This is a genomic window from Novosphingobium sp. CCH12-A3, from assembly GCF_001556015.1.
GTDB lineage: Bacteria > Pseudomonadota > Alphaproteobacteria > Sphingomonadales > Sphingomonadaceae > Novosphingobium > Novosphingobium subterraneum.
On sequence record NZ_LSIA01000138.1, the window covers coordinates 56098 to 98539 of the forward strand.

The 42442-nt window shown below is 60.8% G+C and carries 38 protein-coding genes and 1 pseudogene (1 of these 39 cut by a window edge); 15 read left to right on the top strand and 24 right to left on the bottom strand.

What is annotated here, in order from left to right; all coding sequences use genetic code 11:
• Positions 1–1006, bottom strand: partial view of a TonB-dependent receptor gene (locus AX703_RS11210; protein ID WP_231735497.1) — the 5' end (the start) only. 1403 nt of this gene lie to the left of the window's left edge; only the first 1006 of its 2409 coding nucleotides appear in the window; it begins with the start codon at positions 1004–1006; its stop codon lies off the left edge, out of view.
• A gap of 267 nt (positions 1007–1273) precedes the next feature.
• Between AX703_RS11210 and AX703_RS11215 the strand changes: the two genes are divergently transcribed.
• From AX703_RS11215 to AX703_RS11240, 6 genes are read left to right on the top strand one after another with little or no spacing between them, the layout of a single operon-like run.
• Positions 1274–2083 (top strand): SDR family NAD(P)-dependent oxidoreductase, encoded by an 810-nt coding sequence (locus AX703_RS11215; protein ID WP_062344098.1) that lies wholly within the window; start codon positions 1274–1276, stop codon positions 2081–2083.
• A gap of 17 nt (positions 2084–2100) precedes the next feature.
• On the top strand, positions 2101–2544 hold the full coding sequence (locus tag AX703_RS11220) for a nuclear transport factor 2 family protein (RefSeq protein WP_062344100.1): 444 nt from the start codon (positions 2101–2103) through the stop codon (positions 2542–2544).
• Complete coding sequence (locus AX703_RS11225) at positions 2544–3341, top strand: SDR family oxidoreductase (protein ID WP_062344101.1); 798 nt, start codon at positions 2544–2546, stop codon at positions 3339–3341. The genes AX703_RS11220 and AX703_RS11225 overlap by 1 nt, the downstream gene beginning before the upstream one ends.
• 30 nt (positions 3342–3371) lie before the next feature.
• Complete coding sequence (locus tag AX703_RS11230; RefSeq protein WP_062344103.1) at positions 3372–4262, top strand: TIGR03619 family F420-dependent LLM class oxidoreductase; 891 nt, start codon at positions 3372–3374, stop codon at positions 4260–4262.
• A 27-nt stretch (positions 4263–4289) separates the two neighbouring features.
• The gene (locus AX703_RS11235) at positions 4290–5201 is read left to right on the top strand and encodes an NADP-dependent oxidoreductase (RefSeq protein WP_062344105.1); all 912 of its coding nucleotides are present in this window, start codon (positions 4290–4292) and stop codon (positions 5199–5201) included.
• Positions 5202–5996, top strand: a complete 795-nt coding sequence (locus tag AX703_RS11240; protein WP_062344107.1) for a tyrosine-protein phosphatase — start codon at positions 5202–5204, stop codon at positions 5994–5996. It begins immediately after the preceding gene.
• A 1-nt stretch (position 5997) separates the two neighbouring features.
• Here AX703_RS11240 and AX703_RS11245 read toward each other — a convergent pair whose 3' ends face one another.
• The 4 genes from AX703_RS11245 to AX703_RS11260 form a co-directional block, all read right to left on the bottom strand.
• A complete protein-coding gene (locus tag AX703_RS11245; protein ID WP_062344109.1) occupies positions 5998–7485 on the bottom strand; it encodes an aldehyde dehydrogenase family protein in 1488 nt (495 codons plus the stop codon).
• Between the two features lie 8 nt (positions 7486–7493).
• Positions 7494–9104 (bottom strand): GMC family oxidoreductase, encoded by a 1611-nt coding sequence (locus AX703_RS11250; protein ID WP_062344110.1) that lies wholly within the window; start codon positions 9102–9104, stop codon positions 7494–7496.
• A gap of 168 nt (positions 9105–9272) precedes the next feature.
• On the bottom strand, positions 9273–9995 hold the full coding sequence (locus AX703_RS11255; protein ID WP_082734539.1) for a TetR/AcrR family transcriptional regulator: 723 nt from the start codon (positions 9993–9995) through the stop codon (positions 9273–9275).
• On the bottom strand, positions 9964–11184 hold the full coding sequence (locus AX703_RS11260) for a cytochrome P450 (RefSeq protein WP_231735499.1): 1221 nt from the start codon (positions 11182–11184) through the stop codon (positions 9964–9966). The genes AX703_RS11255 and AX703_RS11260 overlap by 32 nt, the downstream gene beginning before the upstream one ends.
• Before the next feature lie 231 nt (positions 11185–11415).
• Here AX703_RS11260 and AX703_RS11265 point away from each other — a divergent pair, with 231 nt between their 5' ends.
• Genes AX703_RS11265 through AX703_RS11280 form a run of 4 tightly spaced genes read left to right on the top strand, consistent with a single transcriptional unit; the run spans position 11416 to position 15685 of the window.
• Positions 11416–13044, top strand: coding sequence for an FAD-dependent oxidoreductase (locus AX703_RS11265; RefSeq protein WP_255355051.1), 1629 nt, complete (start codon positions 11416–11418; stop codon positions 13042–13044).
• Positions 13045–13047: 3 nt separating this feature from the next.
• Positions 13048–13674: a glutathione S-transferase family protein gene (locus AX703_RS11270; protein ID WP_062344117.1), complete on the top strand. Its 627-nt coding sequence runs from the start codon at positions 13048–13050 to the stop codon at positions 13672–13674.
• Positions 13671–15047: a phosphotransferase gene (locus tag AX703_RS11275; protein ID WP_062344119.1), complete on the top strand. Its 1377-nt coding sequence runs from the start codon at positions 13671–13673 to the stop codon at positions 15045–15047. Before AX703_RS11270 ends, AX703_RS11275 begins: the two co-directional genes overlap by 4 nt.
• Positions 15048–15061: 14 nt before the next feature.
• Positions 15062–15685, top strand: a complete 624-nt coding sequence (locus tag AX703_RS11280; RefSeq protein WP_062344121.1) for a glutathione S-transferase family protein — start codon at positions 15062–15064, stop codon at positions 15683–15685.
• On the opposite strand, the gene AX703_RS11285 is transcribed toward AX703_RS11280, so the two are convergent.
• The 14 genes and pseudogenes from AX703_RS11285 to cofH all read right to left on the bottom strand — a co-directional run bounded on the left by AX703_RS11285 (position 15686) and on the right by cofH (position 28459).
• On the bottom strand, positions 15686–16411 hold the full coding sequence (locus AX703_RS11285) for a hypothetical protein (protein WP_062344123.1): 726 nt from the start codon (positions 16409–16411) through the stop codon (positions 15686–15688).
• A 59-nt stretch (positions 16412–16470) separates the two neighbouring features.
• Positions 16471–16572, bottom strand: a pseudogene (locus AX703_RS28325) (hypothetical protein); the annotation flags it as partial.
• A 64-nt stretch (positions 16573–16636) separates the two neighbouring features.
• Positions 16637–18007: a phosphotransferase gene (locus tag AX703_RS11290; protein WP_062344175.1), complete on the bottom strand. Its 1371-nt coding sequence runs from the start codon at positions 18005–18007 to the stop codon at positions 16637–16639.
• On the bottom strand, positions 18007–18417 hold the full coding sequence (locus tag AX703_RS11295) for a nuclear transport factor 2 family protein (protein ID WP_231735500.1): 411 nt from the start codon (positions 18415–18417) through the stop codon (positions 18007–18009). Before AX703_RS11295 ends, AX703_RS11290 begins: the two co-directional genes overlap by 1 nt.
• Positions 18414–19439 (bottom strand): LLM class flavin-dependent oxidoreductase, encoded by a 1026-nt coding sequence (locus AX703_RS11300; RefSeq protein WP_062344124.1) that lies wholly within the window; start codon positions 19437–19439, stop codon positions 18414–18416. Before AX703_RS11300 ends, AX703_RS11295 begins: the two co-directional genes overlap by 4 nt.
• A 15-nt stretch (positions 19440–19454) precedes the next feature.
• The gene (locus AX703_RS11305) at positions 19455–20540 is read right to left on the bottom strand and encodes a phosphotransferase (protein WP_062344126.1); all 1086 of its coding nucleotides are present in this window, start codon (positions 20538–20540) and stop codon (positions 19455–19457) included.
• Positions 20537–21352 carry an SDR family NAD(P)-dependent oxidoreductase gene (locus AX703_RS11310; RefSeq protein WP_082734542.1) on the bottom strand — a complete coding sequence of 272 codons (816 nt, stop codon included), beginning with the start codon at positions 21350–21352 and terminating at the stop codon, positions 20537–20539. The genes AX703_RS11305 and AX703_RS11310 overlap by 4 nt, the downstream gene beginning before the upstream one ends.
• Positions 21353–21425: 73 nt before the next feature.
• Entirely contained in the window at positions 21426–22346 is a 921-nt protein-coding gene (locus AX703_RS11315) for a TIGR03619 family F420-dependent LLM class oxidoreductase (RefSeq protein WP_062344128.1), read from the bottom strand.
• Positions 22347–22427: 81 nt separating this feature from the next.
• Positions 22428–22997 carry a 2-phospho-L-lactate guanylyltransferase gene (gene cofC / locus AX703_RS11320; RefSeq protein WP_062344130.1) on the bottom strand — a complete coding sequence of 190 codons (570 nt, stop codon included), beginning with the start codon at positions 22995–22997 and terminating at the stop codon, positions 22428–22430.
• Complete coding sequence (cofD, locus tag AX703_RS11325) at positions 22994–23917, bottom strand: 2-phospho-L-lactate transferase (RefSeq protein ID WP_062344132.1); 924 nt, start codon at positions 23915–23917, stop codon at positions 22994–22996. Before cofD ends, cofC begins: the two co-directional genes overlap by 4 nt.
• Entirely contained in the window at positions 23914–24657 is a 744-nt protein-coding gene (gene cofE / locus AX703_RS11330) for a coenzyme F420-0:L-glutamate ligase (RefSeq protein WP_062344134.1), read from the bottom strand. The genes cofD and cofE overlap by 4 nt, the downstream gene beginning before the upstream one ends.
• A 37-nt stretch (positions 24658–24694) precedes the next feature.
• Entirely contained in the window at positions 24695–25351 is a 657-nt protein-coding gene (gene npdG / locus AX703_RS11335) for an NADPH-dependent F420 reductase (RefSeq protein WP_062344136.1), read from the bottom strand.
• Entirely contained in the window at positions 25348–26178 is an 831-nt protein-coding gene (locus AX703_RS11340; RefSeq protein ID WP_062344181.1) for an SDR family NAD(P)-dependent oxidoreductase, read from the bottom strand. Before AX703_RS11340 ends, npdG begins: the two co-directional genes overlap by 4 nt.
• Before the next feature lie 4 nt (positions 26179–26182).
• Positions 26183–28459: a 5-amino-6-(D-ribitylamino)uracil--L-tyrosine 4-hydroxyphenyl transferase CofH gene (gene cofH, locus AX703_RS11345; protein WP_369821011.1), complete on the bottom strand. Its 2277-nt coding sequence runs from the start codon at positions 28457–28459 to the stop codon at positions 26183–26185.
• Between the two features lie 393 nt (positions 28460–28852).
• Between cofH and AX703_RS11350 the strand changes: the two genes are divergently transcribed.
• The 5 genes from AX703_RS11350 (at position 28853) to AX703_RS11370 (ending at position 35902) form a co-directional block, all read left to right on the top strand.
• A complete protein-coding gene (locus AX703_RS11350) occupies positions 28853–30121 on the top strand; it encodes an acyl-CoA dehydrogenase family protein (protein WP_062344140.1) in 1269 nt (422 codons plus the stop codon).
• 44 nt (positions 30122–30165) lie between these two features.
• Positions 30166–31542, top strand: coding sequence for a Rieske 2Fe-2S domain-containing protein (locus tag AX703_RS11355; protein ID WP_156452016.1), 1377 nt, complete (start codon positions 30166–30168; stop codon positions 31540–31542).
• 43 nt (positions 31543–31585) lie between these two features.
• Entirely contained in the window at positions 31586–32155 is a 570-nt protein-coding gene (locus tag AX703_RS11360; RefSeq protein WP_062344142.1) for a 3-phenylpropionate/cinnamic acid dioxygenase subunit beta, read from the top strand.
• A gap of 112 nt (positions 32156–32267) precedes the next feature.
• Positions 32268–33557 carry a cytochrome P450 gene (locus tag AX703_RS11365; protein WP_062344144.1) on the top strand — a complete coding sequence of 430 codons (1290 nt, stop codon included), beginning with the start codon at positions 32268–32270 and terminating at the stop codon, positions 33555–33557.
• A gap of 188 nt (positions 33558–33745) precedes the next feature.
• Positions 33746–35902: a molybdopterin-dependent oxidoreductase gene (locus tag AX703_RS11370; RefSeq protein ID WP_062344146.1), complete on the top strand. Its 2157-nt coding sequence runs from the start codon at positions 33746–33748 to the stop codon at positions 35900–35902.
• A 159-nt stretch (positions 35903–36061) separates the two neighbouring features.
• On the opposite strand, the gene AX703_RS11375 is transcribed toward AX703_RS11370, so the two are convergent.
• The 5 genes from AX703_RS11375 to AX703_RS11395 all read right to left on the bottom strand — a co-directional run.
• Positions 36062–38506: a TonB-dependent receptor gene (locus AX703_RS11375; protein WP_062344148.1), complete on the bottom strand. Its 2445-nt coding sequence runs from the start codon at positions 38504–38506 to the stop codon at positions 36062–36064.
• A gap of 325 nt (positions 38507–38831) precedes the next feature.
• Complete coding sequence (locus tag AX703_RS11380; protein WP_062344150.1) at positions 38832–39590, bottom strand: SDR family NAD(P)-dependent oxidoreductase; 759 nt, start codon at positions 39588–39590, stop codon at positions 38832–38834.
• Between the two features lies 1 nt (position 39591).
• Positions 39592–39942 (bottom strand): DUF4286 family protein, encoded by a 351-nt coding sequence (locus AX703_RS11385; RefSeq protein ID WP_062344152.1) that lies wholly within the window; start codon positions 39940–39942, stop codon positions 39592–39594.
• Between the two features lie 4 nt (positions 39943–39946).
• On the bottom strand, positions 39947–41164 hold the full coding sequence (locus tag AX703_RS11390) for a cytochrome P450 (RefSeq protein WP_062344154.1): 1218 nt from the start codon (positions 41162–41164) through the stop codon (positions 39947–39949).
• 316 nt (positions 41165–41480) lie between these two features.
• Positions 41481–42442: Tn3 family transposase (locus tag AX703_RS11395; protein WP_156452017.1), on the bottom strand; the 962-nt coding region annotated here is incomplete at its 5' end.

The window sequence follows — 42442 nt, forward strand, 5'->3', positions numbered from 1 at the left end:
CGAAGATATTGACCACCTGAAGCGCATCGGAAATCGTCGCCTCGGTGCGGTTGGTGATGCCCAGACGTTCGGCCCGCTCGAATGCATCAATGTCGGAATCGATCACGCGGACGCCACGCGCGCGCTGTGCAGCAAGCTGCGCCTGTGCAGATGCAAGCGTTCCGGTCGCCGTGAGGGCGTTAGGCCCAACAAAGACATTGACCAGAACCGATCCGCCCCCAGTAGACCGGTTGCGATAGTAATCTACGACGGTGGTATTCTTCAGCCCGTCAAACGGTTCAAGCAGCAGCGAACCCCGGATTGCGCGGGAATTGAGGTCGTCAGCGTCCTGCCCAATTCCGATGTTCTTGGTCCAGCCATCGCGCTTCTGGTACTGTCCAGCTATCCTCAGGGCGACCTTCTGGTCGATCAGGGGTAGATTGACGGCAGCCTCTGCAATCCGGGCGTCATAGCTGCCGTAGCTGGCCTGGACATAACCACCCAGTTCATAGTTCGGCGCCGTCGGATAATACAGGATCGCACCGCCAGTCGTGTTGCGTCCGAAAAGCGTGCCTTGCGGCCCCTTGAGGACCTGCACCGAACCGAGATCGTAGGTCGGGATGCTGGAGCCGAGCGTAGGTGCAGGCACATCAGCGAAATAGCTGATCACGCCGGGCGCGCTGTTTCCTGCCAACGCCCTGGATTGACCGCGGATCGAGAAATTGGAGTTCTCGCGTCCGCCGCTGCCGGCCAGAAAGATACCTGGTGTCTTGAACAGCAGATCCTGCGTGTCGCGCACTTGTGCCTGACGGAGCGATTCCGTGCCGAACGCGGTCACCGATACCGGCGTGGATTGAATGTTTTCCGACGTACGGCGCGCGGTGACAATGATGTCGCCGTCGGCCTGGTTCGCAGGCTGATCGGCATCCGTGGTGGATTGCGGAGCTGCTTGCTGAGCGAGTGCCGGCGTGGCCGTGCCAACCAACAGCATGGCGAACAAACTCTTCTTGCGGATACTCGAAATCATTGGTCCCCTCCCGGGTGAACAGGACGTTTCGTCCTCTTTGGCTGCGAATTAGGCAGTCGGTGTGGGCAATGCGTGGCCAAAAAACCCATCGTCGGACAGGGTGGCAAGAACTTGTGCACGCACCTGCATCGTGAATCTGAATGATGAGAAAACGCGACTGATCCGCCGCAATTGCCGCACGGCCAACCTTTCGGCAGGTAAACTCCGGCACGAAATCGCGCCTCTGTGAAAACCAAGCGCCAGACAGGCGGTGAGGAGCACTGAACAATGGCGAGGCTGGCGGACAAGGTCTGTATCATAACCGGCAGTGGCAGCGGAATCGGCCGCGCCAGCGCGAGGATGTTTGCGGCTGAGGGCGCAACCGTGATCGTGGCGGACATTCGCGCCGAACCCGCCGAGGCCGTGGCGCAGTCCGTCGTCGATGCAGGCGGCAAGGCGCGCGCGATAACCGTCGACGTAAGCAACGAAACCGATCTTGCCCGAATGATCGACACGACCATCGCGGATTTCGGACAGATCGACGTTCTGTTCAACAATGCGCTTTATACCAATACCGAACACGCATTGCGCGATATGGATTTCCTTGCGTTCGATCCCGAAATCTTCTTCGCCAACTTGCGCGTCAACGTGCTGGGCGCGGTCATCGCGAGCAAGCTGGCGATCCCTCACATGCTCGATCGCGGGCGCGGTTCGATCATCGCCACGTCGTCTGGCAGCTCGATGGGCGGGGACATCACCGCCTATAGCTACGGTTCGTCAAAAGCGGCGCTCAACTGGTTCGTGCAGGCGATTGCAGCGACCTATGGCAAGCGGGGCATCCGCAGCAATGCGATCCTGCCCGGCCCGACACAGACCCCTGCCAAGATCCAGTGGTCCACGCCGGAAATGGACCGCCTTTTCCTCGATGTCCTAAACACGCCCTTTATTGGTGAACCAGAGGACATCGCGGCAATGGCCCTGTTTCTGGCGTCGGACGAATCACGCTATGTCAATGGCATGCTCTATCCGGTGGATGGCGGGCAAAGCTGCACCGTGCCGTTCATCAGCGTCACCCGCACGCTCTCTGCAGGCACCTGAATCCTGAGGAAAACATCATGGGTATCGAACTGGAAAACAAGGTCCGCACAATGCACGACGCTTGGGGCGACGGAAGCGATGAAGTGCGGCCCGATGTCGAGAAGATCCTGTCTTTCTTTGCCGACGATGCCGAATGGCAGCTTTGGGTTCCGGGCGGTCCGGTGATCAGGGGCAAGGACGCGCTGCGTGCTGAAATCCTCAACCAGATGACTTTTGCCACCAATAACAAATGCAATGAAGTCAACATCTTGTCGAATGATCGCATGGTGATGCAGGAACGCTCGGACACGGCAATCATCATGGGGCGCCCCTGCCCTCACCAAATGGTTGCAATCTATGAGTTCAATGACGCTGGGCTGATCGTCAAATGGCGGGAGTATCTCGACATGGACGACCTCAACCGCAAGATGGGGGTGACTGGCGAGAAGAACCCGGCCGGCAATCCGGAAGCGCTGGCGTAATGACTGTGGCCGCTGCAATCGCCCCGGGCAAATGGGCTTTCGTTACCGGTGGTTCGGACGGTCTTGGCCTTGCCTTTGCCACCGAGCTGGCAGGGCATGGCATGAATTGCCTGCTGATCGCACGGCAGGAAGACAAACTGGCCGCCGCCGCAGCAGCTGTGCGTGCGCTGGGCGTCGAAGCCCGCACCCTGTCTCTTGATCTGGGCGCGCCCGATGCAGTCGCGCGGATCGAGGCGGCCACTGCTGACCTGCCGCTGACACTTGCCGTGTTCAACGCGGGGGCGGAAGCAGCAGGCACCCAGTTCATCGATCTCCCATATGAAACATGGGCAACCACGATCCAGCGCAACGTGCTGTTCCTGACCGAGGCGCTCCACCATTTCGGGCGGCGGCTGGTGCAACAGGGCGGCGGCGGAATGGTCGTGGTCGGCTCCGAAGCTGCATTTGGCGGCGCGGCGCTTTCGGGAATCTACACTGCAACCAAGGGCTTCGCGCTGAACCTGTGCGAAGCGCTGTGGGCGGAACTTGCCCCGCGCGGAGTGGACGTGATCACGCTGCTGTTCAAGATCGCCGACACGCCGATGCTGCGCGAGACTTTGGCCAAGCGGGGAATTCCCGTCGAAGCCACTGGCGCGTCGGACACCGCCGTGCTTGCGCGTGAGACCATCGCCGCGCTGGGCAACGGTCCGATCTATAATCCCGACGAGACTTCACACGACGATCCGGTGACGTCCAACGCCGCCCGGCGCGAACGGGTCATCGCGAAGAGCGAACTGCTCAAATTCTTCTACGGATGAGCCCGGTCAAACGCCTTTGGAGAAAGCTCGATGAAAATTGGCATCAGCAGGCCGTTCGCCGATCCCGGCGCACCAATCAATGACGTCGATATGGGCGAAATCGGCCGCATGGCTGAGGCAATTGGCTTCGATTGGCTGACCTCGGGCCATCACACCGTCCGACCGCTGCGTGAAGAGATCAAAGGCCCGCACACCCTTGGCGTCCCGTTCTATCAAGATCCGCTGATAGGTGCCGCGCGCGCCACTGCAATGACCACCCGGCTCGAGGTGTCGACAGGTGTGCTGATCATGCCGATGAAGCACCCCGTGGATGTGGCCAAGCAGGTCGCTTGCATCGACGCCTACAGCAACGGCCGCTTCATGCTGGGTCTGGGCACCGGCGGCGCAAGCCGGATAGAGATCGAGGCAAGCGGCGGCAGCTTCGAGCGGCGCTGGGCCTATACCATGGAAAGCGTGGCGGTGATGAAAGGGCTGTGGACTCAGGAAGCTTTTGCATTCGATGGCGAATTCTTCAAGTTTCCCGAAGTGCAGATGTATCCGCGTTCACCGCGCAAGCCACATACCCCGATCCTTCTTGGCGGCTACAGCGATGCCGTACTTGAGCGTGTTGGCAAGCAATGTCAGGGCTGGCTTCCAGCCTATGCCGGGACTAAGCTCCTGTCCCTCACGGCATCCGACATGACCGGGCCGGAGCATATCCGCCAGGGGCGCACCAAGATCATGGGCCACGCGCAGGAAGCCGGGCGCGACATCGCCCACTTTGAAATCGGTGTCATCCTTGCGCCGGGTGACGACGCGCTGGGCCTTCGCAATGTTTACGAGGATGCGGGCGCGGATCGTCTCGCTTTCAGCCTGCCCCACATCACAAGCGTCGAGGATGCGCGCATTGCCCTCGAAAAGATCGCGGCCAATGTCCTTTAAGTCTGAACTGCCGGTACGGAGACCATAATGAGAGCTGTCCAGATCACCGCCTATGGTGGCCCAGAAGTCGTCGTCATCAACGATGTTCCAAGGCCTGAAATCGGCGCAGGGCAATTGCGCGTTTCCGTCGCGGCAACCGGCGTCAATCCAGTCGATTGGAAGATCCGCGAGGGCCATATGGCATTTCTGGAGGTGCCGTTCCCGTTCACCCTTGGCAACGAATTTGCCGGAACCGTCACCGAACTGGGCGAAGGCGTCACCGGCTTCGCAGTAGGCGATGCAATCTATGGCTCGGTGGGTCCGATCGGAGTGTTTGCCGAGGAACTGGTTGTGGACGCGGGCGCCGTTGCCAAAGCGCCCACCAGCCTTTCGTTGGTGGAAGCCGCTGCGCTGCCGGTGGCTATCGTTACAGTGCAGGCTGCATTCGATGCCGCACCGGTCGGTCAGGGAACGCGCCTGCTTGTCCATGCTGCTGCGGGCGGCGTCGGCAGCGTGGCGGTGCAGTTGGCAAAGGCGATGGGAGCAGAGGTCACCGCGCTGACCTCGCCCGCCTCGATGGACTTGGTGCGCGGGTTGGGCGCGGACCACGTGATCGATCGTACCACCGATTATGAACAGACAATCGGCGATTTCGATGTGGTGCTCGACGCGTTCGGCCCGTCGGCACAAGATCGCTCCTGGGGCTTGCTCAAACCCGGCGGTATCCTGATTTCACTGGTTACACCGCCCGATCAGGAGGAAGCCGCACGCCGCGGTGTACGGGCAACGATGACGTTCGGAGCGCCGAATGCCCCCGCGCTGGCCCACGCCGCAGCGCTCGTCGATGCAGGCAAGCTGAAGCCCGTGGTCCAGCGGACCTATCCGGTGGAAGAGGCGGTTGCCGCAATGGCAGAGGTCGAGGGCGGCAATGTTCGCGGCAAGATCGTACTGAGATACTGAATGATGGAAAAGCAATTCCAGACACTTGCCCTCGTTGGTGGATGCAATTTCCGTGACCTTGGTGGATATGCGACGACCAGTGGCGGCACCGTGCGGCGCGGACTGATCTATCGCTCAGGCGTGCTGACTTATCTGACAGAGGCTGACCATGCGACTATCGCACCCCTCGGCATCCGCACGATCATCGACTTGCGCCGCAATGACGAGATTGTTGCCGAGCCGACGCATTGGGCGGGGCCGGTGCAGCACCTGTCGTGGCAGCTTGATGAATCGCTCGCCTCATCGCAACGGGGCGCAGAATGGGAGAAAGTATCAACGGGCGTGGAACTTCGAGCCTGGCTGATCAGGTTCTATCCTTCTATGCAGGACTGGTTGGTACGGCCCTTGCGCGGCTTGTTCGATGCGCTGCTGAGCGATCAGACGCCGCTAGTGTTTCACTGCGCAGCTGGCAAGGACCGTACCGGGTTCTGCGCCGCGATCGTTCTCGGCCTGGCCGGGGTCGATGAAGATACGATATTGGCTGACTTTGCTCTGACCAATACAACGGTCGATCTTCTAGCCTTCGCGCGCCGCCACCGCGCAGCCCGCATGGGGTTGACCGATGGCGCGCATCCCTTCGAAAAGATGGCGCCGGACGTGCGCGATGCGCTGATGCGAGCCGATCCCGCCTATCTCAAGGCGGCGCTTGATAGTGTGAACGAGCAGCACGGCTCGATAGAGGGTTACGCTCGGGCCGCGCTGGGCCTGGATGAAGCCCAGATCACGGCCATTCGCGCGCGTTTGGTTGTAACGTAGATCAGCGACCCACGGGGTATGTGATCGTCTTTTCCTGCTGGAATTCGCGCAGCCAGTCAGGCCCGTACTCACGACCGATGCCCGATCGCTTGTACCCTCCGAACGGAGCATAGGCCATTTTGCCGATGCCGCCGTTTATTGCGACATTCCCGGTGCGCAGTTGCAGCGACATTTCGTAAGCCTTGGCGGCGTCAGCCGTCATGATCGCGCCATTCAGGCCATAACGCGATTCATTGGCGATCCGCACCGCCTCCTCATCCGTGTCATATCCGATCACGCAGCCGACCGGGCCGAACACCTCTTCCTGCGCCAACGTGGATCGGTTGTCGACATTGTCGAACAGAGTGATGTCCACGAAGAAGCCCTTGGACAAGCCTGCCGGACGCGTGCCACCTGCCACCAGCGTCGAGCCTTCATCGCGGCCCGACTGGATCAGCTTTTCCACTTTGGCGCGCTGGGATTCGCGAATGAGCGGCCCCATCAGCACTGTGGGATCAGACGGATCGCCGACCTTCCAGTGCGCGGCAACAGCCTTTGCCGTAGCAACGAAGCGCGCACGCACGGAATTGTGCACCAGGAATCGGGTGGTAATCGCGCAGCCCTGCCCCGCGTTGACCGACAACACCATGATTGCCGTGGTGGCCGCCGCCTCGATATCGGCATCTTCGCGCACGATCATCGCGGACTTGCCGCCAAGCTCCAGATGGACGCGCTTCAGCGTGGGTGCGGCTTGCCCCATGATCGCAGCACCCACCGCTTCGGAACCGGTAAAGGTAACCATATCCACCCGGGGATCGGTAGTAAGCTTCAGGCCGACATCGGGCCCGCCCGTAATCACGTTGAGCACCCCGCGCGGAAGGCCGATCTCGTCCGCGATCTGTCCGAGCATAAGCGCGGAATATGGCGTGAACGGTGAAGGCTTGAGGATCAGGCAGTTTCCGGCAAGCAGCGCCGGCGTGACTTTCGCAAGGTTGAGCAGGAACGGAAAGTTGTACCCGGTGATCCCGCTGACCACGCCGACCGGTTCGCGCACCACGGTGCCGCCGCCCAGGATACGTGGCCCGGCTGGATTGATCATGTTGGCGTTCGAGGAGACCGGAATCTGGCGCGGTTCTTCGCGCCGCGAATAATCGATCGCTGTTTGCAGATGTTCAAGCGGGGCATCGACCTGCACGTTGTTGGTCACTGCCTGCGCACAGCCTACTTCCCTGATGATAAGATCGACCAGCTTTCCACGCTTGGCCAACAAGGCGTCGTGGAATTTCTGCATCACCGCAGTGCGCTCGGCTTGCGCCATGCGCGGCCATGGCCCGTTTTCAAACGCATCGTAGGAAGATGCGATCGCTGCTTCGGCCGCCGCTGCATCGCCTACCGGAGCCTCACCAATCACATCTTCGGTCGCTGGATTGAGCACGGCTTCGGTGCCCGCGCCAGCGTGCCATTCGCCGTCGATGTAAAGGCGGTCAATATTAGTAAAGGGGATGGTCATTGGAGGCCTCAAGCGGTCTGGAGGATGATTTCAGCGGCGCGCAAACCAACGGCCATCGCGGGAGCATTCGTATTGCCCGATACGAGCGTGGGGAAAATCGAGGTGTCGCAAACGCGCAGCCCTGCCACGCCGCGCACACGCAGCTGCGGATCGCAAACGGACTGGTCATCCGCACCCATGCGGCACGTCCCCGCGATGTGGAAAGAGGTGCCGCCAAGCGCGACCGCGTTCTGGACGATATCGTCGTCGGTCTTGATCGTGTCGCCGGGGAATTGCTCCTCGACGAGCCAAGGTTTGAGCGCCGGCTGTCGGCCCAGCGCGCGCAGCCAGTTGAACAGCGATACGGCAGAGATCCGGTCGATCTCGGCGGCAAAGTGATTAGCGTCAATGAACGGCTGTGCGTCCGGGTCTGCCGAATGGATACGCACTTCACCCTGGCTTTCGGGGCGGGTGAAATAGCCCAGAATTGTAAGCCCGTGATGCCGGTCGGGCACCACGCCCTTGTCGGTCTGGTTCAGCGAATAGAGGCTGACGCCGATTTGTGCGTCCGCATGATCGAGTTCGGGCCGAGTTTTCACGAAACCCCCGACTTCATGTGCGGCGTGGGTCAACGCGCCCTTGGCGAACAAGCCATATTGCAGCACCGATTTGACCAGCCCCATGCCCTGATAATTCAAGTTCATGCTGCCACCCTTCACCCGGTACACCGTCTGCAGATAGCGATGTTCACGCAAGTTGCGGCCCACATCGGGGGAATCGACGATCACCGGTACACCGGCTGCACGCAACACCGCTTCAGGGCCGATGCCTGACAGTTGCAACAGCTTGGGCGACTGTACCGCGCCTGCCGAGAGAATCACCTCACGCGCGGCGACGAAACGGGTGCCGCGTTTATTCCGCACGGTCACTCCGGTCACGCGGCGCTCCTCAAGCTCGACCTTGAGTACATCGGTTTCCACCAGAACATCAAGGTTGGGCCGGTTGCGCGCTTCCTTGAGAAAGCCTTTGGCCGAGCTCACCCGTTTGCCCTTGTCGATGTTGCGGGTCTGGTAGCCAAGCCCGCCCTCGCGCACGACATCGACGTCGTTGATATCGGCCACACGCCCAATGCCCATTGCCTCAGCGGCGCTTAGCACCGCTTCGCAAAGACTGTTGCGGCTGGGATGGACACTGACGTGAATCGGCCCGCCAACCCCACGCCATTCGGCTTCGCCCAGTTCATGATCTTCAAGCTCGACGAAGCAACGCCCGATCTCGTCCCAGCCCCAACCACTGCAGCCAGACTCGGCCCAGCCATCATAGTCCATCGGCGCGCCGCGAATGTAGACCATGCCGTTGACTGAGCTCGACCCGCCCACCGCGCGACCTTTGAGCCACATTTCGGAAGGCTTGTTCCCACCGGGTGATACGTCGTACGACCAGACATGCGGATTGCCCGGGTCCAGCAGTTTGCCGATGCCGCGCGGCATCGCGATCAGCGGGCTGGTATCGTCCGGCCCGCTTTCGATCAGCAGCACACGCGCTTCTGGATTGGCGGACAGCCGATTGGCCAGCACGCAGCCTGATGAACCCGCGCCAACGATGATGTAGTCATAAGTGTCCGCCGCTACGTTCGTCATCTGGAACCATCCTCTCGGGGCGTATCGTCTTGTCGCGCCTGCCTTGGGCTCGCCCTCGCCGGGACGATTCGCCTAATCGTGCAGAAGCTCTGCCAATCCATAAGTGAAACTACAAGTCCCATTTATGGATTGGCAGCCTTTTCGTTATGCGGGGGTGGTTAACTGCGCTCACCCACCCGATGACAGGCCTGGTGAAAGGTCCGACGACAAAGGCCCGCCAATGCCAGCCATGACCAGCGCAAAGCTGCGCTCGAACACTGCGTCGCTGGTTTCAAAATCACTGCCATGCGCGCTGCCGATCATGTTGCAGGCAATCAGGATGTCCTCGACCGTTACATCAACCCGCAACAGCCCCGCAGCTTTGGCACGGGCGATGGGATCGGTGAACAGGTCTGCCGTCTCGCGCGATGCTTCCAGCATCATCGCCTTGCCCGCCGGGCTGGCGAGCAGAGCATCATCCATTGCCCGGTAGATCGACGTCAACTTTGCAACGGTGCGCATGAGGTCGAACAGCGCGTCGGGACGGTCGCCCAGCCGGGCGCGTTCCTCGGCAATCGCGTCCTGCTCCACGGCCTGAACCGCGCGGATGAGGTCGAGCCGGTCGGCGAAGTTGCGGAACAGCGTGCTGCGCCCGACTTCGGCCTTGGCAGCAATCTCCTCCAACGAAATATCGGCTGCGCCAGCACGAAAGCAAGCGCGGGCCACTGCAATCAAGCGATCCCGATTGCGTGCAGCGTCCCTGCGCATCTCGGATTGTACCCCGTCATCTCGCCCGAATGTCCGGGCCGGCTGGACTTGCCGTATCGGGCAAGCGGGAAAATGGCAATCGGGGGCACGTGGAGAGCGCCCCCGATCCCGTTCAATCCCACTGCAGTTCGAGCTGGGGCACATGCATGATGTTGCCCGTGAAATACTGCACCTTGAACCCGTCCTTGATGCGCCATTCGGGCAGCATGGTCAGGAACTCCTCAAGCGCGATCTGCAACTCCATCCGGGCCAGATGCATGCCGAGACACTTGTGAATACCGCCGCCCAGCGAGATATGCGGGGCCTTCCGGTCAAACTTCACCAATTCGGGCTCGTCGTAATACTTCGGATCATAGCCCGTAATCGGTGTTGCCACGGAGACGTATTCGCCGGGCATGATTTTCTGTCCGCAGATCTCGATTTCCTTGGCGGCGATTCGGAACGCGGTCACCGGAGCATAGGCACGCAAGAATTCTTCCACCGCAGTCACGATCAGGCCCGGGTTCTCGCGTAGTTCGCGCTGGCGCTCGGGATAACGGCCGAGGAAGCAGAAGATGTTGCCGAGCAACGAGGTTACCGTGTCCAGACCGCCGATGTAGAGGTTGAAGCAATGGCCAAACACTTCGGTGACGTTCCACTTGCGCCCGTCCACCTCGTTGTCGAAGATCTTGCTGATGTAATCGTCACCGGGGTTCTTCTGACGTTCCTCGATTACACCCATCAAATAGGCCTTGACCTTTCTGACGGCGTCACCGCGGACTTGCCAGTCATTGGTGTGGAGCATCTCCTTTTCCCATCGCAGAAATTCTGCCATGCGATCCTGAGGCAAATCCAGAAGATCGAGAACGATGTTGATCGGATACTTTTCCGAAAACTCGTCGACAAAATCGCAACTGCCCTTGTCCTTGAACTTTTCTATAAGAACCTTGGCACGTCCACGCACCTGATCCCGCAACGCAGCCATCTTCTGTGGTGCGAACTTGGGGTTGAGAGCGGCGCGGTAGGCCGTGTGGATCGGCGGATCGGCCTCAGTCGGGATTACCAGCCAATCTTCACCAATATTCTGGGCCCATTTGCCCATTCCCTTCTTGGTGAAGTTTTCCGGGTCCCGCAGCATGGTCATCGTATCTTCGTATCCGGTAAGCAACCAGCCCGGCTGATCGCCAGGGAAGATGTTCGTGACATAGGAAATGGGCGGAAGGGTTGCCTGCAATTGCGGGATCAGCGTTTCCTGCGGACACTCGTCAACACGCTTGCGCGCATACAGGGGCAGCGTCACGACCAGTTCTTCGGGAACGTGGGCGGGCCGCGCAGGGGCGGGGGCATTGGCCACGGCATGTCTCCTCATATTTGCCGCCGATTGTGCAAAACCGGCTGGTCCCTGACATCTCAGCACCATGGGAGAAAATAGTGCCAGCGCAAACAATGTCGTCAACCAGCCAAACTTTATAACCTGATGAACCTAGACAAGGATAGGTTCGGATAATCCAGCAGACGCACAGCTAGGCTTACAGGTACCTGGAGAATAACGTTGCCGTGGGATGAGGTTTTCGATGTCGTGTGCGTGGGGTCCGGGCTTGGCGGAATGTCCGCTGCGCTGACCGCAGCGCAGCGCGGGGCAAGTGTGCTGGTTGCCGAGAAATTCCACCTGCTCGGCGGCGTGTCCGCACTCTCGTCCGGGCAGCTGTGGCTTGGCCCGAACCACTTGCAGGAACTGGACGGCATTGCAGACAGCGACGCCGCTGCCGATGCCTATCTCACGCATCTGTCGCAGGGCTATTCCACGCCCGACCGGCGCAAGGTGTTCATCGAGCGCGGGCGTGAGGCGTTGCGCTTCATGACAGACACCATCGGCATCGAGATGACCGTCGTGAAAGGCCTTCCCGATTATTATTACCCCTCGGTCACCGGATCGAAGGCGCAGGGCCGTTATGTGGAAGTGCTTCCGTTCAAGGCCGAGCGGCTGGGCGATCTGGCCGACAAGGTTCTGACATCGCCGTATGGCGATGGCTACAGCTACACCACGTCGAACGAGTGGGTCGAAATGCAGGATGGCGGTGAACACGTCGGCACCTGCCTCGAACGCCATGTTGCAGCTGGCGAACGGTGCGCGGGCGCTGGCCTGGCTGCCGCACAAGTCCTTGCTGCGCGCGATCTGGGCGTAGACATGCGCACTTCGACTGAAGTGGTGGATATTGTCGTCGAGGATGGCGAAGTCACCGGAGTGGTGCTGCGCGATGAAAGTGGCAGCAGGCATGTCCGTGCGCGCCAAGGTGTTGTCCTCGCAACCGGTGGCTATGACTGGAAACCGTCGTTCGTCAGCGCGTTCGATGCCTTGCCGCAGGCAGGCAGCATGGCACCGCCAACCGTTACCGGCGATCACATCGTCATGGCGGCAAAGGCAGGAGCCATTGCAATCCCCGCCCGTGCACCTGCGCAAAGCCCGATCTTCATCGGGTACAAGGTGCCGGCAGAGACGATCTACGGCCAGCCGTCCTACCGGATGTGGTTGCCCGGCGCGCCGCACAGCATCGTGGTCAACCGGTACGGTAGACGCTTCTCAAACGATGCGTTCTATCCCGACGTTGCGACCAAGGTTGGCCGGTTCGACGGGCAGGAGCAGGGCCAGCCCAACTGGCCCGCGTGGATCGTGTTCGATCAGAACTTGATCGATAAATACGGCTTGCTCCCCACATGGCCGGGCCAGCCTCTGTCCGAAGGCATGGCCACCACTGCGGACTCCTTGAGCGAACTTGCCAACCGTATCGGCATGAACGCCAAGGGCTTGGAGGACACAGTTCGCCGCTTCAACGGCTTTTGCATTACCGGCATGGATGAGGATTTCTCACGCGGAAGTGTGCCGTGGGGCCGGATCATGACCGGCGATCCACGGATGTACAATCCGAACCTTGGCCCCATTGAAAAGGCTCCGTTCTATGCTGTCAAGCTGGAGCGCGTAACAATGGGCGTGCCTACCGCCGGCTTGCCGATCGACATTGACGGCCGTGTGCTGGATGCGCGGGATACCCCTGTTCCGGGGCTCTATGCCGCTGGCAATTCCGCCGCCTGGCTCGATATTGGCGGAGGCTACAACAGCGGCATCGCGAACACGCGCGGGCTGCTCTACGGTTATCTTTCGGCGTTGCACATGACAACGCAGCACACCCCTTCCCATGCAAGTGTCGAGGCCTGAACCATGACCATCACGATCTACCAGCTTGAACGGTCGCGATCCGAGCGTGCCGTATGGTTGATGGAAGAACTTGGTGCACCCTATGCGATCGAGTTCTTCAAGCGTCTGCCGACCTGGCAGGCAGAACCTGCATTCAAGGCTCTCCACCCGCTCGGATCATCGCCGGTGCTTGGCATTGGCAATGAAAGGATAGCGGAAAGCGGGGCGGTGATCGAATATCTGGCCACCACCCAAGGCGACGGACGGTTGGCTTTGCGCCCCGACAGTCCGGACTATGCGCAGTACCTGTATTGGTTTCACTTCGCCGAATCGAGCCTGATGCCGGCGCTGGTGAGCGAGATCCTGGCCCAGCTTGGCGGGATAGAAGATGGTCACCCGTTGCGGTCAAAGGCACGGGCGCGGATCGCAGAACTGCTAGCTTTCACCAATGCCCGCCTTGGCGAAGTACCATTCGTAGCGGGAGCGCAATTCACCGCAGCAGACGTGATGATGACCTTTCCCTTCACAATGACACGCCAGTTCGTACCGATCGACGTGGAGGGATATCCGAACATTGCAGACTATGTCGGACGCATGGAGGCGCGTCCCGCCTATCAGCGTTGCCGCGCAATCGTGGACCGGCCCGAATGATACCCGAAGCAGACGATTTTTCGCCCGATGAGATAAAGATTCGAGCCTGGCTTGTCGAAGCCATCGGCGGCTCGATCACGACGTTTGAAAGGCTGCCCCGTTGGCGGCCATCGTGGCGTGTGACGGTCGAGCGCGACGGTGAGGCAATCGAACTCCACGTGCGCTCCGACAGGCCCAGCGGCCTTGGCATCCGTCCTCTACGCCGCGAGTACGAGGTGTTGAAGCTGTTCGAACAGAACAACATCCCGGTTCCGCAGGTTCACGGATGGATTGCCGATCCCGAAGCCATCGTCATGGCGCATATGTCGGACACGCCGTTCCTTGGCGATGTGGATTGCGACCCTGCCGTACAGCGGATGGTGGAAGAGTATGCCGGCCATCTCGCCGCCGTGCACGCGCTTGATACCGCACCTTTTATCGAAGCGGGTCTGCCTGCTGGCACGGATGCGCAGGCAGTCGCGCTCGACTACCTGCTTCTGGCGGAAAGCCAGTACGAGGTCGAAGACCGACCAGACGCGCTTCTGCGCTTCGTTACCGGCTGGCTGCGTCGCCATTTGCCACTTCATCGCAACCAAAATGTCGTTTTGATCGGAGACGCACCACAGTTCTTCCATAATAGGGAGCGCGTAACGGCGTTCTACGATCTTGAGCTTGCCAAACTTGGCGATCCGATCGCCGATCTCGCCTCGATCCGTGTCCGCGATATCAACGAACCGATCAGCGACGTGGCGGCAGTGCTATCCCGCTATGTCAAGGACAGCGGCAGCGAAATCGACTGGCCGGTACTGACCTACTACACCGTGCTGCTGTTCATTGCCGTGCCGATGATGACCAAGGCAACCTTCCGCAAGGTCTCCCCACATCCTGCCTATGTCGAATATCTGTCGTGGGGCATGGGGGCAACACGTGCAGCACTCGAAGCGATTGCCGAAGGCAAGGGTTATGCACTTGATCCAGTCGAAGCGATCACCTGTGCTCCGCTGCGCGATGCCTTCGCCTGGCGCGACCTTGCACTGCAATGTGGTGCGCTGCCGCCAGAAGGGTTCTTTCGCCAGCCGCCAGCGCAATCACTCGCTTTCTATCTCCAGCGTCTCGCCGAGAGTGGCGATGACATTGAGCGCGCCGAGCTGGAAGACGCGCGCAGCATTCTCGGCATCGCCGATCCCGCTGCGGAAACGCTCGAGACGCAACTTGACGCCTTTGTAGAACAGGCGAGACCGGAACATGACCGGGCATTGGTGCGCTATTTCCACCGACGCCAGATGCGCCGGTTGCAACTGCTGCGGGATTATCCCGGCCCCATCGTCACCCGCGGCCTGGCACCACTCGATCACCTGTTCCCGGATGCCTATCCACGGCCCGCGACCAATTGAGGAGAACCGCGTTGATGAAACTTCACCACCTCAACAACAGCCGCTCTTTCCGCGTGTTCTGGTTGCTTGAAGAACTGGGTCTGCCATTTGAGGTAATCCATCACCAGCGTCACCCGGAAACGCAGATGGGGCCGGCCGCGCTCAAGGCAGCGCATCCCCTTGGCAAAGCTCCCGCACTGGAAACCGAGCATGGTACCATCGTGGAATCCGGTGCCATCATCGATTACATCATACGCCGATATGGTAACGGCGCTTTGGCTCCGGCCAACGATAGCCCCGACCTGCCGCGCTATCTCGAATGGATGAACATTGCGGTGTCAATCGGCACCATGCCAATCATGCTGAAGGTCTATGGCCGTGCCGCCGGGCTTGCCGGCACAGAGTTTGACAGGCGCGCCGACGCCGAATTTGCAGGCGTGCTAGGCTACATCGAACGATCGCTCGAAGGGCATGACTATCTGGTAGGCGATGCCTTTTCCGCCGCCGACATCCAGGTCAGCTTCATTGGCGAACTGGCGCGGGTGCTTGTCGATGTTTCGCCCTACCCCCAGATGATCGATTGGATGAAGCGCCTGCACGCCCGTCCCGCTTTCCGCGCCTCCATCGAAAAGGGCGGAGAATACGCTTACGCCACGTGATCAGGCCGCTGAAGCAGGCCGATGAAACGCGTCGCTCCCGGCAAGCGGTGGCGCATCGGTCAGGAGCATTATGCCGGGCTTTGCGGCAACCACATAAGGCACCGCATGAATGGCATGCATCGCGGTTGCCATGCAGGCATCGTCGGTTGGCATCACGCTTTCGGATCCGATATCGATCCTTGCGTTGATCGTCGGCTCACCCTCAAGATCAATCAGCCAGCCGTGGCCTTGTGGCCATTCCGGCGCGAGGTCTTCGGCCATGCGCGTGAAGTGCTGCAGAACGATGCGCTCGCGCCCTTCGGAAATCACGCGCACGCCGAAATTCATTGCGCCGACGGTTCCTGCCGGGATGAAACCTGACGCCACGTGGAGATCACGCGGGGTGATCGCCACGTTCCGAAAATTCTCGATACGGTCGATTGGCAGACCAAGCACATCGGCCATCAGCATTCCCGAATGACGCCACGTATCGGCCACCAGATCAACATTGGAGAAGGCCGGAGTCGGATCGTCAGGTGCATAGCCAAAGCCCATCAGGTCGAACATCTGATAGGTGCTTGGATACTTGTCATACATCAGCGTTTCTGACGCAATCAGTCGGTCCACCCGCCGGGCCAATCGCGACAGATAGAGCGGCACCGATTCGGCCAGAAACCCCGGCATGATTCCCAGGCCGTGAAAAGTGGAACCGCCTTTCGCGCAGGCTTCGGCAAGTGCAGCTTCCACATCCGGTCCCAGCGACTTGGGATAGTGGCATCAGCCCGCGGGAACCGCACGTGGTGTCCTTGCGCACGCAACCGCTCGGTTACCGCTTCGCCGGTTTCAGAGTTGATATCCGAAAGCATGACACGCGCACCGCGGCGCGCAAAACCCTCTGCCGTCGCCATGCCGATGCCTGCTCCTGCTGCAGTGACAAGCGCGACCTTGCCTGCATAGTTTCCCGGCACCGGATCATATGCCTTCTGGCAATCGCACGTTCAGTGCTGCCTCACCGATTGATGTCGGCCCGAAAACCTGCAGTCGCCTTCCCTCGATTGCACCCAGCAAGGTAATCAAGCCCGCGTCCTGATCGGGTCCGGCCGCCATCACGAAAGCTTCCAGTGCCGCCTCGGCTTCCGGCCAGCGTGCAAAGTCCTGACCCAGAAAAGCGCTGACTTCGGCGATGTTCTGCGCGACCATCGCGGCGCCATAGGTGTCGGCACGGGCAACCCATTCGACGATTTCCAGAGCCTGCCCTTTGTGCCCTTCTGCCACCGCATCCCTCGATGCGATGCCGGAAAGCGTGTCGGCAAGCTTGCGGATTAACGTGGCATTGTCGCCACGCCGTTCTTCCAGCTGTGGCAATTCGGGCAGCGGAACCCCTGCGAGCTTCGACAATGCCAGCAGGATGGACCGGCGAAGCGCCAGATCGAACTGGAGATAGACCGAGTGTGGATCAGCAGGGCGCGGATCGGCAACCGTGCCGGTAAACTGCATCGTGCCAAGCAGCGAAAATTGCAAAACGTGGAATAGTACCGCTTCGTGATCAACCGGCTCCCCAGACGCCTCGGCGTAATAACCGAACAGTTCGGGCATCGGCGCGCCCAACGGTTCGATCGTGTTGCGCATTCCCATGGTCGCCAGATCGACCATCGGATCGCCGATCATGCTGAACTCGAAGTCGTAAAGCTGGGTCATCCTTTCTTCGTGGACAAGGAATTGCCCGGAATCGAACTGGATGAAAGCCGCGCGTGTGCGGTGCTTGGGCACGTTCCGACGGATCCACTGGATCACGAACTCAAGCAGTGGTTCGGGCCGCTTCTTCGTGCGCAGATACTGCGGCAGGTAGGTGTTGAGCCCGACCAGCGCGATCTCTTCTGCACCCTGCGGCACGTTCATGTCCCCGACTTCGGCAAACGCCTCGACCGGAAGCGCGTGCATTGCTGCGACGGCCTTCATGTACGCGCGACCCACCACGCTCTGCTTCTCCGGCGTCAGGCCGGAAAGATCGCGCGTGCCCTTGATCGATTCCATCACGATGCACGGGGGATCGGCCAGATAGCCATAGACTGCGGGAACCGGAATGCCTTGGCCATGCAGCACGGCTATGATGTCAGCCTCGCGCTTCAGGTCAGGAAAAATTGCCACATCGCCGGTACGGTCGCCTCGCAAATGCAATTCAACCAGTTTGCCATCGACCTCAACATCGGCAAACCAGGCAGGGCGCCATCGTACCTGCTGCTCCATCCGCACGATCTTCCCGCCGGTTACCGATTCAACAAAATCGTGGATGCGCTGCACAGCGGCATCGTCGTATTCGGGAACGCCTGTAGTTTCAGCCATCATGCAAGATCCCCACCAGCGGGTGCGAAGGCAGCGGCAGCTGAGCGCGTGTTCATGTATTCCTTGCCGGAAACGATCAGTCCGTCACGCACTATCAGCACGTTATGGTATTCGTTCCGATAAACCGAATTGGGGAACGTCATTTCTCCGCGCACTTCGACCGCGACCCGGTCACCCTCGGCGGTGATGCCGATGATGTCGGCTACCCGCTTGTTGGCGGTCAGTAATCCGTTGCGCACACTGTCGATGAAAGCTTTACGCGACATGTCGCCAAAACCCAGAATCCACCAGGTGCAATCGGGGTGCTGCAGCGCTTCGATTGTGGCAATATCGCCATCGACCACCGCCTGCATATAGCGGCGCGCCACGTTCTTGTTCGCTTCAACATCAGTCATCGTCAGACCTTTCACTTGCCATAGAACAGGTCGGCGATGCCGGCCGTGTAATAGGCGATCTTGTCGGGCTCCAGCCCGTAATGCGGGATTACCGGGGTGCAGGCATCGGCAAAGTCCACCCGTTCGTGAAAACGCCGCAGCACTTCGTCCTTGGGGCCCACCAGTGCGATGCTTTCGACCATCTCGTCGGTACAGGCTGCAACCATTCCGGCGAGATCGCCAGCGGCAAAACAGGCCTGCAAGGCTCGGGCAGGGTCGCCCATGCCGATGCCGTCAAAATAGCGCAGGTACTGCGGCGACTGGCTGTAGAACGCGATATTGGCCCGAGCGTCGTTGATCGCCTCGCGCTTGTCGGGGTTGACCGCCACGAACATCTGCAGGTTGACCGTCACCGCGCTGCGTGGCCGCCCTGCCTTGCCCAGGCCCCGCTTCAATGAAGGCATCGCCACGTCGCGAATCCACTGCGCGTTCCATAATGGATGGCCCAGCAACCCGTCGGTAGTCTCACCCGCCATTTCACAGGCGTTCTGAAACACGGCTGGGAGATAGATCGGGATCTCGGTGCGTACCGGCGGTGCAAGCGTGCGGAAATGTGTCAGGTCAAGCTTGTGGTATTCACCCTCAAGCACACCCAGTTCGCCGGTATGCCCTTTGGCGACGATTGCCCGGATCATGCCGATCACCTCGCGCATGTGCGCAAGTGGCTTGCCATAGGTCGCTCCGAAGGCACCCTCGGTCAGGCTCTGTGCACTGGAACCAAGACCGAGAACGGCACGCCCTCCGCTGATAAGGTCAAGATCCATTATGTTGCAGGCTGTTTCGAGAGGGCTGCGTACAAATGCCAGCGCAATGCCTGTGCCAAGTTTGAGGTTATCGCTGACGGCAGCCGCAGCAGACAGCGGCAGGAAAGGCGCGCCGAATGTCTGCGAAGACCAGATCCCGTCCAGCGCGGCCAGTTCATACTGTTCCACCGCTGCGGCCAATTGCTTTGCTGGCAACGGCGGCAACTGTGCCCAGATGTGCTCGCTTGCAGTCATGCTATGGCCCCGTTCCTAGACATCATAGAGTTCATCGATTTTCAGATCCTTTGCGGCAACGCAAAAGCGTTCCAGCGATGGGAGCGTTGCCTCCTTGGGATTGATGTTTGACTGCCATGAGACCAGGCCCCACACGATCCAGCGGCGATACTCGGTCCATGCCTTGTCGAAATCGATCACAACTCCGTGTCGCGCCAGAACTGAAAGATAGTGTCGCAGAAGATCGCCCTCACCGGCGCGACGGTCGGCTATCCTGATCGAACCGGCCACGAAATAGCTGTAATCGCGCCATGGGTGGCCCTTGCGCACGATCTGCCAGTCAAGGAAAAGTCGACCGCCATCACCAAGGCCGTAGCTGTTGCCAAGATGGGCATCGCCGTGGACGAGGCACAGCGGCGAAGTATCGGCCATGTCGTGCGCGCAGAGTTGCAACCATGCATCACGCAGCTTCTGCGGATTATCGGCAAACCACGCGGGGAACATCGCCACCCGTTCGGGCAGGCGGTTCACCTTCTCATAATGATCCGCCATCATCGCCCAATAGTCGTCGCCCGCATGATCAGGCGACATCGCGCGCTGGAGCCAGGCAGCCGCATCGAGCCGGGGATCGCCCCATGTGTTGGCATGAAGCGTGGCCAGTGCTGTAACCCCGTGCATCGCCTGATCGATGGTGATCGGCTCGACAGAGGTGCCGAACTTGCCGTCCCAGCCTTCCATGTCTTCCAGCACCAGCAAACCCTGTTTGCCGTCGGTGTCATCGTCCCAGTCGGCGTAGAAACAATGCGGCGCTGGCAGATTCAAACCTTCACAAAAGTCCTTGTAGAACCGCGCTTCGTTGACATTTGCCTCGCCACTGAGCGGGCTGCCGGACCAGTTGGACTTGAGGCACAGCTGCCCCGGCAACACCGCAGGATCAGGGCCAGACACCGCTACGCGCACCTTGGTGGTATGGCCCGGAATGATCTCCACGATGTCCATCGCCGTGATGGCGATATCGGGATAGCGGTGTCGCAACACACCCTGAAGCCAAGCGGCGTCTACTGCCGCAAGATCGGTCGGCAGCCGTTGCTCCCGCGCCGGATAGCCCCGCGCTGTAGTCATGGCTGCGCTCGCCCCGCCTGTTCGGCGGCGTAATCCATCATGTCCATCACATGGGCGTGATGGGCGGACATACCGCCATCGATGGCGATGACCTGCCCGTTGATAAAACGCGATTCCGCCGACCCGAGGAACGCCACCAGCGCGGCAATGTCGGCAGGCTCGCCGAGCTCGCCCATTGGCATGTGTCGTGCAATAATGTCGAATTCCTTGCCTGCCACCTTGCGCGAATGGGGTGTGACGATCGGTCCAGGCGCAATGGCATTGCAACGGATCTTCTGAGCGCCGTGTTGTGTCGCCATGTAGCGCGTCATCGAAATGACCGCCGCCTTTGAGGTGCCGTAGGCAATACGCGCGGAATCGCCCAGCATCCCCGAACCTGAAGCAAGGTTGACAATCGCCCCGCCCCCGGCCGCCGCGATATGCGGGATCGCGTGACGGCAGCAATAGAGATAGCCGGTCGCGTTCACGTGTAGCGTGCGCTCCCACACATCGTTCGAAATGGTGACAGCGTTGGTATCGCCCATCATCGTCGCCATGTCGGTAAGCGCCGCATTGTTGACCAACACGTCAAGCCGGCCGAACGCCGCAATCGTGCCGTCAATGGCGGCCTTGACCGCATCTTCATCGCCAATATCCAGCACAAAGGCTGCCGCCTTGTCGCCATAGGCAGATGCCACTTCTCTGGCCGCTTCACCGAATATGTCGGTCACCGCAACGCGTGCGCCTTCATCGATCAGGCGCTGGACCACGGCTTTGCCTATGCCTCCTGCACCGCCGGTCACGAAGGCCACCTTTCCATCGAACCTGTTCATGCCTGGTCATCCTCTCATTGGCAGATGCTGCCCGACGGTTGCCCCGCCGTGGCCGTCCGTATCGGGCGCGAAATCAGATTTTGGGCATGATCTCTTCTGCCACCCAGCGCAGCCGTTCGATAAATTCCGACTTGTCGGTGATCCCCGGCGGCAGTGGCACGATGGTCTCGGTGATGCCGAGATCCTTCAACCAGCCGATCTGATCGATGATCTTCTGCGCATCGCGCGTTCCGGTCGCTCGCGGATCGTCCATCACTTCATGATGCGCCCCAACATTCAGCATTTCGAGCGCGAAGAACACCTCAATGGGCCTGCCGTCATACTCGGGCTGAGACTTGATCAGGTCGATGCACGCCGGAAACGTCTCGGGCGGGGTGCGGAAGGGCGACCAGCCATCGCCGAACTTGGCCACGCGCTTCAACACCGGCTCGGCATCGCCGCCCAGCCAGATCGGAATGCGCGGCTTCTGGATAGGCTTCGGTTCGAACCCGGCGTTCTTGAAATTGACGAACTCGCCTTCGAAGCAAGGGCTGTCCGATGTCCACAGCTCGATCATCGCCGCCAGATACTCGTCCGCCATGCGCCCTCGCTTGTGGAAATCCACGCCGAGCATGTCGAACTCATCCTTGAGCCAGCCCACACCGAAAAGCGCTTCGGCGCGCCCGCCGGTCAGCCAGTCGAGCGTGGACCATGCCTTGGCCTGCACGATCGGACTTTGCAGCGGCAGGATCGAGACAGACGAGGACAGCCGCAGATTCTTGGTACGTCCGCCAAGATAGCCCAGGGCGACGACCACGTGGAAATAGTGATAGCCTGAAAGGTCGTAGTGCTCCGGCGGGATCACGAAATGTTCGCCGAGCATGCACTTGTTGAAGCCCAGCGCGTCGCCTTCAGCAATCAGATCGCCAACATCGGCACCTGAAAGCGCAAATTCCCAAGGCTGCACCATCGCCTTGACGTGCATCGAATTGGGAACGCCCATGTTGAGCTTCATCGTCTGTCCTTCGCCGGTTCGCGCTGTCCCTTGTCAGAGACGCGCTGCTTGCGGAAAGGATCATGCGCAGGCGCTCTGCCGTCACCACCTTCCCAAAGGAAGGGCCCCTTGTGCAGCGGCAATATCGTCCGCCGTATCAATATCTATCGCCAGACCGTTGCGTTGCAGCACTACCGCATGAGGGAGGCGTGCCAGGTGGTGCGCCAGACTGTCCGGCCCGAAAGCGAAACCGACACACGCCGCCTCGCGCAGGGCCAGGGCATTGGTGCCAACGCCATGCCGGTCAGTCGCAATCGCCGCCCCTACCCCGTCCGCTGCGCCGAGCAGCGCGGATACATCTTCGGCACAGAGCAGCGGCAGATCGGCGTGGACGATAACCATCCGCTCGCCCGCCAGCGCAGCGCAAACCCGGTCCAGTTCTGCGTTCAGGCCCTTGCCAAGATCAGGCTCCCATGTGGTGCCCGGAATGTCGAACGAAACGGGCGACAGAACCCGGATCGAACCGATGGCTGAACTGTCCGCCAGCGTGGCGATCACATGGTACGCCATGCCTTCGGCCAGCGCGGCCTTTGCATCGCCATCCAAAGCTTCCGAGAGGCGGGTCTTGCGCTCGGCCGCCGCCTTCAACGGAACGATGGCGGTCCAGCTCATCGGTCTGCAATGCTTGCGGCAAGGTCCAGCGCGGCCTGCGCCACGCGCACCTTGTCCACATCGTTGTGCATCAATGTGGCGGTTCGGGCCACGGCCACGCCATCCGGTGCATCATCGCCCTGATCGATCACCAGCCCGTCGATGAAATCGGCGTAGTGCGCGGCGATGGACGCATTGGCGAGGGGGGTGCCCAGTTCCTCCATCAGCTTTGCGGTCGGCCCCTTCACCGCCTTGCCGCCGATGATCGGCGATACCGCCACGACCGGTGCTTGCGTAGCCACCAAGGCACTGCGGATTCCCGGTATGGCAAGCAGCGGATCGATACTCAGGAACGGGTTTGATGGCGCTGTCACCACCGCATCCGCCCCGGCAATGGCTTCCAGCACGCCGGGCGCAGGAAGCGCGTCGTCCGCCCCATCGAACAGGATACGGCTGACACGTGGAACACAGCGCCGCGCCACGAAATAGTCCTGAAACTCGAGAAGACCCTCATCTGTCTCAAGCTGCGTTGCCACACGCGTGTTGGCCATTGGCAGGATTGTTGCGCCGATGCCAAAGCGGTCCGCCATATCCGCAGTGATCCTGTCCAGCCCGTCACCCGCCGCAAGCCGCGCGGTGCGCAGCACGTGCAAGGCCACGTCGCGGTCGCCCAACTGGAACCAGTCAGGCCCGCCAAGATCGCGCAGGGTTTCCAGAAAGCTCCATGTCTCATCCTCGCGCCCCCAGCCTTGCCGACGATTGGCCTTGCCTGACAGCGTGTAAAGCAGCGTGTCTATATCGGGTGATACGTGCAGGCCCAGATGGCGAAAATCGTCGCCGGTGTTGACGATGGCGGTCACATCGGCTGCGGGCAATATGCGCAGCAACCCCAACACCAGCTTGGCCCCGCCCACACCGCCGGTCAGAACGGTAACTTTCACTGGAACAGATCCTCAGCCAAAGGACGCGTAAGATCCGCCGCAGGTCGCGCAGCGCCTGCCACGCCATAGCCGCGCACGATCACGGCAGGAATGCCTTCACCGCCCTCGCCCATCGCCAGCGCTGCGGCGCTCGCAAGCAGGTCCGCCACGGCAATCTGGGTCACTTCCAGCTTGCGCCCGTCACGGTCCAGCAGCCCGCGCCGATCGTCGATGGCCGGCAGCCCCGCCGCGCCGATGCCCACCGCGACTACACCCATGCGCCAAGGCCTGCCGAAACTGTCGGAAATAACGACCGGGCAGCCCAATGCTTCACAGATCCGCGCCGCCGATGCGTCCGGATCGGTCGGCAGCAGCAGCGCACGCTCTGCATCACCCGACCCGATATTCGACCGGTCGATGCCTGCGTTGGCCATGACCAGGCCCAGCTTGTGTCTTGTGATCAGCACATTGGGCACAGCGCGCACCACGTCGGTCGATTCCCGCAGGACCAGTTCCACCAGGCGCGCATCCTTGCGGGTCACGTCGGCCAGACGCAACGCTTCTGGCCCCGGCGTAACGTCCCCAAGGGCAATCCAGCGCCCCTCCGCCTTGGACACGATCTTCTGCGTCACGACGAGGACATCACGCGGGCCAAGCTGTGTGCCCGCAAGTGTCACCGCCTGATCCAGCGTTGCGATCAGGTCTTCACCCGGCCGCACTTCGCCAATGGCCGAAAGCGGAATGATCTCGATGGCAGACACGTCACACGGATTCCTACGAGGGTTGCGATTCTCCCGTTCAGTCAGTGGGAGCGATCAGTTCCCCTGTGATGCGAACCCCTGCGCCGTCAACCTTATAGGCCTTGTTCACGAAAATCAGGATCGAGGTCATGGCTTCGGCTGCGGCAGAATTGCAAAGCGCACCTGCATGAAGCCCGCGCAGGCCCATTGCATCGGCAAGCGCCACAACTTCGCCGCGCGCTGCCTTGTCATCACCAAAAACCAGTACGTCGCAGCCTACATCGATGTCCTGCGCCAGCTTGTGCGCAGCCACATTGTGGAAGCCCGAAACCATTGTCACGCCTTCGCCCAGCAGGACTTGCGCGCGCACTGCTGCCGAACCTTCGGCAGGCAGTTGCACACGCATCACCTTGGGCGGCATGAGCGGCACTGTCGTGTCGACCACGATCTTGCCCGCCACGTGCGGCTTGATGTCGGCCAGGGTCGCTTCCTGTGCGGAAAACGGGACAGTCACGATGATCAGATCGGCCTGTGCCGCCGCCTCGGCATTGGCCATGCCGACAAGGCCATGCCCCAGTGCAGCCGCCTTTTCCTGCGCCGCCTCGGCCTTGCGCGATCCGATCAGGACCTTGCGGCCCGCGCGCGCCAGACGCCAGGCAATCGCCGCGCCCAGGTTGCCGGTGCCACCGATAATCCCGATGACCTGGTTGCTCATGCCTCACCGCCTGCGGATTGCGCCATGAACCGCTGCATGTCAGCATAGACACCAGAATGTGCGGTAAACCCGCCATCGACAACGATCGATGCGCCGGTGATGTAACGCGATTGGTCAGACGCCAGAAACGCCGCCACTTCGGCAATGTCATCGGGCGAGCCGAGGAACGGCACGAGATTGTGCTCCTTCATCAGCGCCTGCGCCTCAGGCGGCAGGTTTTCGTCAAACGCCTCGGTCATCACCAGACCTACGACCATCACGTTGGCGCGGATGTTCTGCTTGCCATATTGCGTCGCGACATAGCGCGAGAGGTTAAGCAGGCCCGCCTTGGTCGTGCCATAGGCCGGATAATCGAGATCGCCTGCCAGTCCTTTGCCCGATCCGGTAAAGATGATCGAGCCGCCGCCCTGCTTGAGCATGTGGGGAATGGCGTGCTTTGCCGCGAGCATCGAACCGGTAAGGTTGGTGGCAAAGGCCTTGTTCCAGAATTCGACTGTCATATCGGCAATCGCGCCATCTTCGTACATCGCACCGGTCTGCGCCGCGTTGCTGTGCAGGACGTCAAGCTTGCCAAAGACTTCGACTGTGCGCGCAATGCCCGCCGCAATCGAATCCTCGCTGGTCACATCCATGCCGATGGCAAGGCCCTGGCTGCCCAAGGCTTCGATTTCCGCAACCACATCAGCAAGTTTAGATTCCGTCCGCCCGGTGATCGCCACTTTGGCGCCCCGCGCGGCGAACATCTTTGCGGTTGCCCGGCCAATGCCGCTACCGCCGCCGGTGATTATCGCAACTTTGCCCGCAAGCGGACGGTTCAGATCAACCATCATTTTACTCCGTCATTGCCGGACGATGATCCGGCACCAATTCATAAAGCGTTGTACGCTGGCGGGCAGACCGCCCGACACTTGCTGCAAGCGCGATCATTTCCGACGGGCCGAATTCCTGCCCGTTGACCCCACCAGCAGCACGCGTGATCGATTCATCCATAAGGGTGCCGCCGAGGTCATTGGCACCCGCTTCCAGCACTGCCGCGGCGGCATCGGGGCCAAGCTTGACCCACGATACCTGAATGTTGGTCAGTACCGGATGCAAGACGATGCGGGCGATTGCGTGCATGAGCACGGCCTCCCGATAGCTTGGCCCGGATCGTGCCTGCCCCTTGCGCCAGATTGGCGCTTCCATATGGACGAAGGGCAGCGGCACGAATTCGGTGAATCCGCCAGTTTCCTCCTGCAGGCTGCGCACTTGCGCCAGATGGTGTGCCCAGTGGCGATACTTCTCGACATGGCCGAACATGATCGTCGCCGTTGTGCGCAAGCCCACGCTGTGTGCCGTCCGCATCACTTCGAACCATTCGTCCGCGGTGACCTTGTCAGGGCACAGGATGGCACGAACCTCGGGATCCAGAATTTCGGCTGCGGTACCTGGCAGCGTCGAAAGACCGGCCTGCTTCAGCCGCGTAAGGAAATCTTCGAGCGAAAGCCCAAGAGTCTGCGCGCCGTGCATCACTTCAAGCGGCGAAAACGCATGAACATGGATGCTGGGCGCAGCCGCTTTGACGGCAGCGACAATGTCGAGGTAGGTATTGCCATCGTAGTCCGGGTGGATGCCCCCCTGCAGGCAGACCTCGGTAGCGCCCCGCTCGACGGCTTCAGCCGCCCGGCGCGCGATTTCGGCATAGTCTATCCGGTAGGCGGGACCGCGCATCGCCTTGGTGCTGCCTTTGGAAAACGCACAGAACCCGCAGCGATAAAGGCAGATATTGGTGTAATTGATGTTGCGATTGATGGCGTAGGTTACAGTCGGTCCGACAACTCTTGCGCGCAATGCATCGGCCTGCGCGCAAATCGCGTCAAAGTCCTCGCCCTCGGCTGTGAACAATCTGGCAATCGCCGGTTCTTCCAAACGCTCCCCATTGCGCGCAAGCTCGAGAATGCGGGAAATCTCAGCAGTTTTCGGCGCGAGGGCCAGTTCGGGAACGGGATCACCATGACCCACCGCCCAGTCGCTGTCTTTGGGCAGGCCACGGCCATCCACCACCCGCAGCACGGCGGGCGCGATGCGGGGATCGCACCACCTGTTTGCATCCAGAGCATGGCGTGGGCCGATCGCCAGACGCTGGCGCAAGGCTCGGCCGGCATCCGCCGTGGCGTCTGCCAGCACTTCGAGGTGCGGCCAGGGTGCCTCGGGATTGACGTGATCGGGCGTAAGCGGCGACACACCGCCCCAGTCGTTCACCCCTGCACGGATCAAATCCCCCAAGGCGGCTCGATCATGGAGGTTGGGCGGTGCCTGAAGAGTCATTTCCGCACCAAAGATCAGCCGGGCCGCGGCGATCGTCCATTGATGGTCTTCCAGTGTCGGCTCGGGGCGGTCGGCCATCTTTGTGCCCGGCTTGGCACGGAAGTTCTGGATGATAACTTCCTGAATATGGCCAAAGCGATCATTCAGCTCGCGTATCGCCAGCAGAGCCTCAATCCGTTCGAGCCGCGTTTCGCCAATGCCGATCAGCAGCCCGGTGGTAAACGGGACACCCGCCTCGCCAGCAGCCGCAATCGATGCAAGACGGCGTGCAGGTACCTTGTCGGGCGAACCGTGATGTGGCTGCCCTTTTTCGCACAGGCGCTCGGACGCTGTTTCCAGCATGATTCCCATCGATGCAGAATGGGGACGCAGCGCCGCGTAATCAGTCGCTTCCATGAGACCGGGGTTGAGATGCGGCAGCAGGCCCGTCTCTTTGAAGACCAGCTCGGCGACTTCGGCCAAGTAAGACAGCGTGGTTTCATGGCCAAGTTTGGCCAAAGCATCACGCGCTGCTGAATATCGGGCTTCGGGCCGGTCACCCAATGTGAACAGCGCTTCACGACACCCAAGGGCAGCACCGGCCCGGGCGACGGCTAGCACCGCGTCGCGATCGAGATAAGCCTCGGCAACTTGCGCCGGGGTGTGGGCGAAGGTGCAGTAATGGCACACATCGCGGCACAGTTTGGTAAGCGGAATGAACACCTTGCGCGAGTAAGTGACAATTGCGCCGTGGCCCTCAAGCGTCAGAGCCTGCGCTTTTTCAAGCAAGGCGGAAAGCGGCATCGCCTCAAGCTTAGTCAAGATTTCGTCAGCGGAAACCCCGCGATCCTGCCAGATAGCCATCATCCGCGCGCCCGTCCGCTTTCAAGGTGGCGATCAGCCGTGCCAGCGCCCGAGGCAGATACAGCCTCGCCTACCGCCTGTTGAAACATGCTTATCTCTCCCGCGATCCAGCACGCGCCCGCCGAACGAACCTGCCATCACTGTATTGCTTGGACAATGGGAAGACGCGCCTGACCCATCCAAAGATAGGTCGTGGCGCAAAACATTGGAGGTGCCCCATCGCCATCCATCCATCCCGCAAATTTGCCAAAGTTTGATCTGGATCAATTACGCATTCGCCGACTCTCCCATATTGAACAGAATATACAGAAAATGTCCTGTTCGTATCAGGAAGCGACGGAGAGCACACGGATGGCAACCCTCCCCAAAGAACCGAGTGATGTCAAAGCATACGCCGCTCTGGACACCCACGATCCGTTACCCGCCTACAATCGCACTGCCGAGCGCGAACTCATCGCCAAGGCACGCGCGCTACAGCCCATGCTGCTGGCGTCCGCCGGATATGGCGACGAGAACGGCGTGCTTGATCCGGAAGTTTTCGGCGCGCTGACGGACGCCGGTTTCTGGGCGATGGCTGCTCCGCGTCGGTGGGGTGGGCTGGGAACAAGCGCCAGAGCAATGGCTCTGGTCGGGTTCGAACTGGCCAAGGGCGATCCCTCCGTCGGTTGGGTCTATACGGTACTCCACGGCACGACATGGGTTGCCAGCCTTGGCCCGGATGCGTTGCAGGAAGCGATCTTCGGTGCATCGTCAGACCATCCGGTGATCTGCGGCATCGCCAATCCTCCGGGCACACTCGACGAAGTCGAGGGCGGCTACATCGTCAACGGCCGCTGGCCCTATGCCTCCGGGTCCGCCCATGCCAGCTGGGCACAGCTGGGCGTAGCCATCCGCAAGAGCGATGGCACGCTGGACCATGGTGGCTTTGCCTACCTGCGCCGCGAGCAGTACACGATCGATACCACGTGGCACATGATGGGCATGAAGGGCACCGGCTCAAACACCATCGTGGCGCAGGATGCGTTCATCCCGCGTGACCAGTTCTTCCACGTGGCGAAAATCGGCATCGGCGGGCACGAGCCGGGCAAGCGCCATGTTGGCGAGCCATCGGACTACTGGCCGTTCATGCCCTTCCTGCGGGCCACCGCTCACGCCGTCGTAGCGGGTGCCGCCACTGCCATTCTCGAACGGGTGCGCGACGCCGCGAACAAGCGTCCGATCATCTACACCTCATACGGCAAGCAGGCAGACTGCGTGACGGTACAGGCAGAACTGGGCAAGGCCGCCGCACGGATTGCCGCTGCCGAAGCGCTGACGCTCAAGACATGCGACCTCATCGACCAGGCCGGACTGGAACGCCGCCGCCTCACGCCGCAGGAACGCGCGCAGAGCAAGGGCGAAGGCTCGCTTGCCGTCGAACTGCTGAACGAGGCGATCGAGCAGCTTATGTTCCTGGCAGGATCGAGCGCTTACGCCGATGCCAACCCGATCCAGCGCTACTACCGCGATGCCTCATTCGCCATGCGGCACGTCGCGAACCTGCCTTACGTCGGATACGAGATTTTCGGGAAGTCCCTGCTGGGCGTCGAGCCGAACATCTCGCCTGCCGATTTCATCTGACCATTCTTTCAAAACCCCGGACAAGCCAGAAGAGGACGCCCGCAATGCGCATGATTCCGTCCAAGGACATCGTCAACGAAGCGTTGTCACAGATGATCGACCTCGAAAACCGCGAGGTTTCGGTGGCGCTGCTGCACGATCAGGAAATCTACGAAATCGAGCTCGAACGCATCTTCGCCAAGGCGTGGCTGCTGCTCGGCCACGAGACCGAGATTCCCAATGTCGGCGACTATGTCGTCCGCCTGATGGGCGAAGATCAGGTAATCGTGGCGCGCGCCGCCGATGGCCAGGTCCACGTTTCGCTTAATGTCTGCCCACACCGCGCGATGCACGTGTGCCTGTCGGATTCGGGCAATGCCCGCGTGCACAAGTGCATCTATCACGGCTGGGCCTTCCGGCCCGACGGCAGCTTCATCGGCGCGCCGATCGAGCGTGAGCAGATGCACGGCAACATCAAGACCAAGGCACAGCTTGGTCTCAAGAAAGCGCGGGTCCAGCTTTACGGCGGCCTCGTCTTCGCCACATGGAACATTGAAGGCCCAAGCCTTGATGAGTGGCTGGGCGACATGAAGTTCTACTACGACATGCTGTTCGACCGCACAGACGGCGGGCTTGAAGTGCTTGGCCCACCGCAGCGGTTGACCATCGATGCCAACTGGAAGACCGCCGGTGAACAGTCCGCCTGCGACGGGTTCCACACCCTGACACTGCACGGGTCGGTCATTGATATCGGTGCAATGGGCGGCGAGCACGATACCGCGCACGAAAGCGCGCCCGCGATGTACGGCATAAATCTTTCGGGCAACGGCCATTCGCTGCGCTGTATTCCCGCAGACACCAGTTGGTCGTTGGCTCATGGCAAGGGTGATCTCACGCCTGACGAGCGCCTCGAAGCCTTCCCACCGCCGGGGATCACACCCGAACTCCTGCCCGAACTGCGCCGCAAGATGAGCGCCGAGCAGCTCCATGTGCTGGCCAAGGCCCCGCCGGTGGTGGGCGGCATGTTCCCCAACGCCAACATCCTGTTCATCTACAGCCCATTGCGTGACGGAACGCTCGGCTCGGCGCTGGTGCTGCATTCGATCATGCCGCGCGGCCCCCACCAGTTCGAATGGACGACCTACTACTTTGCCGAAAAGGGCACGCCCGAGCACATCAAGACGATGATGCGCGCCGCCGCTACGCAAGGGACCGGCACTTCGGGCATTATCGAGCAGGACGACAGCGATACCTGGCCGCACATGACCGAATCCGCTCGCGGCGTGATCGGTCGGACCGAAACGCTAAAGTATCAGGCGATACTCGGGGAGAACCGCCCTGCCGACTGGCCTGACAAGGCCAAGGTCTATGAAGGTTTCGGCAAGGATGACGCCCAGTGGGAGTGGTGGCTGGCCTATTACCGCCTGATGACCGCCGCCTGACGGCCATGATTTGACGCTTCCCCATAGCGAAAGGATTTCTGCCATGTCCGCCGTTACAACCGCATCCATCACCTATACCCGCAAGGACCAGCGCCGCGATGAAGTGGCCTATGGTTCGCCCGTTCACAACGCCGTGATGGGCTTCCTGATCCGTGAGGCCCGCCTGCTCGATCACCGCGAGCTGGCGGAATGGGCCAATCTTCTGGCCGAAGACCTTGAATACAAGGCACCCGTCCGCATCACCCGCCGTGTCCAGCAATGGGACCAGGAGTTCGGCACGATGGGTCATTTCGATGATGACTACAATTCTATCCAGATGCGCATCACCCGACTGACCACGACCAACAACGCCTGGTCGGAAGACCCGGCCTCACGCGTGCGAAGGTTCATCACCAATGTTTCAGTCTGGGAAACCGATATTCCCGATGAATACGAGGTTTCGAGCTACCTGCTGCTGACACGCAACCGGGCCGAGGCGAAGGACTACAAACAGCTTTCTGCCGAACGCAACGACCGTTTGCGCATGACCGCAGACGGCTTCAAGATCGCGCGCAGGTCGATCATGATCGATCAGGTCGTGCTTGGCATGCCGAATTTCGCGATCTTCCTCTGACCGATACCCCCTGTCCGGTCCCTTTCGTCAGATAGGGGGCAGGCTTGCGGTCAAAGCCCTACTCTCGCCGCAAATTCGCTTGCATACGACGCATTCAGGAGCCGATTTCATCATGGACCCGATCACTGCCGACCCACTCGACCGCATGGTTGCCGACTACTCGCTCGTCACCAATGGCTATTCGGGGAAGGCACCGGCCAATCCCTATCCGATGTTCGAGGAACAGCGCGCCCGTTGCCCGGTGATGCATGGCGATCTGCTCAAGCAGCACAGCGTACCGAGCATGGCCGATTATATGATGACAGGTCGGCCGACGGTGACGCTGCTGCGCTACAAGGACATCCATTCGGTCCTGATGGATCCGCAAAACTGGCAAAGCTATATCGTTGGCGATGGGTTCGGCGCGGCGGTTGACAACATGTTGCTCACCGCGATGGACGGTAAGGAGCACGATCACTTTCGCGCCCTGCTCCAGCGCCCATTCATGCGCTCGGAAACGCGCAAACTGATGGATACACTGATCAGGCCGGTGCTGATGCAGGAGTTCATCGCCGAATTGCGTCCGCGCGGAAAGGCAGATTTGCTGCGCGATCTGGCGCTGCCCTATCCGATCCGCGCGATATACGAGTACTTCGGCTTCCCGCACGATACCGAACTGCTGCAGAACCTGGCCAGTTGGGCGATTCAGGTCGTTGCCGCTCCGCAGACCGATCCCGAACTTGCAGCAATCACCATTCCGCAATCGATGGTCGCCGGCCAGGCAATGTACGATACGCTGCTGCCGATTGTCCAAGCCTATCGGCAGCGTGGCGAAATGAAAGCCGACATTCTTGGCCACATGATGCAAGTCGATGATAACGGCCAGCCATTCAGCGACGAGCAGATTGCGGCTTTCGTCCGTATGCTTCTGCTCGCCGCAGGAGAAACGACGACGCGCAGCATTGCCAACATGATGGTGCAACTGCTCGAAAATCCCGATGTGATGGAAGAAGTCCGTGCGGATCGCACTCTGGTGCCAAAGGCCGTGCTTGAGACCATGCGCCGCGATCCTACCGCAGGCGCGGTGGCGCGGGTTGCCGCCAAGGACATGGAAGTGGGCGGCATCGCAGTCGCCAAGGGCACGGCCGTCCTACTGTCGATCGCTTCGGCCAATCGCGATCCTGAAGTTTACGAAGACCCCGACCGGCTGTGGCTGAAGCGTCCGATGCGCCCGTTGCTCAGTTTCGGTTTCGGACCTCACATGTGCATGGGCATGCACATGGCCCTCGCGGAAATGGAAGTGGCTCTTGATGCTCTGCTGGACCTGCCCAACCTGCGCTTCGATCCGGCCCATCCGCATCCGCAGATCCGCGGCCTGAACTTGCGCGGGCCAGATGCGGTACCGGTGCTTTGGGACGTTTGAACGTCTGAACTGCGCTTTGTTTCATCATAAGAGGTCGGAACCGGACAAGTCGGTTTCGGCCTCTTTCGTTTTGGTGGCTACAACCTTGGCTATCTTCCGGCAGGGGACACGGACACAGGCCAAGCGCGACCTCTGAAAGGACAGGCCAGGTGACCGTAGCGTTGCCAGTCCGACATCGGGAGAGAGCGATGCGCGAGGTAAGATCGTTTTGTCGGTTCTGCATGGTGTTTTGTGGCACCAAGGTCACGCTCGACGATGAGAACCACATTGTCGGCGTGCGTGGTGACCACGATGATCCCATGAATCAAGGCTACAGTTGCCTCAAAGGCGTGGAGGCTGCGGGGACTTACTACGCCCCCAACCGAGTGCTCCACCCGCTCAAACGGCAACCCGATGGCAGTTTCGCACGTATTCCACTGGAGCAGGCGCTCGACGAAATCGCCGACAAAATGCGCGCGATCGCGGCGCGCGATGGTGCAGATGCAGTGGGCGTGTTTCGCGGCGGCGGGGCAATGCTGAATGCTTCAGCCCAAGCGATGGCCCCGGCCTTTCTGGCAGCGCTTGGGTCGCACAAGAATTTCACCACACTCACCATCGACCAGTCTGCACACATGATCGCAGCCGGACGTATCGGCATGTGGGCCGCGCCACGGCATCCGCTGCACGACAGCGACGTGCGGATGATGTTCGGCACCAACCCGCTGGTCGCGCTCACCGCCACCGATTTCGATTTGTCGAACCCGACCAAGGCGATGAAGCGAGCGAGGGCGCGCGGCATGAAGCTGATCGTGATCGATCCGCGCCGTACGGAAACTGCCAGATATGCCGACATCTTTCTTCAGCCATACCCGGGCGAAGACACCACGATAGCCGCCGGGATGCTCCACATCATTTTCACTGAAGGCTGGCATGACGCCGAGTTCTGCGCGGCGCACGTTGCAGATCTTGATGCACTGAAAGCCGCGGTCGCACCATTCTCGCCGGATTATGTGGCGCGCCGTGCCGGCATCGACGCTGAAGACCTGCACCGTGCCACCGCCCTGTTCGCACGCGATTCGCAGCGGGGTGGCGCGCTGTCCGGCACCGGAGTGTGCATGGGTCCGCACTCCAACCTTGCCGATCATCTGGTAGAGGCGATCAATGTCGTCTGCGGCAGGTTCCAGCGCGCCGGAGAGCGCGTCGTCAATCCAGGAGTCTTGCGCGCCCGGCAGGTCCGCCGGGCACAGGTGATGCAGATAGGTCGATCCTGGGAGCAGGGCTTCAAGAGCCGTATCGGCAACTATGGCACGATCTGGGGCGAGATGATGAGCGGCATTCTGGCCGACGAGATTCTTGCCCCGGGTGAAGGCCAGATCCGGGCACTGATCGCGCATGGGTCAAACCTCGCCAACATCATGCCCGACCAGCGCAAGATAGTGCGCGCGCTCAATTCGCTCGAACTGCTGGTCAACATAGATCCCTTTATGAACGAAACCTCGCAGTTGGCCGACTACATCCTGCCCACCCGCATGGGGTATGAGCGCGCCGACCTGACGATGTATCTGTACGAGAGCCTCTATACGCGGCCTTATGCTCGCTATACCCCGCCGGTGGCAGAGCCCCCGGCGGGAGCCGAACTTGCCGAGGACTGGCAGATCTATTGGGGGCTGGCGCAACGACTTGGGCTGTCGCTCGAGTTCGATGGCGTCGCGCTGGACATGGCAGTGACGCCTGATACGGACAGCTTGCTTGCAATCGTGGCGCGACATGCGCCAGTGCCGTTCGACACGCTGAAGGGCTATGAGCTAGGCCACATCTTCGACGAGGAAGCGCAGTTCGTCGAACCGGCAGACCCGGAGTGCAATGCACGCTTCACGGTCGCCCCGGCTGACGTTGTGGCTGAACTGGCGCAAGTCCATCAGGAACAGCCCCTTCCCGGTGCCTGGACCAGCCAGGGACAGACGTTCACGCACAAGCTTACATCGCGAAGGCTGCGCGAGGTGCAGAACAGCACGCATCGCAATGTTCCGGCGGTGCGCAAGCGCATGCCCTACAACTATGCCTACATGCACCCCGACGATATTGCCGAACTTGGCATCGCGGCGGGCGGCAAGATTGAAATCACGTCCGATGCTGGCAGCATTCCCGCCATTGTTGCCGCAGAGCCCGATCTGAAGCGTGGCGTTGTCTCGATGAGTCACGGATGGGGCGCGTTGCCGGACGAGACTGATTATGAAAGGGATGGTGCCAACACGGGCCTGCTGATCAGCACCGACCGCGATCTGGACCCGATCAATGCCATGCCGCGAATGACGGCGATCCCCGTCCGACTGGCACCGTACGCGCAGGAAATCGCCGCCGAATGACGGCTCACGCAGATTCGTGGGCTGATCGAGGGCGAACCTGATTTGGTGCTGGCGCTCAGGAATGCTTGATCCCCTGAACAGCCCTTGCAGCAATGAAAAAGAGGCCGAAACCGGTTCGAACCGGTTTCGGCCTCTTTCACTTTGCTATTTATCGGTCGATCAGAAGCTCAGTCGAGCCACCACGCCATACGTGCGCGGGTCGCCAACAGCCACCGAATTGACCGGGAAGCTCTTGAGCAGGACGTTCGGTGCAGCAAAGTAACGCTCGTTGGTCAGATTGCGAGCGAACACACCGACATCAAAACCGCTGTCGGCGATGTCCTTCCAGTCCAGACGCGCGTTGACCAGCTTGTAGCCGGGAAGCTGTTCACCATACTGACCGCCATAGTCGCTGGTCATGAACACATCTCCGTTCAACACAAGATCGCCATCCGCCGGACGGAACGGCAGTGTCCAGCTTACTCCGACGGTCCCGGAGAACGACGGAGAATAGCGGTTCACATCATCTGCCGTGAATGCGATTCCGGCTACGGGTGGCAGCGTAACCTTGTCGACCTTGATATGGGTATAGGCCCCGTTGAAAGTCACCGTGAAATTGCGCGATGGGCTGACCGCAGCGTCCAGTTCGACGCCGAAGATGGAAAGATCGGCAGCATTGACCCCGAACGAGGCATTGGTCGGATTGTCCGGCGCGCTCGACGGTACGATCGCCTGCGCGTTGAGGAACTGCAGCGCGTTCTTGTACTTGCTATAGTACACTGCCGTGTTGAGCCGCCCAGTTGCGCCGGAGACGTTGAAGTTCAGCTTCTCACCGATCTCGATATCGGTCAGTCGTTCCTCGCCGGTTTTCTGGAAGGGACGCAAGTCAACGCACTGTCCCGTGCCAAAGCCGCACGCCGGATCGGTGCCACCGGTGGTGAACTGCGTTTCGAACAGCGGCGTGTTGATGTTCACCCCGCGATAGCCACGACGGGTAACAGCATAGAGGAGCAGATCAGGCGTGGCCTTCCAGTCGATGCCGAAGGTCCAGCTGGGGTCGGACCCCTTGTTGGTTACAACGCCCACACCATCGGCCAGGCCAAGTCCTGCCACGGCGCGGCATGCATCGTCCGAGACATAGCTTGTTCCGATAGCGCCGCCACACGCCGAGACGCGATCCCAGCTGTAGCGTGCGCCAGCGTTGACGGTGACCGCATCGGTCAGCTTGTAAGTAACCTGTCCGAACACGGCATAGTTGGTGTTGCGAACGTTGGCGGTCACCACCGAAGCGGGGCTGGCAGGCGTGACGAAGGCTTCGAAGGTCGAACCCGATGGGCCATCGGGCGTGTCATGGCTATAGAAACCCCCGACGATGAAGTTGAACTTGTCAAAGTTGCCGAGGAACTGGACTTCATCGGTGAAGTATTGGCGCTGGACCAGGGCTGAGGCGTGGAACACCGTGAACGGCACGTCCACCGGACTGCCGAACAGCGCACCCGGCAAGGTCGTCGGCCCCAGAGCAGCGGTATTGATCAGCTGATCGCTGCGGTTCTTGCGGTAGCCGAAGATGTTGCGCAGCGTGAAATCACCGAACGAGGCCGATGTGTCGTTCGATATGCCAAAGGCACGGCGATTGGCGCGGCCCGATCCGGAACTGTCGGTGAAGGAACCGAAGAAGTTCTGCCGCTGCTGTGCAAGATATCCTTGCGCCTGCGCGTCCAGCGAACCGCCGACGATGCCGCCCGCTACCGGACCGAGCGCAGGGGCAAAAAGGTTCGTGAAGCTGAAGTTCTGGCGCAGCAGGTGATAGCCCGATGCATACTCACGAGCCTTGAAGTAATCGACCACCGTCGTGTTCTTCAACCAGTCGTTCGGGGTAAACAGGATCGAGGCGCGCGCGCTGTCCTGATGGATGTTGTTGAAGCCGCTACCTCCGTTGATCGAATAGATCAGTGGATCGGACCGACGGATCTGGCCGGCCACGCGGACTGCCAGGACATCCGGGATCAGCGGAACATTCAGCGCGCCCTGCACTTCGCGGTAGTCGAAGTTGCCATAGGTGCCCTGCACGTAACCGCCAAAGTCCTGGCGCGGACCCTGCGGGGTGATCAGCACGGCACCGCCAAGCGTGTTGCGCCCGAACAGAGTGCCCTGCGGCCCCTTGAGCACCTGAATGCTGCCGATGTCATAGGTAGGTACGTTAGAGCCTAGCGACGCCATCGGCACGTTGGCGAAATAGGTAACGACGCCCGGAGTCACTTCGCCGGTCGGGATCTGCCCGATACCGCGAAGCGTGACAGCGGCATTGTCCTTTCCGCCTTCGGACGAAAACGTCAGGCCCGGCGAGATCGTGCGGATGTCCGCGATCGTCAGCACAGTGCTGCGTTCCAGCGAGGCGGGTGAGAACGCCACGACAGACACCGGCACGTCCTGCAGACGTTCATCACGGCGGCGTGCAGTGACGACGATGTCTCCATCCGACGGCACTGCTTCGGCCTGAGTAGCGACATCCGTTTCCGCAACCTGCTGCGGGGCAACGTTTGTGGCAGCGTGGGCGGTTCCAGCAGCCAAAAGCAGCGCGGGCACCGCCGCTCCGCAAAGGAGCTGCGTAAATCTGGCACTCATCTAAAATACTCCCAAAACCCGCAGCCTGATCTGGCGCGGAACCTTGAATCTCAGCGCGGTCTTGCGATCGCCTCTGGCTCTCGCGGGCGCTACAAAAATGCCGCGTGCGCGCTTTCCTATCCAAAGGCAGGGTCTCATCCAATTGTTAGGACATGACTGCAGTTTCAGGAAAAGCGTTGTAAATGTGCAACTTGCGAGTTTTGCCTATTGGTGACGCACGTTTGCAGCGCCATCGGAGCAGATTGGCCTTGGGGGAAGCGGGTTGATGGCGCGTCGATTCACGCTGCGGAAGGGCGCAGCAGCGAATGTCCTCCTACGGACGGAATCAACCGGCGGTAATACCGCTGTCGGCGGCGTAGCATGCGCCATGCACCGACCGCGCGCGATCTGATGCGAGGAACATCAGCGGCTCGACGATGTCATCGGGCTGCGCCGGTGGGCGCAGGCCGATGTAGCGCGCGATCAGGCTCTGATCGACATCCTGCGGAAACTCCAGCGTCGTGGTCATTTCGGTCAGCATCCCTCCGGGCGACAGCGCGTTGATCCGCACCGGCGAATGCATCATTTCCATCGCGAGTGACTTGGTCAGGCTGAGCAGCGCAGCCTTGGTGGCGCAATAGGGTGCGGTGTAAGCCTGGCCGAGGAAAGCCGCGGTCGATACCACGTTGACGACATTACCCTTCGTCGCGATCAGATGCGGCATCGCCGCCTGCATCAGAAAGAACGGCGCATTCACATTGGCCGCGAAGAGTTTGGTCCAGTCCTGCGTCGTCACGTTCTCCAGCGCATGAAAGCGCAAAATGCCTGCGATGTTGCAGAGCACATCAAGCTGGCCGAATGTCTCGACCGTTGTGGCGACCGCGCGGGCGCAGTTGGCAGGATCACCAAGGTCTGCGGCAAAAACCGTGCTCTTGCCACCCGCTTCGGCAATACGGCGCGCCGTTTCGGCAAGGCCCTCAGCGTTGAGATCGGCCAGGCACACTTTGGCGCCCTCTGCGGCAAAGCGCAGGCTGGATGCTCGGCCAAGCCCCGACGCAGCGCCGGTGACCAGAACCACTTTGCCTTCGAACTCGCCTGCAGACATGTCAGTTACCCTTTGCCGGAGCAGCAACCACGGGCGTGATCGCTTGATAAAGGTGGGTCGCCATGCCTTCCATCGAGAAAGCCTCGCTCATGTGCATCTGGCCGGTTTCGACCAATGCGGTAAGCTGTTCCAGCGTCTTTTCAGGTTCATCGGTGTTCATGGTATAGATCGCCATGTACTTCTGCGGCGGCGCGCCTTCGACCGTGCTGTCGGTCAGGCAAAAGCGCTGCGCCGATACGAAACCCGGCACCGACACGACATCAGCCAGATGGCGGTTGCTGTACCATTCGTTGTATTCGTCCTCGCGGCCCGGAACAGGATTGCTGTGCACGACATAGGCAAAGTGCGGCATGATTCTAACTCCAGACCAGCGGCAGCGTGACCGGTTGGATCATGCCGAGATGGTATTCGACAGTGTGCCCGGCTTCCAGCCTGAATTGCGGAAGCCGCTGCAGGAACTCCTCGATGGCAATGCGCATCTCGCGGCGTGCCAGATGCATGCCTACGCAGGTGTGCGGACCGAACCCGAATGAGACATGGCGCGGGTTGCGATCGAAGCGGACGGCTGCAGGGTCGGCAAATTCCTCGGGATCACGGCACGCCAGCGTTGTCGACATGGCAACCTTGTCCCCCGGCATCATCTTCACCCCGCCGAATTCGGTTTCCCGGGTGCAGGTGCGGAAAGTGGTAACTGCGGCATAAGCGCGCATCATTTCGTCGATGGCGTGTGGAATGCGTTGCGGGTTTTCCTTGAGGTACTGCTGATCGGCTGGATTGCGCGCCAGATGAAGGAACTGGTGGCCCATGTTGGTCGAAACGGTATCAAGCCCGCCAATGAACAGGTTGAAGGCAAAGCCCACCAGCTCGTCTTCGTTGAGTTTCTGCCCTTCGACCTCGACGCCCAGTGCATAGCTGATGATGTCTGTGCCGGGATTCCTCCGCCGCTTCTCGATCTGCTCGCGCAGGAAAGCCACGACGTTTCGCGCCGCGCTGGCCATCTTGGCCATATCTTTTTCGTGCAGCAGGCCCATTTCCCATTCGAGGAACTGCGCGGTGTTGCTGAGCGGGAAATCCATCAGTTCAAGGAAAACCTTGATCGGGAATTCGAACGCGAACTCGGACATGAACTCACATGTTCCACGTACCCGGAATGCTTCGATATAATCGGCCGCATAACCGCGAATGCGATTTTCGAGTTTGGCCATTGCCGCCGGCGTGAATAGCGGATTGATGAAGGCGCGGTACTTGCCATGCTGCGGCGGATCGAACTCCACGGGTAGGTTGGTCCAGGTGTCGCCAATCATTTTGGAGTAAGGGGTGAAGTCCTTGCTCGAGAAAGTCGCGGTATCCATGTAGACCTTGCGCAGATCCTCCATGCGCCGAACGATCCAGGCCGGCGTGAAGCCCGGATAGGCGTGCGGCGCGTAAAAGATTGCCGGACCCTCGTGCACCTTCGGCGCCCAGTCACCGAACGGATCGGCCTGCGTGCTCACTCCGAACATATAGGGGAAGGGGCGGACAAGGTCTGCAGGAACGTGTGCAGGAATCACTGGATCGGGCAGCTGGAAATTCATGGCATCGCTCTCCGTTCGCGAAACCGGACAGGCGACAGGCACGAGCGCAGCATTGTACTCCGCTGCGGGTGACCATTTGTTCCGGCTTCCATTCGTAGAAAATATCGGACAGCATGAATCGCAACAAGTAGGATCAGTTTTGACAGGTTAGTATGATAAATATGACTAATGCGGAAAACCGGCCTGTTCTGAAAAATCAGGACGTCAAACCCGAGGACTACGCCGAACTCCGGCGTGCGCTGACGCTGATTTCCGGCAAGGGGTGACTACACGAAAGTGACGCAACTGCACGGTAAGGGCGAACGGATAGCGAACGTCACGCGGCGAGCAAGGAGCTGACGGCGCGCAGCGGCCGCAAGGCATCCGGATCTGGGCGATCTTCGACATTCCAGCTATAGTCCCCTGTCAGCGAGATGTGCTCCCAGCCCAACGGTGCGATGTGGCGTGCGATCTCGTCGGGCGTACCGATGTCAGCCAACGCCATTTCGAGATAGCGGGTGTTCCACAGGATGATGGCGGCGACGAGCAGATTGAGGCCCGATGCCCGATAAGTCTGGTTCTCGAAGCGCCGATCACGCAGCTCGCCGAGTTGGTTGAAGAAGAGCGCGCGGGCGAGCGCATTGCGGGCTTCACCCTTATTGAGGCCCGCCTGGGTGCGCCGGCGCAGGTCAATGTCGCGCAGCCAGTCGAGCATGAAGATCGAGCGTTCGAGGCGGCCAAGCTCGCGCAACGCGAGGGCCAGTCCATTTTGTCGGGGATAGGCGGACAGCCGGCGGAGCATCGCCGAAGCGGTGACGGTGCCGGTGCGGATCGATGTGGCGAACCGCAGCAGTTCGTCCCAATGCGCGGCGACATGACCCAATGCGATCGGCTCGGCCGTCATGCCAGTGAGCAGCTGGCCAGATTCCTGGCCAGGCAGGAGGTGCAAGCGACGCTCCCTGATATCGCGGAGGCGCGGCGCGAAGCGGTAGCCGAAGAAAGGCATGAGGCCGAACACATGGTCCGATGCCCCGCCTGTATCGGTGTAGTGCTCCTCAATCGTCAGGCCGGTCTGATGATACAGCAAGCCATCCAGCACATAAGGCGCTTCGCCGGCAGTCGCCGCGATCACCCTGCTCGCGAAGGGATCATATCGATCCGAGACATGGGTGTAGAAGGCGACGCCCGGTTCGTTGCCGCTGCGTGCGTTGATGTCGCCGATCGCGGCCCCACGACCGCCAGCGTGAAATTGCTGTCCGTCGCTCGACGAAGTGGTGCCGTCTCCCCACAGCGCGGCGA

Bases quoted from the DNA above. Each gene is read 5' to 3' on its own strand.
- AX703_RS11215 (WP_062344098.1), top strand. From the start codon at position 1,274: ATGGCGAGGCTGGCGGACAAGGTCTGTATCATAACCGGCAGTGGCAGC.
- AX703_RS11220 (WP_062344100.1), top strand. From the start codon at position 2,101: ATGGGTATCGAACTGGAAAACAAGGTCCGCACAATGCACGACGCTTGG.
- AX703_RS11225 (WP_062344101.1), top strand. From the start codon at position 2,544: ATGACTGTGGCCGCTGCAATCGCCCCGGGCAAATGGGCTTTCGTTACC.
- AX703_RS11230 (WP_062344103.1), top strand. From the start codon at position 3,372: ATGAAAATTGGCATCAGCAGGCCGTTCGCCGATCCCGGCGCACCAATC.
- AX703_RS11235 (WP_062344105.1), top strand. From the start codon at position 4,290: ATGAGAGCTGTCCAGATCACCGCCTATGGTGGCCCAGAAGTCGTCGTC.
- AX703_RS11240 (WP_062344107.1), top strand. From the start codon at position 5,202: ATGATGGAAAAGCAATTCCAGACACTTGCCCTCGTTGGTGGATGCAAT.
- AX703_RS11245 (WP_062344109.1), bottom strand. From the start codon at position 7,485: ATGACCATCCCCTTTACTAATATTGACCGCCTTTACATCGACGGCGAA.
- AX703_RS11250 (WP_062344110.1), bottom strand. From the start codon at position 9,104: ATGACGAACGTAGCGGCGGACACTTATGACTACATCATCGTTGGCGCG.
- AX703_RS11255 (WP_082734539.1), bottom strand. From the start codon at position 9,995: ATGTGCCCCAGCTCGAACTGCAGTGGGATTGAACGGGATCGGGGGCGC.
- AX703_RS11270 (WP_062344117.1), top strand. From the start codon at position 13,048: ATGACCATCACGATCTACCAGCTTGAACGGTCGCGATCCGAGCGTGCC.
- AX703_RS11275 (WP_062344119.1), top strand. From the start codon at position 13,671: ATGATACCCGAAGCAGACGATTTTTCGCCCGATGAGATAAAGATTCGA.
- AX703_RS11280 (WP_062344121.1), top strand. From the start codon at position 15,062: ATGAAACTTCACCACCTCAACAACAGCCGCTCTTTCCGCGTGTTCTGG.
- AX703_RS11290 (WP_062344175.1), bottom strand. From the start codon at position 18,007: ATGGCTGAAACTACAGGCGTTCCCGAATACGACGATGCCGCTGTGCAG.
- AX703_RS11300 (WP_062344124.1), bottom strand. From the start codon at position 19,439: ATGACTGCAAGCGAGCACATCTGGGCACAGTTGCCGCCGTTGCCAGCA.
- AX703_RS11305 (WP_062344126.1), bottom strand. From the start codon at position 20,540: ATGACTACAGCGCGGGGCTATCCGGCGCGGGAGCAACGGCTGCCGACC.
- AX703_RS11310 (WP_082734542.1), bottom strand. From the start codon at position 21,352: ATGAACAGGTTCGATGGAAAGGTGGCCTTCGTGACCGGCGGTGCAGGA.
- AX703_RS11315 (WP_062344128.1), bottom strand. From the start codon at position 22,346: ATGAAGCTCAACATGGGCGTTCCCAATTCGATGCACGTCAAGGCGATG.
- cofC (WP_062344130.1), bottom strand. From the start codon at position 22,997: ATGAGCTGGACCGCCATCGTTCCGTTGAAGGCGGCGGCCGAGCGCAAG.
- npdG (WP_062344136.1), bottom strand. From the start codon at position 25,351: ATGAGCAACCAGGTCATCGGGATTATCGGTGGCACCGGCAACCTGGGC.
- AX703_RS11340 (WP_062344181.1), bottom strand. From the start codon at position 26,178: ATGGTTGATCTGAACCGTCCGCTTGCGGGCAAAGTTGCGATAATCACC.
- AX703_RS11350 (WP_062344140.1), top strand. From the start codon at position 28,853: ATGGCAACCCTCCCCAAAGAACCGAGTGATGTCAAAGCATACGCCGCT.
- AX703_RS11355 (WP_156452016.1), top strand. From the start codon at position 30,166: ATGCGCATGATTCCGTCCAAGGACATCGTCAACGAAGCGTTGTCACAG.
- AX703_RS11360 (WP_062344142.1), top strand. From the start codon at position 31,586: ATGTCCGCCGTTACAACCGCATCCATCACCTATACCCGCAAGGACCAG.
- AX703_RS11365 (WP_062344144.1), top strand. From the start codon at position 32,268: ATGGACCCGATCACTGCCGACCCACTCGACCGCATGGTTGCCGACTAC.
- AX703_RS11370 (WP_062344146.1), top strand. From the start codon at position 33,746: ATGCGCGAGGTAAGATCGTTTTGTCGGTTCTGCATGGTGTTTTGTGGC.
- AX703_RS11375 (WP_062344148.1), bottom strand. From the start codon at position 38,506: ATGAGTGCCAGATTTACGCAGCTCCTTTGCGGAGCGGCGGTGCCCGCG.
- AX703_RS11380 (WP_062344150.1), bottom strand. From the start codon at position 39,590: ATGTCTGCAGGCGAGTTCGAAGGCAAAGTGGTTCTGGTCACCGGCGCT.
- AX703_RS11385 (WP_062344152.1), bottom strand. From the start codon at position 39,942: ATGCCGCACTTTGCCTATGTCGTGCACAGCAATCCTGTTCCGGGCCGC.
- AX703_RS11390 (WP_062344154.1), bottom strand. From the start codon at position 41,164: ATGAATTTCCAGCTGCCCGATCCAGTGATTCCTGCACACGTTCCTGCA.